General features: G+C 70.3%; 51 protein-coding genes and 3 pseudogenes. 26 read left to right on the forward strand and 28 right to left on the reverse strand.

Features of this window, described 5'->3' with window-relative positions:
• Window positions 1–11 precede the first annotated feature (11 nt).
• From Pta02_RS36160 to Pta02_RS41640, 3 genes and pseudogenes are all read right to left on the reverse strand, one after another.
• Window positions 12–1697, reverse strand: a complete 1686-nt coding sequence (locus Pta02_RS36160; RefSeq protein ID WP_203879525.1) for an ABC transporter permease — start codon at window positions 1695–1697, stop codon at window positions 12–14.
• The gene (locus Pta02_RS41635) at window positions 1694–2110 is read right to left on the reverse strand and encodes a hypothetical protein (protein WP_239131507.1); all 417 of its coding nucleotides are present in this window, start codon (window positions 2108–2110) and stop codon (window positions 1694–1696) included. Before Pta02_RS41635 ends, Pta02_RS36160 begins: the two co-directional genes overlap by 4 nt.
• Window positions 2111–2258: 148 nt before the next feature.
• Window positions 2259–2672 (reverse strand): annotated as a pseudogene (locus tag Pta02_RS41640) (ATP-binding cassette domain-containing protein); the annotation flags it as partial.
• A gap of 147 nt (window positions 2673–2819) precedes the next feature.
• Here Pta02_RS41640 and Pta02_RS36170 point away from each other — a divergent pair.
• Window positions 2820–3131, forward strand: a complete 312-nt coding sequence (locus tag Pta02_RS36170; RefSeq protein WP_373872434.1) for an MMPL family transporter — start codon at window positions 2820–2822, stop codon at window positions 3129–3131.
• Window positions 3132–3411: 280 nt separating this feature from the next.
• Here Pta02_RS36170 and Pta02_RS36180 read toward each other — a convergent pair whose 3' ends face one another.
• Together Pta02_RS36180 and Pta02_RS36185 are read right to left on the reverse strand one after the other, a co-directional pair.
• Window positions 3412–4806 carry a sensor histidine kinase gene (locus tag Pta02_RS36180; protein WP_239131506.1) on the reverse strand — a complete coding sequence of 465 codons (1395 nt, stop codon included), beginning with the start codon at window positions 4804–4806 and terminating at the stop codon, window positions 3412–3414.
• 5 nt (window positions 4807–4811) lie between these two features.
• Complete coding sequence (locus Pta02_RS36185) at window positions 4812–5480, reverse strand: response regulator transcription factor (RefSeq protein WP_239131501.1); 669 nt, start codon at window positions 5478–5480, stop codon at window positions 4812–4814.
• 75 nt (window positions 5481–5555) lie between these two features.
• Between Pta02_RS36185 and Pta02_RS36190 the strand changes: the two genes are divergently transcribed.
• On the forward strand, window positions 5556–7703 hold the full coding sequence (locus tag Pta02_RS36190; RefSeq protein WP_203879529.1) for an MMPL family transporter: 2148 nt from the start codon (window positions 5556–5558) through the stop codon (window positions 7701–7703).
• Between the two features lie 40 nt (window positions 7704–7743).
• Here the strand turns inward: Pta02_RS36190 and Pta02_RS36195 are convergent, their stop codons facing one another.
• Window positions 7744–7923: a hypothetical protein gene (locus Pta02_RS36195; RefSeq protein WP_203879530.1), complete on the reverse strand. Its 180-nt coding sequence runs from the start codon at window positions 7921–7923 to the stop codon at window positions 7744–7746.
• A gap of 53 nt (window positions 7924–7976) precedes the next feature.
• Window positions 7977–8294 (reverse strand): cyclophilin-like fold protein, encoded by a 318-nt coding sequence (locus tag Pta02_RS36200; protein WP_239131502.1) that lies wholly within the window; start codon window positions 8292–8294, stop codon window positions 7977–7979.
• Window positions 8295–8476: 182 nt separating this feature from the next.
• On the opposite strand from Pta02_RS36200, the pseudogene Pta02_RS36205 reads away from it, so the two are divergent.
• The 7 genes and pseudogenes from Pta02_RS36205 to Pta02_RS36235 all read left to right on the forward strand — a co-directional run.
• Window positions 8477–9069, forward strand: a pseudogene (locus Pta02_RS36205) (zinc-binding dehydrogenase); the annotation flags it as partial.
• 159 nt (window positions 9070–9228) lie between these two features.
• On the forward strand, window positions 9229–9630 hold the full coding sequence (locus tag Pta02_RS36210) for a GNAT family N-acetyltransferase (protein ID WP_203879531.1): 402 nt from the start codon (window positions 9229–9231) through the stop codon (window positions 9628–9630).
• Window positions 9609–9752: a GNAT family N-acetyltransferase gene (locus Pta02_RS36215; protein ID WP_203879532.1), complete on the forward strand. Its 144-nt coding sequence runs from the start codon at window positions 9609–9611 to the stop codon at window positions 9750–9752. The genes Pta02_RS36210 and Pta02_RS36215 overlap by 22 nt, the downstream gene beginning before the upstream one ends.
• Before the next feature lie 78 nt (window positions 9753–9830).
• The gene (locus Pta02_RS36220; protein WP_203879533.1) at window positions 9831–11006 is read left to right on the forward strand and encodes a VOC family protein; all 1176 of its coding nucleotides are present in this window, start codon (window positions 9831–9833) and stop codon (window positions 11004–11006) included.
• 103 nt (window positions 11007–11109) lie between these two features.
• A complete protein-coding gene (locus Pta02_RS36225; protein WP_203879534.1) occupies window positions 11110–12123 on the forward strand; it encodes an SMP-30/gluconolactonase/LRE family protein in 1014 nt (337 codons plus the stop codon).
• Window positions 12124–12358: 235 nt separating this feature from the next.
• Window positions 12359–12583, forward strand: a complete 225-nt coding sequence (locus Pta02_RS36230) for a hypothetical protein (RefSeq protein ID WP_203879535.1) — start codon at window positions 12359–12361, stop codon at window positions 12581–12583.
• 362 nt (window positions 12584–12945) lie between these two features.
• The gene (locus Pta02_RS36235) at window positions 12946–13341 is read left to right on the forward strand and encodes an STAS domain-containing protein (protein ID WP_203879536.1); all 396 of its coding nucleotides are present in this window, start codon (window positions 12946–12948) and stop codon (window positions 13339–13341) included.
• Window positions 13342–13674: 333 nt separating this feature from the next.
• On the opposite strand, the gene Pta02_RS36240 is transcribed toward Pta02_RS36235, so the two are convergent.
• On the reverse strand, window positions 13675–14391 hold the full coding sequence (locus tag Pta02_RS36240; protein ID WP_203879537.1) for a DUF8817 family protein: 717 nt from the start codon (window positions 14389–14391) through the stop codon (window positions 13675–13677).
• A gap of 9 nt (window positions 14392–14400) precedes the next feature.
• The gene (locus Pta02_RS36245) at window positions 14401–14961 is read right to left on the reverse strand and encodes a PadR family transcriptional regulator (protein WP_203879538.1); all 561 of its coding nucleotides are present in this window, start codon (window positions 14959–14961) and stop codon (window positions 14401–14403) included.
• Between the two features lie 63 nt (window positions 14962–15024).
• Between Pta02_RS36245 and Pta02_RS36250 the strand changes: the two genes are divergently transcribed.
• Window positions 15025–15597, forward strand: coding sequence for a hypothetical protein (locus Pta02_RS36250; RefSeq protein WP_203879539.1), 573 nt, complete (start codon window positions 15025–15027; stop codon window positions 15595–15597).
• A 165-nt stretch (window positions 15598–15762) separates the two neighbouring features.
• Here Pta02_RS36250 and Pta02_RS36255 read toward each other — a convergent pair whose 3' ends face one another.
• The gene (locus Pta02_RS36255) at window positions 15763–16173 is read right to left on the reverse strand and encodes a DEAD/DEAH box helicase family protein (RefSeq protein ID WP_203879540.1); all 411 of its coding nucleotides are present in this window, start codon (window positions 16171–16173) and stop codon (window positions 15763–15765) included.
• Between the two features lie 903 nt (window positions 16174–17076).
• On the opposite strand from Pta02_RS36255, the gene Pta02_RS36260 reads away from it, so the two are divergent.
• On the forward strand, window positions 17077–17718 hold the full coding sequence (locus Pta02_RS36260; RefSeq protein WP_203879541.1) for a hypothetical protein: 642 nt from the start codon (window positions 17077–17079) through the stop codon (window positions 17716–17718).
• 190 nt (window positions 17719–17908) lie between these two features.
• Complete coding sequence (locus Pta02_RS36265) at window positions 17909–18145, forward strand: hypothetical protein (protein WP_203879542.1); 237 nt, start codon at window positions 17909–17911, stop codon at window positions 18143–18145.
• A 94-nt stretch (window positions 18146–18239) separates the two neighbouring features.
• On the opposite strand, the gene Pta02_RS36270 is transcribed toward Pta02_RS36265, so the two are convergent.
• The 6 genes from Pta02_RS36270 to Pta02_RS36295 all read right to left on the reverse strand — a co-directional run bounded on the left by Pta02_RS36270 (window position 18240) and on the right by Pta02_RS36295 (window position 24653).
• The gene (locus Pta02_RS36270; protein ID WP_203879543.1) at window positions 18240–19253 is read right to left on the reverse strand and encodes a hemolysin family protein; all 1014 of its coding nucleotides are present in this window, start codon (window positions 19251–19253) and stop codon (window positions 18240–18242) included.
• A complete protein-coding gene (locus Pta02_RS36275) occupies window positions 19250–20614 on the reverse strand; it encodes a hemolysin family protein (RefSeq protein ID WP_203879544.1) in 1365 nt (454 codons plus the stop codon). The genes Pta02_RS36270 and Pta02_RS36275 overlap by 4 nt, the downstream gene beginning before the upstream one ends.
• A 667-nt stretch (window positions 20615–21281) precedes the next feature.
• On the reverse strand, window positions 21282–22904 hold the full coding sequence (locus Pta02_RS36280; protein ID WP_203879545.1) for a methyl-accepting chemotaxis protein: 1623 nt from the start codon (window positions 22902–22904) through the stop codon (window positions 21282–21284).
• A gap of 291 nt (window positions 22905–23195) precedes the next feature.
• Entirely contained in the window at window positions 23196–23525 is a 330-nt protein-coding gene (locus Pta02_RS36285; RefSeq protein WP_203879546.1) for a hypothetical protein, read from the reverse strand.
• Entirely contained in the window at window positions 23522–23842 is a 321-nt protein-coding gene (locus tag Pta02_RS36290) for a hypothetical protein (protein ID WP_203879547.1), read from the reverse strand. Before Pta02_RS36290 ends, Pta02_RS36285 begins: the two co-directional genes overlap by 4 nt.
• A gap of 217 nt (window positions 23843–24059) precedes the next feature.
• A complete protein-coding gene (locus tag Pta02_RS36295; RefSeq protein WP_203879548.1) occupies window positions 24060–24653 on the reverse strand; it encodes a TetR/AcrR family transcriptional regulator in 594 nt (197 codons plus the stop codon).
• Between the two features lie 133 nt (window positions 24654–24786).
• On the opposite strand from Pta02_RS36295, the gene Pta02_RS36300 reads away from it, so the two are divergent.
• From Pta02_RS36300 to Pta02_RS36310, 3 genes are all read left to right on the forward strand, one after another.
• A complete protein-coding gene (locus Pta02_RS36300) occupies window positions 24787–25587 on the forward strand; it encodes an alpha/beta fold hydrolase (RefSeq protein ID WP_203879549.1) in 801 nt (266 codons plus the stop codon).
• Between the two features lie 271 nt (window positions 25588–25858).
• On the forward strand, window positions 25859–26596 hold the full coding sequence (locus tag Pta02_RS36305; RefSeq protein WP_239131503.1) for a lytic polysaccharide monooxygenase: 738 nt from the start codon (window positions 25859–25861) through the stop codon (window positions 26594–26596).
• A gap of 86 nt (window positions 26597–26682) precedes the next feature.
• On the forward strand, window positions 26683–27327 hold the full coding sequence (locus Pta02_RS36310) for a DUF305 domain-containing protein (RefSeq protein WP_203879550.1): 645 nt from the start codon (window positions 26683–26685) through the stop codon (window positions 27325–27327).
• Window positions 27328–27420: 93 nt separating this feature from the next.
• On the opposite strand, the gene Pta02_RS36315 is transcribed toward Pta02_RS36310, so the two are convergent.
• The 6 genes from Pta02_RS36315 to adhE all read right to left on the reverse strand — a co-directional run bounded on the left by Pta02_RS36315 (window position 27421) and on the right by adhE (window position 35874).
• The gene (locus Pta02_RS36315) at window positions 27421–27975 is read right to left on the reverse strand and encodes a hypothetical protein (RefSeq protein WP_203879551.1); all 555 of its coding nucleotides are present in this window, start codon (window positions 27973–27975) and stop codon (window positions 27421–27423) included.
• A complete protein-coding gene (locus tag Pta02_RS36320; protein WP_203879552.1) occupies window positions 27972–30182 on the reverse strand; it encodes a TOMM precursor leader peptide-binding protein in 2211 nt (736 codons plus the stop codon). The genes Pta02_RS36315 and Pta02_RS36320 overlap by 4 nt, the downstream gene beginning before the upstream one ends.
• A gap of 5 nt (window positions 30183–30187) precedes the next feature.
• The gene (locus tag Pta02_RS36325) at window positions 30188–31486 is read right to left on the reverse strand and encodes a SagB family peptide dehydrogenase (protein ID WP_203879553.1); all 1299 of its coding nucleotides are present in this window, start codon (window positions 31484–31486) and stop codon (window positions 30188–30190) included.
• A gap of 61 nt (window positions 31487–31547) precedes the next feature.
• Window positions 31548–31838, reverse strand: coding sequence for a Nif11-like leader peptide family natural product precursor (locus tag Pta02_RS36330; protein WP_203879554.1), 291 nt, complete (start codon window positions 31836–31838; stop codon window positions 31548–31550).
• Between the two features lie 193 nt (window positions 31839–32031).
• On the reverse strand, window positions 32032–33138 hold the full coding sequence (locus tag Pta02_RS36335) for a serine/threonine protein phosphatase (RefSeq protein WP_239131504.1): 1107 nt from the start codon (window positions 33136–33138) through the stop codon (window positions 32032–32034).
• A gap of 81 nt (window positions 33139–33219) precedes the next feature.
• Window positions 33220–35874, reverse strand: coding sequence for a bifunctional acetaldehyde-CoA/alcohol dehydrogenase (gene adhE / locus Pta02_RS36340; RefSeq protein WP_203879555.1), 2655 nt, complete (start codon window positions 35872–35874; stop codon window positions 33220–33222).
• A gap of 458 nt (window positions 35875–36332) precedes the next feature.
• On the opposite strand from adhE, the gene Pta02_RS36345 reads away from it, so the two are divergent.
• The 3 genes from Pta02_RS36345 to Pta02_RS36355 all read left to right on the forward strand — a co-directional run bounded on the left by Pta02_RS36345 (window position 36333) and on the right by Pta02_RS36355 (window position 38211).
• Window positions 36333–36479: a hypothetical protein gene (locus Pta02_RS36345; RefSeq protein WP_203879556.1), complete on the forward strand. Its 147-nt coding sequence runs from the start codon at window positions 36333–36335 to the stop codon at window positions 36477–36479.
• Window positions 36476–36853 (forward strand): GntR family transcriptional regulator, encoded by a 378-nt coding sequence (locus tag Pta02_RS36350; RefSeq protein WP_307837517.1) that lies wholly within the window; start codon window positions 36476–36478, stop codon window positions 36851–36853. The genes Pta02_RS36345 and Pta02_RS36350 overlap by 4 nt, the downstream gene beginning before the upstream one ends.
• Before the next feature lie 164 nt (window positions 36854–37017).
• Window positions 37018–38211, forward strand: coding sequence for an alginate lyase family protein (locus tag Pta02_RS36355; RefSeq protein ID WP_203879557.1), 1194 nt, complete (start codon window positions 37018–37020; stop codon window positions 38209–38211).
• Between the two features lie 65 nt (window positions 38212–38276).
• On the opposite strand, the gene Pta02_RS36360 is transcribed toward Pta02_RS36355, so the two are convergent.
• Window positions 38277–38759: a hypothetical protein gene (locus Pta02_RS36360; RefSeq protein ID WP_203879558.1), complete on the reverse strand. Its 483-nt coding sequence runs from the start codon at window positions 38757–38759 to the stop codon at window positions 38277–38279.
• Window positions 38760–39508: 749 nt separating this feature from the next.
• On the opposite strand from Pta02_RS36360, the gene Pta02_RS36365 reads away from it, so the two are divergent.
• From Pta02_RS36365 to Pta02_RS36380, 4 genes and pseudogenes are all read left to right on the forward strand, one after another.
• Window positions 39509–39925: an alpha/beta hydrolase gene (locus Pta02_RS36365; RefSeq protein ID WP_203879559.1), complete on the forward strand. Its 417-nt coding sequence runs from the start codon at window positions 39509–39511 to the stop codon at window positions 39923–39925.
• A 142-nt stretch (window positions 39926–40067) separates the two neighbouring features.
• Entirely contained in the window at window positions 40068–41060 is a 993-nt protein-coding gene (locus Pta02_RS36370; RefSeq protein ID WP_203879560.1) for a sensor histidine kinase, read from the forward strand.
• Window positions 41057–41269, forward strand: a complete 213-nt coding sequence (locus Pta02_RS36375) for a sensor histidine kinase (RefSeq protein ID WP_203879561.1) — start codon at window positions 41057–41059, stop codon at window positions 41267–41269. The genes Pta02_RS36370 and Pta02_RS36375 overlap by 4 nt, the downstream gene beginning before the upstream one ends.
• 73 nt (window positions 41270–41342) lie before the next feature.
• A pseudogene (locus Pta02_RS36380) lies at window positions 41343–41651 on the forward strand (response regulator); the annotation flags it as partial.
• A gap of 255 nt (window positions 41652–41906) precedes the next feature.
• Here the strand turns inward: Pta02_RS36380 and Pta02_RS36385 are convergent.
• Window positions 41907–43196: an FG-GAP repeat domain-containing protein gene (locus Pta02_RS36385; RefSeq protein WP_203879562.1), complete on the reverse strand. Its 1290-nt coding sequence runs from the start codon at window positions 43194–43196 to the stop codon at window positions 41907–41909.
• A gap of 235 nt (window positions 43197–43431) precedes the next feature.
• Complete coding sequence (locus tag Pta02_RS36390; protein ID WP_203879563.1) at window positions 43432–44637, reverse strand: MFS transporter; 1206 nt, start codon at window positions 44635–44637, stop codon at window positions 43432–43434.
• A 72-nt stretch (window positions 44638–44709) separates the two neighbouring features.
• Between Pta02_RS36390 and Pta02_RS36395 the strand changes: the two genes are divergently transcribed.
• Window positions 44710–45681, forward strand: coding sequence for a GlxA family transcriptional regulator (locus Pta02_RS36395; RefSeq protein WP_203879564.1), 972 nt, complete (start codon window positions 44710–44712; stop codon window positions 45679–45681).
• 100 nt (window positions 45682–45781) lie between these two features.
• Here Pta02_RS36395 and Pta02_RS36400 read toward each other — a convergent pair whose 3' ends face one another.
• From Pta02_RS36400 to Pta02_RS36410, 3 genes are all read right to left on the reverse strand, one after another.
• On the reverse strand, window positions 45782–46399 hold the full coding sequence (locus tag Pta02_RS36400) for a response regulator transcription factor (RefSeq protein WP_203879565.1): 618 nt from the start codon (window positions 46397–46399) through the stop codon (window positions 45782–45784).
• The gene (locus Pta02_RS36405) at window positions 46396–47646 is read right to left on the reverse strand and encodes a sensor histidine kinase (RefSeq protein WP_203879566.1); all 1251 of its coding nucleotides are present in this window, start codon (window positions 47644–47646) and stop codon (window positions 46396–46398) included. The genes Pta02_RS36400 and Pta02_RS36405 overlap by 4 nt, the downstream gene beginning before the upstream one ends.
• A 79-nt stretch (window positions 47647–47725) precedes the next feature.
• Window positions 47726–49051: an alpha/beta hydrolase family protein gene (locus Pta02_RS36410; RefSeq protein WP_203879567.1), complete on the reverse strand. Its 1326-nt coding sequence runs from the start codon at window positions 49049–49051 to the stop codon at window positions 47726–47728.
• A gap of 482 nt (window positions 49052–49533) precedes the next feature.
• Between Pta02_RS36410 and Pta02_RS36415 the strand changes: the two genes are divergently transcribed.
• The 3 genes from Pta02_RS36415 (at window position 49534) to Pta02_RS36425 (ending at window position 51111) form a co-directional block, all read left to right on the forward strand.
• The gene (locus tag Pta02_RS36415) at window positions 49534–49779 is read left to right on the forward strand and encodes a hypothetical protein (RefSeq protein WP_203879568.1); all 246 of its coding nucleotides are present in this window, start codon (window positions 49534–49536) and stop codon (window positions 49777–49779) included.
• Window positions 49780–49850: 71 nt separating this feature from the next.
• Window positions 49851–50411 (forward strand): suppressor of fused domain protein, encoded by a 561-nt coding sequence (locus tag Pta02_RS36420; RefSeq protein ID WP_203879569.1) that lies wholly within the window; start codon window positions 49851–49853, stop codon window positions 50409–50411.
• Window positions 50412–50745: 334 nt separating this feature from the next.
• Complete coding sequence (locus tag Pta02_RS36425) at window positions 50746–51111, forward strand: hypothetical protein (protein ID WP_203879570.1); 366 nt, start codon at window positions 50746–50748, stop codon at window positions 51109–51111.
• Window positions 51112–51119 lie beyond the last annotated feature (8 nt).

The following is a 51119-nucleotide window of genomic DNA, read 5'->3' on the forward strand; positions in this document are numbered from 1 at the left end:
TGCCATCCTGGTCAGGCTGGCGCACCTCGCCTGAAGCGGCGACCGTTTACGAGAGCGAGGACCAGTGCCCCGGCCAGCGTCCAGGCGGCCACGACCGCCAGGTCCGTCCACGGCCAGGGACGGCCCGCCGGATCCAGCGCGGCCAGCAGCGCGTGCGAGAGGTGCTTGAGCGGGAAAAGGTCTCCGGCCGTCTCCAGTACGGCGGGCAGCGGTCCGCCGATGACGAACACGTCCGAGATGAAGGCCAGCGGCAGGAAGGTGCCCAGCGTGATCGCGTTCGCGGTCGGGGAGCGGGTGGTCAGAGTCGCCACCAGCGCTCCCAGGGCGGCGAAGCACGCCACTCCGAGCACTGCCGCCACGAGCATCACCGGGATCGCCGGCAGCGCGATCCGGACGTCGTAGCCGAGCACCGCCACCAGCGCCAGCACGACCGCGGTGGCCAGCGTGACCTGCAACGCGCAGGCGACCCAGCCGGTGGCATAGGCCCAGCGCGGCAGCGGCGTGCCGGCCAGCCGTTTGAGCACGCCCCGCTCCTTGTCGGTGGCGACGGCCTCGGCGAGGTCGACGTAGGCCGACACTCCGACCGCGTAGGTGATCATCGCGGCCAGCATGAACACCGGCAGTGGTACCCCCTCCACCTGCGACCCGCCGAAGACCAGCGAGATGATCACTAGGAGCAGGACCGGCAGCACCACCGTGAAGAACGCCGTGGAGGGGTCCCGGCGGAGCCGGAGCATGGCGTGTGCGCTCTGACCGCCGAGCAGCCGCCGTGGTGAGGGACGGTCCCCGGAGCGATGGGAACCGCCAGAGGCCCCGGACCCGGAGATCCCGGACCCGAAGGCCCCGGACCCGGAGACCCCGGACACCGTGCGGGCCGCCGGCTCCGCCTCCGCCGTTCCCGCCGCCGCGGCCCCGGCAGGCGGCCGCTCCCACCGGAAACGCCACACCGCCACGGCCGCGGCCCCGGCGGCCCAGAGCGCCAGCACCGCCAGGTGATCGCCGTGGAACCCCGGGCCCGGCAGGAAGGGGTTGAAATCATCGCGTACGGCCTCGCCGAAGTGCCGCAGCGGGAAGATCCAGCCGATGGTCTCCAGCCAGAGGGGCATCCGGGCGTCAGGCAGGATGATGTTGGAGATGAACGCCAGCGCCAGCAGCAGTCCGGTGCCGATCAGCTGCACCGTCGCCGCGTTGCGCACCAGCGCGACGACGGCGAAACCGAGCGCGGTGAAGCAGACCACACCCAGCAGCAGGGTGAGCAGCAGCGCCGGCAGCGTGCGCCCCACCACCTGCACGTCGTAGAAGAGCACTCCGGCGCCGAACAGCATGACGGCCGTCATCAGCGCGATCGCCAGGGACGTCCCGGCCAGCGCGGCCGTCACCGCCCAGGCGGGCACCGGGGTTCCGCGCATGCGCTTGAGCCAGCCGCGGTCGCGCAGGTCGACCAGGTGCATCGCCAGGGCGCCGAAGCATCCCTGGGCGATGCCGAACACGATCATGGCCGGGACGACGAACTGCATCACGCGCACACCGGTGGCGGGATCGACCGTCTCATTCCCCACTGCGGCGCCGACGATCACCATCATCAGCAGCGGCATCGCGATGGTGAAGATGGCCGCGATCGGCGTGCGCAGGAAGGAGACCGTCTCGTGCCAGGCCAGGCGGCTCACCAGCCGGACATCCGCGGCTCGGGTGTTCACGACCGCCTCCCGGGTGCGAGCTCGTCATCGGCGGCCGGTTCCCGACCGGCCGCCGATGACGGTCCGGGCTCGGGTGACGGTTCTGGCTGCTCGACGAGATCGAGGTAGACGTCCTCCAGGCTCGGCTGCGACAACCTCAGCGAGGTCAGCTCCACTCCCCGTTCCAGTGCCCATCCGGTCAGAGCGTGCATGTCGCGGGCGGCCTGCCTGGTCCGTACGCCCACCGCCTCGCCGTACTCCTCGATCTCGCCGGTGAGCGGCGGCAGGTCGGCCAGGACCGCTCCCTCGGGAAGCCGGAAGGACAATAAACTTCCCCGGCCACTCCCGCCGAGCGTGTCCGGCGCGCCGATGGCCACCAGGTGCCCCTCGCGCAGTACCGCGACCCGGTCGGCCAGGTGCTGGGCCTCGTCCATGTAGTGCGTGGTGAGCAGGATCGTGGTGCCCAGCGCGCAGGCCGTCGATCAGCTCCCAGGCACGGTGCCGGGCCGAGGGGTCGAAGCCGGTCGTCGGTTCATCCAAAAACAGCAGCTCGGGTCGGCCCACCAAGCCCAGCGCCAGATCCAGGCGGCGTTTCTGCCCACCGGACAGGGTGCGCACCCGGGCGTTCCGCTTGTCGGCCAGACCGACTTGGTCGATCACCTCGCCCGAGTCGCGGGAGCGGGGGTAAAAGACCGCATACAGCCGTACCAGTTCGGCGACGGTGAACTCCTCCTCGAACCCGGCCTCCTGCAGCACGATCCCGATGCGCTCGCGATAATCCCGCCCTCCGGTGGCCGGGTCGAACCCGAGCACCGAGACGGTGCCGCCGTCCCGGCTCCGGTGGCCCTCCAGGATCTCCACCGTGGTGGTCTTGCCGGCGCCGTTCGGGCCCAGCAGGGCGAACACCTCACCTTCGGCGACGGTGAAGCTCACCCCGTCCACCGCGCGCACCGGCCCGTAGTGCTTGCGCAGATCCTCGACGATTACCGCGGACATGGCGCCTCCTCCCCTCGGGGCCTTCCACGATCCACCGCCGCACCGGAATCGAGCAGAGCCGTAGGGCGTGGGTGCTGGGGACTTTGGACCCCTGTGCACCACTGGAATCGGCCAAGTGAGGGCGCGGCTCCTGGATCCGCGGTGCTCGTGGTCGCCGCCGCGGGCATCATGACCGCCGTCTTCGTCGGCTTCGCGCTCAGCCCATCGTCACTGGTCGGCTCGATCGCCCTGGGCCTGGCAATCGGCGTCGTCGTCGACGCCTTCATTGTCCGCATGATCTTGATGCCCGCCGCTTTGGCCCTGCTCGGCCAGGCTGCCAGGTGGATGCCCCGCCGGCTCGATCGGGTGCTGCCACGCCTCGACGCCGAAGGCGGCGACCTGCGCCGGGAAGCGGACGCAGCGCCCGACGGCCGGTCAGCGCAAGACGCCCAGATGCGGGAGATGACCCGCGTGCGATGACAGATACGGGTGTGTCCAGTCAGTGGCTCTGCCGCACCTGCTGATCATCTGCTCGACCACCGGATTGACGAGCATGAAGAGGCCAGGAACCAGCTCGGGGTCATCATCGGGACCGATTTCCCCGGGATGGACCGCGTTGTTGCCGACCACGCGAAGCACATCCATGGCCTGCTGCGTCTGCGGGTGCAGGCCGTCCTGCACCAGGCGGCCGATCTTGGTTCGGCGTTGGGCGGGGCACCGGCTCCGTGTTCCGGGACGTTACGAGGGAAGGCCCGAGTGGTCACCCACGCGGGAGTCGGAGCTCGAACACGCCGCCCGAGTCGGACGGCAGGGCGCGGACGTGCCCGTCATGGGCGGCGGCGACGGCCGCGACGATGGCGAGCCCGAGGCCGGTGCCGGAGCGGCGGGTGGGGTCGGCGCGGTAGAAGCGTTCGAAGGCGCGTGCCGCCTGCACAGCGCTCAGCCCGGGACCTTCGTCGCGCACCTCGACGACCGCGTCCCCGTCCTCCGCCCGGACGGTCACCGTCGCCGCCGTACCCGCAGGGGTGTGCGCGCGCACGTTGGCCAGCAGGTTGTCCAGGGCCTGGCGCAGGCGGGTGCGGTCGCCGCAGATGAGGACGGGTCCGGCCGCTCGGAGGGTCAAAGGACGGCCGAGGTCCACGGCCGCGGAGGCGGCGACGGCCTCGGCGGTGAGATCTGCCAGGTCGACCGGCTCGCGTTCGAGCGGGCGCCGCTCGTCGAGGTCGGCCAGCAGGAGGAGTTCGTGCACGAGTACGCCCATGTGCTCGGCCTCGGCCTCGATCCTGGCCATGGTCTTGGCCAGGTCATCGGGACGGCTCGCGGCGCCGCGGCGAAACAGCTCCGCATACCCCCGTATGGAGGCCACGGGCGTGCGCAGCTCGTGGGAGGCGTCGGCGATGAAGCGGCGCAGCCGTTCCTCCGAGGCGGTGCGCTCGCGGAAGGCGGCCTCGATCTGGCCGAGCATCGCGTTCAGCGCCAGCCCGAGCCTGCCCGGCTCGGTGTGCGGCTCGGCCGGCTCGACCCGCCTGGTGAGATCGCCGCCGCCGATGGCCTGGGCGGTCTCGGCGATGTCGTCGAGAGGGCGCAGCGCATGACGGATCGCGCGGAAGGCGGCGAGGGCGAGCACGCAGAGCGCGAGCAGAGTGATGGTCGCGAAGACGCCGGCCAGCCGCTTGGCGATGGCGTCGTACTCGGCCGTGCGGATGCCGCTGACCAGGATCCGGCCGTCAGGGAGCCAGGAATAGCGCAGCCACCACTGGTCCTCGCTCGCGAACGGGCCGCCCAGATCGGGGGCGGCGTCCTCGCGTACGTAGACGGTCCCGTCGGGGTCGGCGGGGGTCGGCCGGCGCGGCGAGGTGCCGCCGGCGTGCACCTCAGCGGGCAGAACAGTTCTGATCACGCTGCCGCGGGCGTCCCGTACCTCAAGGAAGGACGGGCTCGCCGCGGCGGAGAACAACCGGGCCGTCTCCTCATCCGGCCAGCGGCCCTCGGTGAGGAGCGGAGTGACGGCCGCGGCGAAGCGGTCGAGTCGGCCGCGGGCGCGTTCCGCGCCGGCGTCTCTTGTGATGCCCCAGGTCACCAGCGGCACCCCCACCAGCCCTGTGACGAGCAGGGCGAGCACGGTGAGGGTCAGGCGCGCCCGCAGCGACCGCATGCGGATCACGACCGCGGCAGGCGCAGCACGTAGCCGACGCGGGGGACGGTGTGAATGAGCGGCGGGTCGCTGATCTTCCTGCGCAGATAGCTCACATACGTGTGGAGGAGGCCCTCGCTGCCGCCGTCCCCGGACTCCCAGACATGGTCCAGGATCTGCTGCTTGGTGAGCACGCGTCCGGCGTTGGCCAGCAGGTAGCGCAGCAGCGTGTACTCCTTCAGGCTCAGCTCGATCAGCCGGCCGTCGCGGCGTACCTCGCGCAGGCCGTCGTCGATCTCCAGGCCGGCGTAGGAGAGCCGGTCGGCGGGCATGGTGCGGCGTAGGACGACGTGGGTCCGCGCGATCAGCTCCTCCAGACTGAACGGCTTGGTCAGGTAGTCGTCCCCGCCGGACCGCAGACCGGTGATCTTGTCCTCGGTGCGGCCCATCGCGGTCAGGAAGATGATCGGGAACCGATGCCCCAGCCGCCGCAGCCGCCGGCAGGTCTCCAGCCCGGAGCCGTCGGGCAGCCTGATGTCCAGGACGAGCAGGTCCGGCGCGTGTCCGGCCACCCGGGCGACCGCCTCGCTCCCCGATCCCACGGCCTCCGCTTCGAAGCCCTCGTAACGCATGGCCATGACCACGAGGTCGGCGAGATGGGGGTCGTCATCCACGACCAGGATGCGGGCGCTCACCCGGCCAGTCTGCCGTGGAGTCCTTAAGAATTTCTGTCACAGAGATACTGAAGGGCGCGCTGCTGCACTGGGCGCATGACTCATCAAGGTGACCGGTTCACCGTACGGCTCGGACGGTTCGTGCTGCGGCACAAGCTGGTGGTGGTGCTGGCCTGGCTGGCCGCCGCGGTGGCCGGGGTGTTCGCGACCGTCGGTGTGGGCGACCGGCTGACGGAGGACTTCGCCCAGCCCGGACAGCCCGGGTACGAGGCCAACCAGGCCATCCATCGGCTCTACGGGACCGGCGGCGACGATCCACCTCTTGTCGTCGTCGTCACCTTGCCGGCGGGCAGCACGGCGGCCGGGCAGCGCACGGAGATCGGCGAGCTGTTCGCGGCCGCCGCCTCGGCCATGGACGCGCGCGTCGTGTCCTACGCCGACACGGCGGACCCGCGATTCGTCGGCGACGGCGGGCGGACCACGTACGGGCTGGTGTTCACCGAACCCACCCGAGGCATGAACGCCGACTTGAGCCGGCCGCTCGACAAGGCGATGCGGCCGATGTTGATGGAGGGCGCGACGCTGCGCGTCACCGGGATGGAGGCCTTGGCCGATGCCGAGGCGAAGGGCCTCGACGTGCTCGCGGAGACGCTCATCGGCGGGCTGGGGGCGCTGATCGTGCTCGGATTCGTGTTCGGCTCGGTGCTTGCGCTGGTGCCCGTCCTGGTGGCGGCCGTGTCGATCCCCGTCACCTTCCTGGCGGTGTACGGCCTGACCGCCGTGACGGAGATACACACGATCGTGCAGTTCATCGTCTCCCTCGTCGGGCTGGGCGTGGCCATCGACTACTCGCTGCTGCTCATCACCCGCTGGCGGGAGGAGCGCGCGCTCGGGTACGAGGGCGAGGCGGCCGTCGAGCGCGCCATGGCGACGGCGGGCCGCTCCGTGGTGGTCAGCGGCGTCACCGTGGGCATCGGCCTGCTGGCCATGGTGGTCATCCCGGTGCCGTTCCTGCGCAGCGTCGGGTACGGCGGCATCCTGGTGCCGCTCGTCAGCGTGCTGGCCGTACTGACTCTTCTGCCGGTCCTGCTGGCCAAGGGCGGGCCGCGGCTCGACCGGCCCCGCCGCCGCCTCTCCGCCGGACCCGGCCGGTGGTCGGCCTGGGCACGGGGCGTGGTCCGCTTGCGCTGGGCCGGGCTGGTCGTGTCCGGCACGCTGCTCGCGGTGCTCGGCGGCGCGGCGTTCTCGCTTCAGCTCGGCCAGCCGGTGAGCGGCTCACTGCCCCGTACCGGCCCTGCCTACGAAGGGCTGTCCGAGCTGCGGCGGGCGGGCATTCCCGCCGGGGTACTCACCCCGCTCGACGTGATCCTCCCCCACGGCGCCGATCCCGCCGCGGAGGCGGCGCGCCTGGCGGAGCTGCCCGGCGTGCGCACGGCGGTGGCCCCGCAGGGCTGGCGGAGCGGCGCAACGTCCCTGATCACCGTCATCCCCACGGACGAGACGGGCACGGAGGCGGGCCGGGCCACGATCGCCCGGGTCCGCGCGGCCGTACCCGCAGGTGCCCAGGTCTCGGGCGAGGGGCCGCAGAGCATCGACTTCGTGACCGCGGTCTACGGCGGCTTCCCCGCCATGCTCGCGCTCATCTCCGTCCTGACGTTCCTGCTGCTCGTACGGGCTTTCCGCTCGCTGCTGCTGGCGGTCAAGGCGATCGTGCTCAACTTGCTCTCCCTCGGCGCCACCATGGGCGCGGTGGTGCTGGTCTGGCAGTACGGCTACGGCTCCGAGCCGGTCTGGGGGCTGGCCGGAACCGGCTCCATCGCCGAGTTCATCCCGGCCATGATCTTCGCGTTCCTGTACGGGCTGTCGATGGACTACGAGGTGTTCATCCTGGCCAGGATGCGTGAGGCCTACGACCGGACCGGTTCCACCGACGAGGCGGTCGTCGAGGGCCTGGGACGGACCGGGCGGCTGGTCACCAGCGCGGCACTGATTCTGTTCCTGGCGTTCGGGTCTCTGGCGGCGGCCCCGCAGCCGGAGATCAAGATGTTCGCGACGGGGCTGGGCCTGGGCGTGCTGCTGGACGCGACCGTGATCAGGGCGCTGCTGCTGCCGGCGTTCGTGGCGGTGATGGGCCGATGGAACTGGTGGCTGCCCGGCTGGCTGGCCTTGGTCGCACGGGTGCCCGCCGGTCGGCCTGAAGACAGGCAGACCTCTGAACGGTGCCTTTGTCACTGCTGTCAGTGATTCTTCGTTATTGGGATGGCCCGCGATATCAGGAGCCGGGTCAGTCCTCGGGGCCGCTGACCTGCATGAAGGCCATCAGCCGGGTGGCCGGACGGCGGTCCGGGGCACAGCGGGCGCGGTCGTGGGCGCGGGTGGTGAGTGGGTCGGCATAGCCCATGGCGTCCCGTACATCCCGCTCGATCCGGTTCTCCTCGTGCGCGGTGTAGCAGGCGTACAGCAAGCCGTCGTGGACGGAGATGCGGAGGAGCCCGCCTTCGCCCAGTGGCCGCAGGGTCAGCGGGCCAGGGTCACGGTGACGTCGCCGCCTTGCAGCTCGGTGAGCCGTTCCAGGGTGGCCTGGTAGTCGCCCAGGTGAACGACCTGGTCGGAGTGGCCGATGCCGGCGGCGTTGTAGATGAGGTCGCCGTCTTCGGGATCTGATCCGGGTGATCCTTCGGTGTCGGGCTTGCGCGGCAGGTAGCCGATCTTCTCCCTGCCGCCAGGCCGGCGGCTGTGGGGCCGGGCCGGTTGACGGCCAGAAGGAGCCGCCGACCGGGAAAGGGGGTCGAGGTTGTCCCCCCGACAAGCGCGACCTCCCGTCCGAGCGAACAAGCCGGTTAGCCGGCTTGTTCGCTCGGACAGCGGCCACGGCCGATCAGGCAAAGGTCGGCCCTGCGGACGCTCCGTCTTCTGTGTGGACGCAGATGGCCGTGCCCGGGCAAGGAAACAGAGCCGGTGACGGAGACGCGCAGGTCGCGCTCCGACCAGACCTCAACACTACGAAGGAGATCCCCATGCGTGGCGTCGTCCTGCATGCCCCCGGTGACGTCCGTGTCGAGCAGCGACCGGACCCGGTGATCATCGAGCCGACCGACGCGATCATCCGCGTGACCGCGGCCTGCGTGTGCGGCTCGGACCTGTGGCCCTACCGCTCCCACTCGCCGACGGCACCCTCGTGGCCACGCCGGGCATCCCCGAACCCGACCTGGTGCCGAGCCTGCTGGCCGCCTCCGACGTGCTCGGCACCGGCTGGTTCGCCGCCCTCGCCGCCCAGGCCGGACCCGGCAAGACCGTCACCGTCGTCGGCGACGGAGCCGTCGGGCTGTGCTCGATCCTGGCCGCCCGTCAGTTCGGCGCCGAACGCATCATCGCGATGAGCCGCCACGAGCCACGCCAGAACCTGGCCCTGCGGTTCGGCGCCACCGACATCCTCACCGAACGCGGCGACGAGGCGGTGGCCCGCGTCAAGGAACTCACCGGCGGTCTCGGCGCGCACAGCGTCATCGAGGCGGTCGGCACCCAGGAGTCGATGACGCAGGCTCTGCGCTCCACCCGCCCCGGCGGGCACATGGGCTTCGTGATCGGTGTCGCCCTACCGGTCGACGGCGGCTACGTCGCCCGCTGACCACCCGCTCGGCCCCGCTCGGCCGCTGCGGGAGCGCACCATCGTGCACATCATGCTCGGCACCGGGCCGCGCCACGCCGAGATCGCCGGCGACATCGGTGACAGGCCGGCGGCGCCGACGTTCTGCATAGCATCTCGATCATGACGATCGAGCTGCGCGCCGTTGCAGAAGACGACCTGCCCTTCCTCGGCCGGCTGACCGACGACCCCGACGGGGCGGGCGTCCACCAGTGGTACGGCTGGCACGACCCCCACCGGCACCGCCGGCGCTGGGAGGAGAACGGGCTGCTGGGAGCGGACGGCGGGGTTCTCCTGGTCGTCCGGGGAAGCGAGCGGGCCGGCTTCGTCTCATGGAGCAAGGCGATCATCACGAGAGCCGGTCACTGCTGGGAGATCGGGCTGATCCTGGCCCCGGAGTTCCGGGGCCGGGGCTATGGACGCAGGCGCAACAGCTCCTGGTGCGGTATCTGTTCGACCATTCGACGGTGCACCGCATCCAGGCCGGAACCGAGGTCACCAACGTGGCCGAACAGCGGGCGCTGAAGAAGGCGGGATTCACCCGCGAGGGTGTCCTGCGCGGCGCCGGCTTCCGCGCGGGCGAATGGCACGACGGCGTGCTGTACAGCTTCCTGCGCTCCGATCTTCCCGATCCGCAACACCCCTGATCTGGAACGCGCCTGCAATGCCTGGGCCGGGGACACGATCACTACACGGACGGGGAACTGGGCTCTACAGTGTCGGGCATGACAGAGATCGGAGCGGATTGGCGGGTGGTCGATGGCGTTGCGACGGCATGGTTCAACGCGCCTTCGCTGACTGAGGGGGCTGCGCTGGCCGGGCACATCGTGGAGCTGTCGGCCGAGATCGTGGTCGACCTGCGCGCGACGGGCCTGCGGGTGCGCCTCGACTCAGACGAGCACGCCGAGGCGGTCTCGGCGGCCGCGCGGGATCTGGAGTTGGCCGCGAACCCTGCCGTGCTGCAGCGCCTGAGCCTCGTGTTCGAATCCGCGACCCCCCCTGTGGTGAGGCGGTTCTGGCAGCGCGTGCTCGACTACGCGCCTGGGGAGGACGGCGGTTTGGCGGATCCGTTACGGCGCGACCCCGCGATACGGATCCGGCAGTCGACCGAGCCACGGCCGCTGCGAAACCGTATTCACCTCGACGTGGTGCGGCCGGCCGCAGCGGTCGGGCAGGCGAGTCTTGGTGAGGCATCGGGACCGTTCGGGTTCTGTCACACCGACCCCGACGGCAACGAGGTCGACCTGGTGCCGGGCGCGGTGCTCAGCGAGAGGACCGGGACAGCCGACTGGCAGGCGGTGTTCGGCGCGATGGCGTGCTACCGCATCACCTCCCCGAGGCAGCAGCGTGACCTGGCCGCCGCAGCAGCGGCGCTGGCTGACGACACGGGCTTCCCGCTGCTGGTCGACCTGCGCCCCGGGCTCGTGATCATCGACAGTGGTAAGGACCAGTGGGAGGAGCACGCCCACGGCCTCAAACTCGACTTCACCGACCTCGCCGAAAACCTCCAGACCGCTGCGCGCGAACTCGGGGCCACTGCGGATCCGGGGCTGCCGCGTTTTGCCCAGCTCTTCCTCGACGCCGCCGACGTCGCCGCGATCCGCGCATTCTGGGCTGCCGCACTCGGATACACCCACGACCAGCGAGCCGGGGTCAGCGACATTTACGATCCGCGGCGGCTGGACCCGGTGCTGGTGTTCCAAGAGCTCGACGCTTCGGAGACGGAGCGACGCCAGCAGCGCAACCGCATCCATTTCGAGCTCGCGGTGCCGTCGGATCTCGCGCAGACACGCCTCGCCACGATCGTCGCAGCCGGTGGCCGGCTCCTTGAGGAGTCGGAGGATCGCTGGCGGGTCGCCGACCCCGAAGGCAACGAAATGGTGATCGTCAGTGGGGCATGAGCTCGCGTTCGAGTCGGCTACATCACCTCCAAACAGGAGTGGATGAGCCAACTGCGGTCGCGTGCGTTCGTCTACGACCGCATCAGACCTGAAAGAGGCCTCGGTGCGCGCGTACGGGGACACGACCGTCCTGGTGGGCAAGGCCGCCTTCACGGTCAGCGGAGGCAGCGTCTTCAGGCTGGTCTACACCGAGGTGTATGTCAGAAGGGACAGCCATAGGATGGCGTCCGTGGCGATCATTTCCGCGTACACGCTGCCCGGTGAGAACGTCATGCCGGAAGGCATCGCCTACAGCTCCGATCACGGCTTCTACGCCGGGAGCAGCACCGACGGCACGATCTTCCGCGGCTGTCTCGACGATGAGCTGGCCCAGGTGTGGCAGCCGCCCGGAAAAGACGCCCGCACCTGCGTTCTGGGCCTGGCTGTGCACCGAGATCAATGGCTGGTCGCGTGCGGCGGTCAGACGGGTCACCTGTTCGTCTACAACATGGCCGAGGCCGCCTTGCTCGCCCGGCGCACGGTTCCGGCGACGAGCACCTTGCTCAACGACGTGTGGACCGTGGGCGAGGCCGCATTCGTCACCGACTCGGCCCGCCCGGTGCTGTGGCGGCTCCCTCTGGGCGCCACGCCTCAGGACATCGGCGAACCACAGATCTTCGCCGATCTGTCCGGCGCCGGAGCCGGCGCCTTCCTCAACGGGATCACCGCCACCGCCGACGGGACGGCGCTGCTGGTCGCCGCGCAGGGCACCGGCACGTTGTGGCGAGTGGAGACGGCTTCCGGCGCGGTCGAGCAGGTGCGGCTACCGGAGGGTTACCGCTTTGGCGCGGATGGGCTTTTACTGCTTGACGATCATCTGCTTGCCGGCGTGGTCAACCAGACCCGTCGGGACACGCTCGTCTTCTCCCTGGCCGTCGTGGCCTTGGACGCCGCCGCCCGAACGGCCGTTCCGGCAGGCACGTGGGACGATTCCCGCTTCGACACCCCGACGACGATCACCCTCGCGCAACAACGGCTGCTCGTGGTCAACTCCCAGCTCACCCGGGCCGAACCGGCCGCCCCCTTCCACGTCATCTCCATGGACCTTCCGCCGGTGCCATCAAGCCCGTCCCTGTGACGTGCAGCGGACGCATCACCCAGCGATCTCGGCGTTGATGGCCGCGATCCGGCACGACCGGGCCACCGGCCGGCCCGGCACCCAGCGACTCCTCACGCGTCCCGGACGATGGGAGTTGACAGCCTGATGGGCTCGTTACGTTTCGGCAGCACGGATCTGGGCCAGACCGAGGAGTTCCTCAGCATGGCCTGCACGAAGATGCGTCTGGGGGCACGCCGAGCAGACCAGGGCCCAGGTGCGGCGGGAGACCGCCGGGTCGCTGTACGTCGAGGAGCCCGCCTTCGACCTCGACCTGGCCCATGACGCGCAACCGCCGATGGGCATGGCGTGCCTGCGCAGCGTGCGCACCGGGGGCAGCGTGCGCCGCTACGCCGAGGGAACGGAAGGCGCCTTCGGTGCCGGAGACGTGCTCATGTACGCCCCGCACGACCCGGCCACCGGCTGGAGCAGGTTCAGCTGACCGGGGATCTGCCCGTCTCACCAGCGGCCGCCCGGCAGCTGCGCAGCCTCATAAACCCACCTGCGTGATCACGTCCTGACCGGCACGGCCGTGCAGGACTCTCCCCTGACGATCTCCGTTGCCTCACAGCTGGCCGCGGCCATCGCCCTCAACGTCTTTCCCAACACGCGCTGTTCGTGCCGACCTGGTGTCGGCACCCGTTCGTAGAACCAGAGTGAATGGGAAGCCCGAAGCGCAGCCCTGTCTCTCTTCGGCCCTCCCCATCCCGGGATGAGCTTTTCCCGCGGATGCGCGGTACCGTGGCGGCGGCCGATCCCTGGTATGAAAGACCACATGCAGGCCCTGTCCCCCGCGTGCTGCCCATGATGAGCACTCTGTTCGGCCCCGAGCGCCGCCAGCCTCTGACCGTTGCCGTGAGCGAGCACGCCGGCGTGCTGGTGGCACGGGTAAGCGGTGATGTCGATCAAAGTACGGCGCCGCTGCTGCGCCGGCACCTGCACCCGCTCTGGGGCTGCTCGGGCGTGCGTGCGCTGGTGCTGGATATGGGCGAGGTGTCCTTCATCGACTCCACCGGGGTGGGCGAGCTCATCGCGGTGCTGCGGCGCTGCGAAGAGCTCGCCATGGCCCTGGCGCTCAGCGGGGTTCACGGCATCGTGGCCCGGGTACTGACGATCACCGGATTGACCCGGGCCTTCGACATCCACCCCACCACCGAGAACGCGCTGCAGGCCTGGGTGGCCGATGCGGACACGGCATAGCCCGGCTCCACTGGAGCCGGGGAAGAATGTCCGGTCCCACAGGCAAGATCGAATAGGCTCTGGAACGCGCCTTCCTGTCACAGGGTGTTTGCACCCACCCGTGCAACGCGGCTCACCCTGCATGATCGCCTCTCGCCGGCCGTGTTTCACAGGCGGTCACCTGTGAAACACGGCCTGCCCGAACACGGGCCCGCCGAGCTGAGCACAGACCCCGACCTACGGTGCAGTCCTCAAGGAGGACATGCGCTACCCCGGCGGCATCATGACCCGCGTGCGGACCACATGCGCGCGCAGCCGCCCCGCTCGGCGGCCCCGCGCAAGCGCCGTACCCGGTCAGAGACCTAGCGCGGCCTCGAGGTCGTCGATGGCCGCCAAGGGCTGGGCGAACTGCTCGCGTTCTGCCTCGGTCAGGGTGAGGGCGCGCGCCCGGGCCAGGGCGTGTCCGGCGGCGGCGTGGTCCTCGGCGCGGACGGCGAGCTCGGCCCGGTAGACCAGCACCTCCAGCAGCTCGGCCGCCGACGCGGTGTCCTTGTCCCGCTCCAGGGCGCCGTCCAGGATCTCGGCGGCCCGCTCGTGCCTGCCGTGGGAGTCGCCCATCACGACCGCCCGGTTCAGCGAGGTGGTGAGCCTGCTCGTGGCCTCCTCCTCCGGCAGGGGGCGGGCGGCCATGAAGCGGATCCAGTTGCCGCCGGGGTCGATGACGGCGAAGCCGGAGTGGTTGCCGTCGTTCTTCCGCCTGCGCGGCCGGGTCATCCGGGGGATGCCGGAGACCAGGAGCTTGCCGTGCGCCGCGCGCATGCCCGCGGCGAACGCCTCGAACAGCTCTCCGGTGTCCGGCACGACGATCACGCAGGTCCCGTAGGAGTCTTCGGGCTTGAACGCCTCCGGCATGCCGAAGAAACCCAGCTGGAGATCCTCGCGCTTGAGCAACACGTACGGGTTCGGCCGGACCTGGTAGTAGATCCGGCGGAAACCGAGCATCGCGTAGAAGTCGACCATCTCGTCGATGGAGCGGCAGGGAAGCAGCGGTATGGCGATCTCGTTGGCCATCGGGGACTCCTATTCGCCGGCCATGGTGAACGCGCCCTCTTCCAGGCGGCGGATCATCCGGTCGGTCCACTGGGCGCCGGCGTCGGCGGTGCTCAGCCACAGGGACAGCACCTCACCCACCGGTCCCCAGGTCGCCAGATCCGTGCCCTCGGGCAGGTAAGCGGTGATGCTCGCGCGCCACTCGCGCATGGCGCGGGCCCGCTCGCGCAGCAACTCCAGGGCCCGCTCCCGGGGAAGGTCCTCGATGAGGCCGATGGCGGCGCCCAGCACGTCCAGGCTCGGCTCGCGGTCGGCCAGCGCCCGACCCAGCAGGTCGAGGTACTCCCGCTCGCCCTGCCGGGTCAGCTCGTACTCGATCCGCGGCGGCCCCCCGGCCTCGGAGGCGACCGTCTCGTGCGTCACCAGCAGGCCCTGACCGGCCATGCTCTTGAGCGCGTGATAGACCGAGCCCGAGGTGGCGGTCGACCACTCGTGCGCGCCCCACGACTCCAGGTCCGCGCGGACCTGGTAGCCGTGGGCACGCCCGCGTCTGCGCAGCGCGCCCAGGACCAGCAGCCGTACCGGCTTCATCGAACCCTCCGTGCTTCGCTAGCCAAATTTGGCTAGCTGTTATCGGGAGCTTACCGCACCGACGTGGAGAAAATCGGCGTAGCGGCCGCCGCGGCGTACCAACTCCTCGTGATCACCCTCCTCGACGACCCGGTCACCGTCCAGGAAGGCGAGGCGGTCGGCGCACGGGACCGTCCGCATCCGGTGGGCCACCATCGGTATGCCGTCGCCCGTTCCTCCATGGCGGGTTCCGTTGGTGATCGATGTGCTGTGGCCTACCTGCGCATGCCCTACCGACCCGACCCAGGCGATGACGGCGACGCCGACGAGCGCCTGCTGTTCGCCGGACTGCGCGAGGTACGCCACACCATCATCCGCATCATCACCTCCCACCTACGCGACGACGCCGCGGTGTCCTGGCAGGGCTACGACTTCGACTTCACTGGAGTCGTCTTTGACGGCGCAGACTTCACCCATACGGTGTTCTCCGGCAGCACAGTAAGCTTCGGTGACGCCCGGCGTTGGTCGCATCCTCCGCTGCTGCCGGATCCGCTGCCGGCCGGGGTACTGCCGCCCAGACGAGAGCCGTATCGGGTGGAAACCGGGCCGGTAGACACGGTGAAGCCCGAGGAGCCGGCAGGCGCGGAAACGGAGTGACAGGCGTCTCGGCATTTCTTCATGAGACGATCGTGGTCCTGGTTCTCCGACCGGAAATGAGGCGGCCCACGGCCGTACGGCACGAACCATGATGAGGACCGCCATCGGCGTCGGAATGGAGCCCCTGGCCTTCATCTGTGACCCGCGCCAGATGGGCCTTGCTGCTCAGCAGGGGCAGGGGTTGGCTTTGAACGGGCTGAATTTCCGGACGACTCGCCGACCGGAGTCCGGTATCCACGAGCCGCCTGCCCGGAAGATGTGACCCCGTGGCGCAGGCTTCACCGTGGTGCCGACGGTGCGCACCTTCCGGGGACCGCTCAGCACGCTGTTGGCCGCGATTACTCTGCATTTCTTGGGAGAGCTGCACTGCTGCACAAAGATGGTGGCCCATTTGAAATGGCCGCGACCGATCTGGGCATACCCCTGCACGCGATCGTTCACCACGGAGATGCAGATCTTCACGTGGCCGGAGCGAGTGCATTTGTCGCTGGGCGCCGCCTGGGCCGGACTGCTCGGCCACAGCAGTAGTGGCGCTGTGGCCAACGCCACCAGCGAGGTACATCGAGCGGTTTTCATGTGCCCTCCTTCGGTTCCGATCCGCGTTCGCGGTCTCCGGGTTTTCGTGGCTTCCAGCAGAGCACCGTGCGGGAGGGGCGGGCCAGTGGTGAATCATCCCGGGATGAGGGCGGGACAGGTGGGATGACTGCCGCAATAAGCTACATACAGCCCCGCAATGCCGCCTTGCCCGGTTTGCTGACTGCTGCTGCTATCCCAAATCCATGGGGAATCCAGACCAGCCGGATCCGACCGCCGGAGCGACAGCCCGTCAGTCATTCAAAGCTGAGCTCATCAGGCTGAAACGGGGATCACCGCAGACCTATGAGAGCCTTGCGGAAATCACCTATCTCAGTGACTCCTCTGTTCACCGCTATTTCACCGGTGAAACACTGCCCTCCTCCGCGGACGTGGTCCGGAAGCTCGCCGTTGCGCTGGGCGGTGGCCCTGATGGCCTTGTCAGTCGCCACATGGCGGCGAAAGGCGGGCGGGGGGATCCGGAGAGACAAACCGTCGGCCTGCCTCCGGGCGCAGGCCCTGCCGACGGCCGCGGGATATGAGGTTCATTTCAATGCTCTGTCGGCGGACCGGGCATGCGGGCGATCTCCTGGAAGCGTTCCGGAGCACGATAGTCTTCACACTTCGGCCAGCCGGATAACTTCGTGGGCACACTGCTGTTATAGCTGGCGGCGCCTTTTGTGTTTTTGATGTTTCTGTGTGATTTTTAACAGATCGATTTCCTTTACTTTGTAGATTCGTTTGTGGACGAAGGCACGCCCAGGGCGAGATCTCCACCGAGGAGTACCAGGAGCGGCTCGCCAACCTCGGCACCGGCTGACAGCCATCACCGGAGGCGGAAGCCCGAGTCCGCGCCAAGGCGGCCCGCCGTTATCGGGTCTCCCCCGAGCCGGGATGGGCGGCCGCGTGGATGGCCGTGTGCAGGGCGGTGAGCAGGCAGGCGAAATCCGCATCCCGTACGTCTTGAGGATGACGGGCAAAGCGCCCGGCTGCCTCGCTGGCCACAAGCGGAGCGTCCAGCTGCCTGCCGTACGGGAGCACCTGGGCAGGCTGGGGCGTGAGCTTGGGTGGCACGGCGCGCTGTCGGCCGACGTCATCCTCGGCTCCGACGGACCGGTGTTCATCGACCTCAACCCGCGGCTGGTCGAGCCGATGAACGCGCTGTTGTCCGGAGTGGACCTGCTGACCCCCATGCTCGATCTCGCGCGCGGCCGTACCCCCGCCCCGCAGCCGCCGGGAAAGCCCGGTGTGGCCAGCCATCAGCTGCTGCTGGCCGTTTTGGGCGCGGCTCAGCATTCCGGTCGGCGCCGGGCGGTACTGGGTGAACTGGCCGCCGCCGCTGTGCGCCGGCGCGGCTACGCCGGCAGCAGGGAAGAGCCGATGGCGGGCGTCGATGCCCGCAGCATGCTGCTGTTCGCCCTCGCCGCGGGCGCCACCCTCGCGCGCCCGGCGCTGTGGCGGTGGTTCGCCTCGGGCAGCGTGGCCGCCTACGCCCTCAGCCCGCACGGCTGGCGGCGCATCGTGCAGCATGCGCCCGCCGCGCCATGACCGTTCCCCACGCGGCGTTACCGGCGAGCGCTCCAACCGGCACCGAGTGCGCCGCGTATGGAGCCGCATCGGCTGGTTTTCCGCAGCTCGCAACCCGAGAACCTCCCCGTCGCGGGGAGAGGCCGGAAAATTTTCCGGATCGCTGTAACAATCCGTCGGCGCGGCCCCTCTTATCTGACGAACCGACACGATGAGAGAAGCGGGAACCACGATGAGCGGCGGCTTCACCGTCACCACCGACTACTACGACACCGACAACGACGGTGTGACCGATGCCCAGCTCATCGATGCCGACGGTGACCACGTGGCCGACGAGGAGCGCTACGACGTCAACGGCGACGGTGTGACCGACGTGGTCTACCTCGACCTCAACGGCGACGGCGTCTCCGACTACACCGAGTACGCCGGTCCCTTCCCCACCGCCTGACCCCGACCTTCGCGCACCGCGATCTGCGGCCGGCGACGAACGCGCTCGTTACCGGCCGCAGATCGCCTCTTGGCGGCGGCTTCGGGCAGGACGTCTACGCCGTGACCAGCAGTCGGGTCAGCAGATCGTCCAGGAAGACCAGCCCGGCCGGCGCGCCGTCACCGGTCCGCACGAGCGCCAGCTGACTGCGGGCGGCGCGCAGCGCGGCGACCGCATCGGAGATCGAGGTGTCGGCGGGCAGTTCGGGCAGCCGGTAGGCCAGCTCCCGGGCCGACCTCGCCGCGCCGCGCCGGTGGGCCAGATAGGCATCGCGCACATGCACCACGCCGGCCGGACGATCGCCCTCCCAGGCCACCAGCCGGGTATGGCCGGTGCGGGCCGAGACCTCGACGATCTCCTCGGCGGATGCGGTGGCGGGCACGCCGACGATGTCGGCCACCGCCACCACCAGCGGGCCGATGCCGGTGGTCGGGGCGTGCAGGGCCTGGGTGATCACGGCGTGCTCGTCGCTTTCGATCAGCTTCAAGCGGCGCGACTCCTCCACCAGGTGCTGCAGCTGAGCGGGCGTGCGCGGGCGGGAGATCTCATCGCGCGGCCGGACCCGCACCAGGCGCAGCAGGGCGTTGCTCACCCCGTTGAGCAGCCGCAGGATCGGCCGCACCACCACGGTGAAGCCGCGAAAGGGCAGAGCCAGGATGGTGGCCGAGCGCTCGGGATGGGCGATCGCCCAGGACTTGGGCGCCATCTCGCCGATCACCATGTGCAGGAACGTCACGATGGCCAGCGCGATGACGAAGGCCACGGCGTGCGCGGCGCTCTCCGGCAGGCCGAGGGTGTGAAACAGCGGGGTCAACGATCCGGCGATCAACGGCTCGGAGACCACGCCCAGCCCCAGGGAGCACAAGGTGATGCCGAGCTGGGCGCCGGCCAGCATCAGCGACAGCTCCCGGATGCCGCTCACGGCCGCGGCGGCGGCCCGGCTGCCCTGGGCGGCGGCTCTTTCCAGCCGGTGGCGCTTGGCGGCCACCAGCGCGAACTCGGCGGCGACGAAGAAGCCGTTGCCGATCAGCAGGGCGATGGTCAGGCTCAGGCCGAGGGGCAGGTTCACGCCTGCTCGCCTCCTTCGATGCGGGCGCTGTCGTCGGCGCGGACGCCGCGCAGCCGGACCCGTCCGGGAACATGCCGGTCCAGGCTCACGACCTCGATCTCCAGGTGGGTGGGGGCGTCCTCGGCCAGGGAGGGCACCAGCTCGACGGTCAGGCGGTCGCCGATGACGGCGAAGCGCTCCAGGCGCTGCAGGATCAGGCCGCTGACGGTGTCGTAGTCGTCGGCATCCGGCAGCTCCAGGTCGGTGGCCAGGGCGACCTCGTCCAGGCGCAGGCCCGCGTCGATCTCCCAGCCTCCGTCGACCTCGGCGACCGGGGGAATCTCCAGGTCGTTTTCGTCGGCGATCTCACCGACCAGCTCCTCGGCGATGTCCTCCCAGGTGACCAGCCCGGCCAGGCCGCCGTGCTCGTCCAGCACGCAGGCGACCTCCTGGCCGCGGGTGTGCAGCTGCGCCACCAGATCGGGCAGCGGCATCGAGAACGGCACCACCAGCACCTCACAGGCGACCTTGGCGACGTCCGTGCTCGCGGCCTCCGCCGAGGGGATCGGGACCAGCTCGCGCAGGCTCACCACACCGATCACCTCATCCGGGCGGGTGCCGAGCACCGGGTAGTGGGTGTGGCCGTGGCGGGCGATGAGCTCATCCAGCTCCGTCACCGGCGCCGAGCCGGCGATGGTGACCAGATCGGCACGCGGGACCATGACTTCTGCGGCGGTGTGGTCGGCGAAGGCCAGCGCGCGCTCCAGCAGGTCGGCCTGCTCACCCGGCAGGTGACCGTAGGCCTCGGACTCGCCGATGATGTGCCCCAGCTCCTCCAGGGTGGCGCCGTGGTGCAGCTCCTCGACCGGCTCGATGCCGACGGCGCGCAGCAGCTTGTTGGCCGCCGAGTCGAACAGCCGGATGATCGGCCCGGCGATCGTCATGTAGACCAGGGTGGAGGCGGCCAGGGCGCGGGCCAGCGGTTCGGGCCGGGCCAGCGCCAGGTTCTTGGGTGCCAGCTCGCCCAGCACCATCTGGATGACGGTGGCCAGGACGAACCCGAGCACCAGGGCGACGGCGTCGACGCCGCCACCGCGAAGGCCGAGCGCCTCCAGACCGGGCGCGATCAGTTCGGCCAGCGCGGGCTTGGCGATGAAGCCGACGACCAGCGCGGTGACGGTGATGCCGAGCTGGGCGCCCGAGAGCATGAACGACAACCGCTCCATCACCGTGATCGCGCGGGCGGCTTTTCTGTCACCGGCGGCGGCCTGCTGCGACAGCACCAGCCGATCAGCGGTGACGTAGGCGAATTCCTGGGCGACGAAGTACCCGGTGGCCAACGTCAGGAGCAAAACGGCCAGCAGGCCCAAAGCGATGCTCATCGCAGGGCTCCATCCCATCTCGGGCGGGTGGTGCTATGGCTGGGGTCCGACGGCACGGACACCACCACCTCATTCCTTTCCTCGCGGCCCGGCGGGGCCGTTTCCCGGTCTCCGGCATCGCGTTGCCGCCAGAGGCCATCGATCGTGGGCGCCACGGTAGCCCAGTGCGTGGAATCGCTCTGCCGTGGGGAGCCCGTGTCGAGGTCAACGCCGCAAAATCGGCCACGGTGCCCGGATGTGAGAGGAGTCATAGCCGCCTGGTTGTTGTGGATGTCGTCGGTGCCTGCTTCTGCGATCATCCTCGCAGTCATCGTCCTCAACGCCGCCGGGCGGCCGTGGTCAACGCCGTGGACGAGCAGCGCACCACGGCCGAGCGACAGCACACCGGCGCCCAGCACCGGGCGCCTGCCTTCGCCCATCCGGTACGGCGTGCCGGGAACCGAGGCCCGATGGTGATGTCCTGTGAGAGCGGGAAGGTCAGCCGGGCCGGCGCCGTTCATACGTCCTCCCGCGGCCGGGAGGCCTGAGCAGGTGTCTGTGTGCCCGTATCAGTCGATCGATCTTCACTGGGCTCTCACCACGCCTCGGATTCCCGGCAAGCGCTGCGTCTTCGGCGAGTACGGGCCTGCCCCCATCGTGATCACGATGGGGGCAGGCCCGTACCGGCTCAGAGGCGGAAGTGGGTGACCAGCTGGGTCAGCTCGGCGGCCATGGCCGCCAGGCGCTCGGAGGCCTGCCGGGAGGTGGCCACGCCCTCGGTGGTCTGCTGGGCGGCGCCGGCCACCGCGGTCATGGTGTCGGCGATGTTGTGCACGCCGCGGGCGGCGTTGGAGACGCTGCGGCTGATCTCGCCGGTGGTGGCGGTCTGCTCCTCCACCGCCGCGGCGATGGTGGTCTGGTAGCTGCTGATGGTGCCGATGATGGTGGAGATCTTCTCGATCGCCCCGACCGCGTCGGCGGTGTCGGCCTGGATGGTCTCGATCCGCTTGGCGATGTCCTCGGTGGCCTTGGCGGTCTCCTGGGCCAGTTCCTTGACCTCGGAGGCGACCACGGCGAAGCCCTTGCCGGCGTCGCCGGCGCGGGCGGCCTCGATGGTGGCGTTCAGCGCCAGCAGGTTGGTCTGCTCGGCGATGGAGGTGATCACTTTGAGGATGTTGCCGATCTCGGCGGAGGAGACGCCCAGCTTGCCGACCACCGCGGTGGTCTGCTCGGCGGAGGCGACCGCCTGGCCGGCCACGGTGGCGGCGTCGGAGGCACCTGCGGAGATCTCCCGGATCGAGGCGCCCATCTGCTCGGAGGCGGCGGCCAGCGTGCTGACGTGCTCGGTGACCTCGCGGGCGGCCTCGCTGGCGCCGCCGGCCTGGGCCGCGGTGCCGTCGGCGGTGCCGGCCAGCTGGTCGCTGACGGCCTTCAGGCCGGCCGAGGAGGTGCCCAGGGCGGTGGCGTTGGCGTGGATGACGGAAATGGTCTGGCGCATGGTGTCGACGGCGCGATTCAGCGCAGTGGCCATGGTGCCCACCTCGTCGCGCCGCTCCAGCTCGGCGCGCTGGGTCAGATCGCCGCGGGCGAGCGCGTCCAGCACGCCGGTGACCCGGCGCAGCGGTCCGGCGATGCCGCGGGCCACCAGCCAGGCCAGCCCCAGCCCGGCGACCAGGCCGAGAGCGCCGATGACGCCCACCTGGGTGACGACGTCGCCGACGGTGTCGCGGGCATCGGCGGCATTGGCCGCGGCGGCCTTGGCCTGGGCGGCGCGCAGGTCGACAAAGCCCTCATCGATGCGCTCGGTGATCGGCTCGGCCTCGTTGAAGCCGTCCCAGAAGGCATCCAGGTTCCCGCTGTCGGCGGCGGGCATGATCTTCTCGTCGCGGATCTTCACGTACGCGACCCAGTCGGCGTACAGCCGATCCGAGGCCGCCTTGTCGGCCGTCATCGGGGCGAACGCCTCGGCGTTCTTGGCGATGGCGGCGTCGAGCGCGTGGATGTCGGCCGCGTTGGTCTTGCGGTACTCGGCATCCGACAGGTAGTAGTTGAGCACCAGGTTGCGTACCTGCAGCACCTCGGCGTGCAGCTGCGCCAGCGTCTCGATCGGGCGCACGCCACCGGTGTAGATGGCCGAGGCCTTGTCATCGGCGGTGTTGAGACCGCTGAGGCTCACCCCGATCACCAGCAGGCCGGCGGCGGCCACCGCGGCGACGGCGGCGAAGATCTTCGCGGTCAGGGGCAGGTCGCGGCCGCGGGCGGCCAGCGACCGCCGCGTCGGCGTACCCGGCAGAGGAGGAGCCGATGACATGGATATTCCTTCACGGTGAAAACGGCAGGACAACGACCACGGGCTGGCAGGGGTGCTGTTCCCATCGGCCGGTATCAGCCGGTGCTGAGGGATGGCCGGTCATCGAAACGAATCTGCCGCTGGGACCGGGAGCTTTCCGCCTCTCGACACAGTGACCCGCACGCCAGCCGCTGATCTTGTGCGGCAGATCGTCCCCCTGGCCGGAAAGGGGATGCCTGCCCCGCCCCCGCATGCCGTCGGCGATGGGCACCCGCTATAGCTACGCCTACCGTGGCCCGTCGTCGGTCTCCCTCATCCGGTACGGCGCCGTGATGGTCGCCCACCTGGCCGAGGAATCCCAGGGCGATGCCGGCGGCGCAACTGCTCGGCCAGGGCGGCCGGGTCGAGGCCGCGGCCGAGGCGCTTGTGGTCGTGCACCACCACCGTGAGGCACAGCCCGCCTGGGCCGTGGCGTTGGCTGATACTGCCGTAGGAGCGCTCGATGATAGAGGTCGAGGTGCAGGTGACGACCAGGGTGTTCAATCCGTCGACGGTGAAGGACGGGTCAGCGGGCTGCTCGATGGTGTCGAGTGCGAAGTGGGCGGTGCTGATGCGGTGATGTCGATGAACGCCACCGCTCACCGTACGACGGCGGGCGCCACCTGGCCTGGACCTGGAAGGTAGTCGACTTTCATCGTGGTGTCGGGGAAGGCCGCCGGCACCGCCGCGGCCGCGGTCTCGACCATGCCGGCCAGCAGCGGCGGATGGGCGACGGCGGGTTCCGGCCCGGCGAAGCTGCGGGACAGGTAGGCCGAGGTGGCCGGCCACTGCCGGTTCATCGCGTCCGAGACCGGCGCTCCGGACACCGATACCGGCTGGAACAGAAAGTCCCTGTTGTCCCTCTGCCGGGTCCGGATCTGGACGTAGCGGCGCCCGATGAGCTCGACCACTTCACCCATGTCCCGCGACGCGCAGTCCGCTCGCTCCACCGGTACACGGGCCGGGGCCGTGACCATGGCCGTCTCCCCTCTGCGATCCGCCATCCGGACGGCGCGAAACGGGGTGGTCCAGGTTGTTCCATATTTTCGCGAAGCGACTAGTCCTAAAACGAACTCGGAGCAGAAGCATGTCGTGGGAGACCGCCAGCGCGCAGCAGACGCCGCGCCACCAGCGAGATCAGGGCTGTTCGGGACCGACGATGCGGGCCAGCGAGCGCAGACCGGCGACGACGTCGGCACCGGTGGGGGCATGGTCGGGATCGGTGAGGCACTGCGTCATCAGGCCCACCAGCAGGGCCGACTGGACGGCGCCCAGCGTGCGTGCCGTGGTGTCGTCGACCTGACTCTCCTCGGTGCCGCTGAGGATCGCCGCCAGCCCTCGCCGCCCCTGCTCCTGGCCGCCGGCCAGATAGCGGCGCAGGTCGGTGGAGTGCTCGGCCTGGACGAGTGCTTCGATCGAGGCGAGCCACAGGGCGCGATGGGTGGAGAAGGACTCGATCACCCTGTCCCACATCGCCTCGTAGCGCTCGTCCTGGGTGGCCGCATCCGTCCCATAGGCGCTCAGGGTGCGGCCGATGTGCGTGCCCCAATCATCGATCGCCGCGATGAGCGCCGCGTTCAGCAGGGCTTCGCGGGAGCCGAAGTGGTAGCCGATGGCCGCCATGCTGACGCCGCCGGAGGCGGCCGTGATGTCGCGGATGGTGGTGCGTGCCCACCCTTTCTCCTCCAGGCAGCGGCGGGCTCCGGCGAGCAGGTCTTCGCGATTTCCCATGGGCGGATGCTAGCCGGTCGTAGAGCAGACGCGCTAGGCATACGAATTAGGCGAATGAATTAGGCAATCGTCTTGCGCAAGCGCCCAAATCTTCGTATGGTCCTCTCATCGACACCGAGCGAAGGAATCTGCGATGAACGACACGACCACAAAGGACGCCGCCCTCCGGGCCGAACTGCTCCTGGACGGCCGCCGGCTGTCCTACCTCGACTTCGGCGGCACCGGCCGCCCGCTGGTCGCGCTGCACGGGCACCTGTCGGAAGGGGCCGCCTTCACCCGCCTGGCCCAGGCACTGAGCCCCGAGTGGCGGCTGATCGCCCCCGACCAGCGCGGCCAGGGCGCCTCCGAGCGCACCGCCGACTACTCACGGGAGGGCTACCTCGCCGACATCCTGGCGCTCCTGGAGCACCTGCAGTTGGAGCGGGTCGTACTGCTCGGCCACTCCCTGGGTGCCATCAACGCCTACCAGTTCGCCGCCCGCCACCCCGAACACGTCAGCGCCCTGATCAACGTCGAGGGCGCGGCCGCACTGGGACTGGAGGGCGACAACCCCTTCGGCTTCCTGCTGACCCTGCCCTACCAGGCACCCACCCGCGACGCGCTCATCGCCGGCCTGGGCCCGGCCGCACCCCACTTCTCCGACCGGCTGCGCCAGCACCCCGACGGCAGCTGGCGGCTGCCCTTCCACCCCCAGGACATGTACCAGTCAGAAGAGCACGTGCACGGCGACCACTGGGCCGACTGGACGGCCACCACCTGCCCGGCCCTGCTGATCCACGGCATCAAGGGCGTCATCCCGCCCGAGCAGGTCCGCGCCATGGTCGAACGCCGCCCCGGCACCGTCTCGACCGAACTGGACGCCGACCACCTGATCCCCACCAGCGCCCCGGACGACTTCGCCACCGCGGTCCGCGCGTTCCTCGCCACGCTTTAACCACCGCCGGATCGAGGCCGTCTCAGCCAGGCGGAACATCCTCGGCCCACCCCCAGGCCGAGCGTGCGGGCCGTAGGCGGTGGCCCACCCCGCCGGCAACACCTCCCGCCCGGCCCCGGGGATGTCCCGTTCCAGTGGGATTCCAGCTGCGGTTTCATCGCACGCCGCCGTCCCTTTTCCTTGACAGGAGGCCACAGAAAAGTCATGCCGCCATTTACTGTTAGGAAACTTTCTTTTACATTTCTGTCAACCCCCAGCAAAGGAGTAGGACGTGCGAAAAACGATCATGCTCATCGCGGTGGCGTTGATGACCCTCGGAGCCACGGTGCTCACCGCCTCACCCGCCTCGGCCCACGGCTACATCTCCTCACCGCCGAGCCGGCAGGCCATGTGCGCCCAGGGCAAGGTCCCCAACTGCGGCGACATCATCTACGAACCCCAGAGCGTGGAAGGCCCCAAGGGCCAGCGCAGCTGCCACGGCGGGGTCGCCCGGTTCGCCCAGCTGAGTGATGAGAGCAAGCCCTGGCCCGCCACCTCGGTCGGCACCAGCGTCACGTTCAACTGGGTGCTCACCGCGCGGCACGCGACCAGCACCTGGGAGTACTACATCGGCAACAACCGCATCGCGCTCTTCAACGACAACGGCAGACAGCCCGGCGCGACGGTGTCGCACAACGTGAGCCTCGCCGGGTACAGCGGGCGGCAGAAGGTCCTGGCCATCTGGAACATCGCCGACACCGCGATGGCCTTCTACGCCTGCGTCGACCTGCAGATCGGCGGCGGCAACCCGGACCCCACACCCACCCCGACGCCGACCGTGACCCCCACCCGGACGCCCACCCCCACCCCGACCTCGACGACCCCCTCGGGAACCTGGCGGGCGGGCACCGCGTACGCGGTGGGCGCCCAGGTCACCTACGCGGGCGCAAGCTACCGCTGCCTCCAGGCGCACACGTCCCTGGCCGGCTGGGAGCCGCCGAACGTCCCGGCGCTCTGGCAGCGGCTCTGACACGGAAGGAGAGGCGGTGAGACGCCCGTCCCGAGCTGACGCCTCCGGGACGGGCGCCTGCCCACCGCGACGCCCATGACACACCCATGAACCGGACGCCCATGAGATGCCTGGCCCTGGTCCTCGCCGTCGCGGGCGTGCTGGGGACCTCCGCCTGCGGTGCCGGTGCCGTATCGCACCGCCACGCCGGACCAGCGGCCGGTGGTACGGCTCCAGCGGCCGGTCCCTTCAACGCCGCCGATGTGATGTTCCTGCAGATGATGATCCCGCACGATCGCCAGGGCGCGGAGCTGGCCACCCTGGCGGAGACCCGCTCGGCGCGCGAGCGGGTGCGCACGCTGGCCGCGGCGATCGCGGCCACCCAGGGCGACGAGGTCCGGATCATGGCCGGCTGGCTGCGGGCCTGGAGACAACCGCCGGAGGCGGAGCCGCACGCCCACGACGCGCACGGCGGCCTGCACGCCACCTCGCCCGAGGAGGCCGTGGCGCTGGCGGAGCTGCACGGGGCCGCCTTCGACACCCGCTTCCTCAACGTGCTGATCGCCCATCAGCACAACGCGGTGGACATGGCCCGCACCGAGGTGCGGACCGGTCGGAATCCGCAGGTGATGGAGCTGGCGCGGCGGATCGACCGGTCCCGTTCGGAGCAGATCCGGCAGATGCTCACCGAGCTGTCCTCCTGGGGAGTGCCAGGCCCGGCCAAGGGCCCCGGATCAGGCGGGAGACCGTGAAACCTCGGCGGCGGCGATCACACGGTGCGGTTGTGGCTGAGACCAGAGAACTGACGTCACGCGGCTGAGCAGGATGCGCTGACGCGTGCGTGGTCAGCCGAAGCAGACGGTCGCCACGGCGCACGGGAGCGTCGCCGGCGGCCGGGCGTGCGGCAGCACGCTGCCCTGGATGACCGCCACGCCGCCGTACGGGATCGGCAGCCGCACGGGGACGCCGACCGCGTCGTTCTCGACCCGTTTCAGCAGTTCACCGCCGTCGTGCCCGGCCAGGTGCGGGTAGACCTCCAGCGGTCCGAGGTCCCTGGACAGCGGGATCAGCGCGGCGTACCGGCAGTCGGGCGCGTCGCGGTGGATCCCGATGTGGTCGCCGACCCCGTAGAAGTTGTACGAGGAGGTCACCGCCGTCAGACGGGCCCCGAAGTGCTCCTGTACGAGCGAGGCCAGCACCCCGCCCCTTTGCCCGTCCAGTTCCGGGCCGGTACGCGCGTAGCGGTAGCGGGTCGGCGAGAGCAGTTGCGCGCCGTTCACCCGGTACCCCTCGACCAGCATCTGCCGCGATCCCGGGTACGCCGCGGCGGCCTCGCGTACCAGCGCCGCGACCTGCGCGTCGGTGAAGACGTCCGTGAAGGAGCGCTCCATGGCGTTCATGAGCTGATCGGCAACGGGTTGAGCTGGTCCTCGCGCAGCCGCCGCGGCAGCCACCCCAGCTTCACGGGCACGTCGTACAGACGGCCGGGCGCGAAACGCGCCCAGAAGTGCCGCAGTCCGGGGACGATCACCTTGACCACGTTCATCCCGATGCCGGGGCGGGTCTGGTCGAGGATCAGGGTCTCCATGCCGTGCGCGGCGACGATGTCCACGCAGGTCTGGATGTCGTCCCTGAGGTCGTCGCTCCACCGGCGGGCATGGTCGGAGAGCTTGGCGGGCTCCAGGCCGGGGTGGGGCAGGAGGTAGGGCTGGTTGGCGAGGGTGGCGTGCTCGTACCAGTACCGGTTGTCCGGATCGTCGGTGAAGTCCAGCGGCTCGTTCATGGTCAGGGCCATCATCTGGTTCATCTCGGTCACGGCGCGCAGCAGGGCGATCTTGGGGTCGAGGTGGGCGCCGTACCCCTGGATGATGTGCTGGTCCGGCCGGCCGACGCGCGCGGAGACCGCCGCGTACGTCGGGATGCCGAGGTCGCCGGTGAGGTCGAGCACCCACATCTCGCGCCCGCGCCGCGTGTACTCGGCGCGCACCTCGGCCAGGTACGGATCGGCCACGCTGTCCAGGTCCAGGGCGGGACGGCGCAGCCGGTTGTACCACCACACGGCCACGCCGTCGCGCTCGACCAGTTCCATGAACCCCTGCAGGATCGCCTCTTCGAGGTTGTTGCCCGAGGCGTTGCCGTTGGAGTCGCCGACGCAGAACCGGTGGCCGTCCGGCAGCGGGTAGCCGTAGTAGCAGAACGCCGTCGGCAGGTACCGCCACCGGCCCAGGCTCAGCGACCACACCGGCGTCCACTCGATCTCGCGCGACTCGTCGAAGGGCTCGGGGACCCAGGCGTAGCCGGAGTGCTCGCGGTTCCACCGCTCGCGCCCCCGGTACTGCTCGTCGCTGAACTGCAGGCAGGCCGCCGGATGCACGGCCGACTCGCCCAGGCCCGCGTACGTCGCCGACAGGCGCGGCTCGCGGCCGGTGAAGACGCCGGAGTGCCGTTCGATGGCCTCCGACAGGGCGCTGGCCTTGGCCTGCGCGTCGCTGCGCCCCTTGCCCGCGCTCTCGGTGACGAGCAGGCGGCGCAGGCTCGCCAGGTCGTGGCCGGGGCGGCCGAAACTGTGCGCGCCCGCGTACACGGTGATCAGCGGACTGCCGGTCTCGAACGCGCGCAGGTCCCGCACCACACCGGTGATCGGGCTGATCAGGTGCTCGTGGCGGCTCAGCGTCTCCTCGGGGGACACGGTACGGTGGCCGCCGTCGGTGGTGAACGTCTTCTTCCTGCTCGCCGGCACGATCGGCCGCCGGTCAGGCTCCACCTCGCCGGTACCGCACGCGCGGCAGGTCGTGTCGCGGATCAGCCGATGCCGCCGGCTGTCCAGCCCCGCGGAGTCGAGCGAGACAAGCGTGCCCCGCAGGTCGTCGGCGTCGGTGCGCAGCCAGTCGACGGCGAGCGTGGCCGCCGCGTGCACGGCCGTCTGGACGGTGGACGGCAGCGCCGCCACCGGGCTCGGGCCCGGCCGGCCCGTGCGCAGCGCCACGAACGTCTCGACCGGCCGGTTGTCCGCCAGCCGCTCTGACAGGCACCGCCAGCAGGCCGTGACCCCCGGGACCAGGATCGGGCCCAGCCACAGCACCCGGCCCACCGGCTTGACCAGCATCCAGGGGCGTCCGGTGCGCAGTGCGGCCTCGTTCCACTCGGCCAGGCGCGGGTCGAGGTAGTCGTCGGCGACGACCATGACCAGGTCGGCCGTCTCGGGGTCGGACTCGACCCGGACGTCCAGCGCCTTCAGGGCGGTCTCGAACTCGGCGGCGGGTACGGAGCCCAGCGCCGCCACGGCGATCCCACGGCCCTCCTCCGCCGGCGGGACGTCCCGCATCGACCAGTAGGCCGCCTCGGCGGGGTCGCCCTGGACCCGCTCGCACAGGTATCCCCTGCGCTCCAGGCGCGACAGCGCGAAGTGCGCCGCGACCTCGGAATAGCGCCCGGCCACGGCCTCGAGGATCTCCTGCCTGTCCCGCGTGCCGTCCAGCAGGGACGCCAGCAGCACGTACACCGATCCGGTCAGGGAGAAGGCGTCGTCCTCACTCAGCAGGAACACCGTGTCAGGCGGTAACACCTCCACCTGGAAATGCGGTTTGAACTGTGGGCGCTCAAGCATCCGGCTCACTCCTCAGCGTCACGGTCCGGCCGGGTACCCAAGGCGAACTCTCCGACGGACGTCTCAGTGAAATACGATTCTCCGAGCGCCCTGGTGAACAGCTCGGAATTGCCGCCGCCTATCGCGCACGGCGCGAGTTCGAGGGCCGTGGCGACCAGATACATGGTCTGGATGAGGCAGCCCACGTGTTTGAGGATCAGCGAGTACGCGATTCGCTGGTATTTCCAGGAAAGCCGCTGGAAACGCGCGGCGATGACGATCAGCACCTGCGGGCTCTCCGGACTGGCGGTCGCGAAGGCGGCGTCGCGCAACAACGCCTCGGCCGGTGCCGTCATTTCGCCGACCCGGCCGAGCGCGTGCTCGCGGGCGCGATAATGGTAAAGGCCGGCAGGCAGGCCGGCGCATTTCCCGGCCACGACGTATATCTCCAGCTCGTGCAGGCCGCCACCACCCGGATAGGGCCGCCGGCCGACCTCCTCCTCCCCCGCTCTGAAGACCCCGCTCAGCCTGGCCGAGCGGTGCAGGAACTCGCCGAGTTCCTCCTTGGTCAGGGGCCGCCCGCCGTGCCGCCGGATGCTCCGCCGCCGGTCGAGCACGTCGAACAGCGACGCCTGCGGCCGCTCGGCGCGGGGCGCGGGCAGGGCGACGAGCTCCCCGATCGCGGGCCGTACGGCGGGCAACGGGTCGATCTCGCCCCGGAACCTGTAGGTGCCGCCCGTGGGCCGCTCGTGCCGCCCGTCGCGCGTGGAGGTGTGGAAGAGCAGGTCGTGGAACTCCCACTGCCTGATCGCCGGGTCGCCGTCCTCGCCGTCCGGCTCGCAGACCAGGCGGGCGTGCCTGAGCAGGCGCATGACCTGTGCGTCGAGGTCCGTCTCGACGAGCTCGTCGTACGGACGCGGCGCGGCCAGACGTGCCACCAGCGCGACCGCGCGGGGGTCGGCGACGGCCACCTCCAGGTACGACAGCGGCGACCTGAGCAGCAGCGTGTCCCCGTCGCGGTGCAGGTAGGCGAAGCGTGAGAGCACATAACGAGCCTCAGGGTCCAGAGCCGGCCACTCGGTCTCGGGCCTCGCCACCGGTGTGGCCACGACGGCGCCGTCCATGATCGAGTAACGCAGCCAGCCGCCACGCGCCAGCCGCCGCATCATCATCGGCAGCCGTACGGGATCCCCGGTCAGCTGCGCCAGCGTGACGCCCCCGGCGGACAGCTCCTTCACGGCCGCGGCGAGCTCATGGCCCGCGGCGGCGATGGAGATGCGATGCCCGTCGCGCTCCAGCGTCACGACGTCGCCCTCCGACTTCATCGAAACGCCTTTGTTCAGCGACAAGTGCAAATCCCCGAACATCGCATCCCCCGTTATCGGACTAGTAGTTGCAGTACAGGGACGGCGTGCGGCAACCGCTGGCCGACGAGCAGTTCGTCGGCGGCGCGAATTGCAGCAGGTCGTGCTCCTCGAGGCCGAGCTGTCTGGCCAGTTCGTCCTCGAGTTCGGCGCTGGAGAAGACGAGGCCCCGCTCGGCGGCGAGTTTCACCGCCGCCTCCGCCAGGTCCTCGCTCGGCATTCCCCGGAGCTGCGCCCTGAGTCCGTCGTCGGTCTGGGTCAGCATCAGGAATTGCTCGGCCGGGGAGGCCATCAGCGCTGTGCCGTGCTCCATCGCGACTCCTTTCATTGAGAGTTCCAGTGCTGTCGAAGCAGAATTGAAACGACAAAAGGCGGACGAGTCTGTGCCGTTCTGCACACAACGAGAAAGCTCCTCGCCGTTCTTCGGCGAGGAGCTTCGGGGAACAGGGGTTCCACCGCTTCGGCGTGAAGCGGTTGTGCCAGGTGATCGGCCTCAACCGGGCCGGCTACCGCAAGCGCATCGCGCTCAGGGCACGCTCGATCCTCTCCTCCGGATAGCGCGTCGCCCGATCGACGCCGAACAGGTCCCAGTAGAAGTCGTTCACGGCCGCTGCCACGGGTGCGTACCGGCGGATCACCGCCGCGGCGGCCGGTGGGGCACCGACGGGGTCCGCGCCGTCCGCGCACGCGCGGATGTAGTCGTTGCGTCGTGCCGGTCCGCCGCTCTGCGGCGTCTCCACGCCGCAGACATTGGTGACGAGCCAGTTGACCAGCCGCATCAGCGCGTACCCGATGTCGTGGGTGCGGTTGCGCTCCAGGAATTCGACCTCCTGCTCGGACAGGTCGAACCGCCGGGAGGTCGCCAGCCCGAGATCGGCGATGTACAGGCGTTCGCCATCGGTGAGGATGTTGCCGAAGTGGCCGTCGAAGTGCATCAACTCCTGGTTGTTCATGAAGGCCACATCGGTGAGCAGGCACGACTCGACCATGGCGCTCGCCGCTACGGCGGCGTCCCGGCCTGCGGCCAGCCGGGCGGTGAGCCAGTCATCGAGGGTGTGGGGGATGAACTCCTGAAACAGCACGATGCCGGCCGAGGCGCCGGCAAGGGCGTGCAGACGATCCCGTACCGCCGGTGATCCGTCCCAGTACCGCACGACCGCCTCGATGTCGGCGTGCTCCTCGGTGGGCGGCGGCGCTCCCGGCAGGACCCGCCAGTGATACAGCAGCGGGAAGGCCGCACTGCGCCCGGCCAGGACCCAGTCGGTCGTCATGACGCAGGCCGCCAGCTCACGCCAGGCACCGAAACCCGGCCCGGCGATCTCGACGATTCCGTACTGGCAGAACGCGGGCACCCCGAACAGGTTCGCCGTGGACATCACGTTGCCCGGCCGGCGCTCCAGGTCGGTCAGCGCGATGCGCTTGGCGAAGACCGGCACGCCGTCGACCTCCAGCAGCACCGAGGTACCGCCGATCCCCGAGCCCAGCATCCGCGCCCGCTCCAGCGACTCGGCCAGCTGCCGATCACTGCGCAGCGCCAGCGCGCCGGCCACATCGCTGTATCTGCTGACACGCTCGGCCTGGGACATGCCCACCTGTGCATCCGGCAGCCTCAACACCCGGCACCCTTCATGATCGAATCGTCGGGTGAGACGCTACACGCACACCTGCGTGCCGGCCGACCAGCCCGTCGCGGATCACGCGGCCCGCGCGCTCTCCCCGTCGCGGTGGCCGTAGTAGGCGGCCCGCATCAGCTGCCGCATGTCATCCAGCATCGGCATGCGCGGGTTGGCCGGGGCGCACTGGTCCTCGTAGGCGTTGATCGCCTGCTGCGGCAGCGCCTCCAAGAACGCCCGCTCCTCGACGCCGATCTCCTCGAACGACCGCTCGATCCCCACCGCGTCACGCAGACGCTCCACCGCCGCCGCCAGGGACTCCACACCTTCGCCGGCGGTCCCGGCCGGCAGGCCGAGCACGCGGGCGATCTCCTGGAAGCGCTCCGGGGCGCGATAGTCCTCATACTTCGGCCAGCCGGACAGCTTCGCCGGCACGGTGCCGTTGTAGCGGATCACATGCGGCAGCAGGAGCGCGTTGGTACGGCCGTGTGCCACGTGGAAGGTGGCGCCCAGCGTGTGCGACATCGCGTGCACGATGCCCAGGAAGGCGTTGCCGAAGGCCATGCCGGCGATCGTGCCGGCGTTGTGCATCTTCTCCCTGGCCTCGGGGTCGGCGGCACCCCGCGTCACCGCCCGCTCCAGATAGGAGAAGATCAGTTTGATCGCCTGCAGGGCCAGACCGTCGGTGAAGTCGTTGGCGTAGACCGACACATACGACTCGATGGCATGGGTCAGCGCGTCGAAGCCGCTGTCGGCGGTGACGACCCGGGGCAACTCGGCCGCGAGCACCGGATCCACGATCGCCACGCTCGGGGTGAGCGCGTAGTCGGCCAGCGGGTACTTCTTGCCGGTGGCCGAGTCGGTGATGACGGCGAACGGGGTCACCTCCGCCCCGGTCCCCGAGGTGGTCGGCACACACACCAGACGGGCCCGCTCCCCCAGCGTCGGGAACCGGAAGGCGCGCTTGCGGATGTCGAAGAACTTCTCCTTCATGTCCGCGAAGACGACCTCCGGGTGCTCGTAGCGCAGCCACATCACCTTCGCCGCGTCCATCGCCGACCCGCCGCCCAGCGCGACGATGGTGTCGGGCCGGAAGGCACGCATCAGCCCGGCTCCCCGATCCACCGTCACGACGCTCGGCTCCGGCTCCACATCGTCGATGATCTGCAGGGCGACCCGCTCGGCACGGCGCTGCAGGACATCGATGATCCGGTCCACATAACCCAGCCGGGTCATGACCGGATCGGTGACGACGGTGACACGGTGGACGTCCGGCATGTCGGCGAGATAACGGATCGCGTTCGGCTCGAAATAGATCTTCGCCGGGACCTTGAACCACTGCATGTTGTTGTTGCGCCGCCCCACCCTCTTGATGTTGATCAGGTTGACGGCCGAGACGTTGTCCGACACCGAGTTGCGGCCGTAGCTGCCGCACCCCAGGGTCAGCGAGGGCAGGAAGGCGTTGTACATGTCACCGATGCCGCCCTGGGAGGCCGGGGCGTTCCAGATCACCCGCACCGCCTTCACCCGCCGGCCGTACTCCTCGGCGAGCGCGGCGTCCTCGGTGTGGATCACCGCGCTGTGCCCGAGCCCGTGGAACTCCACCATCCGCTCGGCGTAGGCCAGCCCCTCCTGCCGCGAGGCCGCGCGCAGGACGGCCAGGACCGGGCAGAGCTTCTCCCTGGTCAGCGGCTCGGCCGGGCCGACCCCCTGCACCGGCACGAGGATGACGGAGGTTTTCTCGGGTACGGCGAACCCGGCACGTTCGGCGATCCACACCGGGGAGCGGCCGACCGCGTCGGGGTTGAGCCTCGCTCCCGAGCACCCCTCCCCGCCGGCGCTCACCCCGAAGACGAACTCCTCCAGCATCTTCTTCTCGGCGGCGGTGGCCACATGGGCGTGCAGCCGCCGGAACTCGGCGAGCGCGGCGTCGTAGACCTCGTCGTCGACGATGACCGCCTGCTCGGAGGCGCAGATCATGCCGTTGTCGAAGGTCTTGGAGAGCACGATGTCATGTACGGCGCGGCGCAGTTTCGCACTGCGCTCGATGTAGGCCGGGACATTGCCCGCACCGACGCCCAGGGCCGGCTTGCCCGCCGAGTACGCCGCCCTGACCATCCCGTTCCCGCCAGTGGCGAGGATGACCGAGACACCGTCGTGGTGCATGAGCGCGGCCGTCGCCTCCAGCGAGGGCTCCTGCACCCACTGCACGCAGTGCTCCGGCGCCCCGGCCGCCACGGCCGCCTCACGGACGATCCGCGCCGCCTGCGCGCTGCAGCGCTGCGCCGAGGGGTGGAACGCGAACACGATGGGGTTGCGGGTCTTCAGAGCCAGCAGCGCCTTGAAGACGGTCGTCGAGGTGGGATTGGTGACCGGGGTGACGCCGCAGACGACGCCGACCGGATCGGCGATCTCCACGATCCCGTCGATCTCGTCCCGGGCGATGACACCGACCGTCTTGAGGTCGGCCATGCTGTGCGTGATGTGCTCGCAGGCGAAGATGTTCTTGACCGCCTTGTCCTCGAACACGCCGCGGCCGGTCTCCTCCACCGCCAGGGCGGCGAGCGCGGCGTGCCGGTCCAGCGCGGCGACGGAGGCCTTCTTGACGATGTGGTCGACCTGCTCCTGGGTGAAGGAGTCGTACTCGGCCAGGGCCTTGAGCGCGTTGCCCACCAGGGCGTCGATCGCGCTCCGGACGTCGGCGGACGGGGCGGCTCCCGCGCGGGAGTCGGTCATCTCACTCACCTCTTGAGCTCGGGGGTGCTCTCGGCTCCACTGTGGGCCACCGCCCCGCCCGCCCAATGCTGCGCAAAGGCCCCTGCGTGCGGGACCAAGGTCACGAACCGGTGATCACGCTGATCCTGTGAGGCTCGCCGTACCAAATGTACTGCCATATTGATACATTAGGAGTGAAGGAGGCCTACCATGTCACCGATGACAGCGATGCTCGTCGAACTGCTGGCCGTACCCGTTCTGGCAGTGCTGAGGGGGTTGCGACCGGTGTCGGCAGGACGGCTCGCCCGTTTCGCCGCCCGATACGACATCCCCCTCACCGCCGACACCAGACCGCTCGTCCGCGCCTATCTGAGGCGGACGAGCAGGTGGCGGGCCTGCGGCGGGGCGATCGGCTGGCTCGCGGCCGGCGTGTTCACCTCCGGCAGCGGATACCACTACTCCTGGCCGCCCTCGACGCGATGTGGGCCATGCTGCTCGACCTGGACGCCCCCGAGCCCTTCAACTGGGTCATGAGCGTGCCGGGGTTCGCAACGGTGCTGGCGGCGCTGTACTCCTGGCTCGGCCTCCACACCCGCCCACGCCCCGCCCCGAAGGTCCCGGCGTGATCGTCGAGATCGATCCGGACGCGGCCACGCCACCGTATGAGCAGCTCAGGACCCAGATCGCCGCGTTGATCCGGACCGGAGGACTGGCGGTCGGCACCCGCCTGCCGAGCATCCGGCAACTGGCTCGCGACCTCGGGCTGGCGGCGGGGACGGTCGCCCGCGCCTACCGCGAACTGGAGGCCGAAGGATATCTGCGCGGCCGGGCCGGCCAGGGCACCGTGGTGCGCGAAATCCCCCGGTTGTCCGAAGCCGAACGCACCGCCCGTCTCACCGACGCCGCCCGCGCCTACGCGGCCGCGGTCCGCGAACTCGGCATCGAGGTCGAGGTGGCGCTCACCACCGCGCAGTACCACCTGACCCACCCTGCCGGTTGACCGGGGCCGTCGTTCTCTCCGGGTGGCCTGATTCCCGGCCGGGCCGGCGGCAGGGCAATTTAATACAGGTTTAAGTTAGGAAGGTTTACCAATTAGTTGACACGAGATCCTCCGCATCGGTTTGATACCGGGCCTGAACCCCCGCAGCAGTAAGGCTCCCCACCATGCGTCGTCGTCTTCTTTCCGCCGGGTTCCTCGGCGTCACCGTCCTGGCCGTCCCCCACTCCGCCCAGGCGCTCGCACCCCGGGCCGCCGTCTCTCACTCCGCCCAGAGCGCTCCCGCCGCGTTCACCCATCCCGGAGTCCTGGTCAGCAAGGCCCAGCTGGACTTCGTCCGGGACAACCTCACGGCCGAACCGTGGAAGTCGGCCTGGAGCGCACTGCGCGCCAGCCCGTACGCATCGCTGTCGTGGAAACCCAAGCCCCGCGCGAACGTCGAGTGCGGGCCGAGCTCCAACCCCGACAACGGCTGCAGCGACGAGCGCAAAGACGCCATGGCGGCCTACACCCACGCCCTGCAGTGGTACCTCACCAAGAACGAGGCGTACGCCAGGAAATCCATCGAGATCATGGACGCCTGGTCGGCTGTCATCACCACCCACACGGGCAGCAACGCACCGCTGCAGACGGGCTGGGCGGGGGCGTCGTTCTCGCGCGCCGCGGAACTGATCAAGCACGCCTACTCCGGCTGGGCCGATGCCGGTCGCTTCAGCACCATGCTGCGCAAGATCTATCTCCCCACGGTCATCGCGGGGCGGCCGAACAGCAACGGCAACTGGGAACTGATCATGACGGACGCGGCGATCGGCATCGCCGTCTTCCTCGACGACCGCGCCTCCTTCGACCGCGCGGTGAACACCTGGCGGGGCCGCCTGCCCGCCTACGTCTACCTCACCTCCGACGGGCCCCTGCCCAAGGTGCCTGCGCGAGGCAAGTACGACACCGAGGATGAGATCATCCGCTATTGGCACGGCCAGACCACCTTCGTCAACGGCCTGTCCCAGGAGACCTGCCGCGACTTCGGGCACACCGGGTGGGGCATCGCCGCCGCGGCCCACGTCGCCGAGACCGCCCGCCATCAGGGGCTCGACCTGTACGCCGAGGGCAAGGACCGGCTCCGGCACGCGATGGGCTTCCACTCCGGACTGCAGCTCGGCGAGCCGGTGCCGTCATCGTTGTGCGGGGGGAAGGTCAAGCTCGGTCTCGGCCCGACGTTCGAGGTCGGCTTCAACGCCCTGCACAACCGGATGGGCGTGCCGATGTCGCGCACCCAGCGGCTGGTCGAACAGGGACGGCCGGCCGGGGTGAGCCACTTCCTGGGCTGGGAGACCCTCACCCACGCGGACAACCCGCGCTGAAAGCGGCCGGCGCCGGGCAACCGAGACCGGGGGACGGTCGCGCCCGGCCGCCGCAGCGGGCCGGGCTAGAAGATGCCCTCCTCGATGTTGGAGTCGTCGCTGATGGTCCCGCCGTCGCCGTCGATGAACTTCGCGTTGATGTAGACCTCGTCACCCCTGTTGCCGAAGCTGTCGTCCTCGTTGAGGAACGATCCCTGCGGCACCTCCCAGGTGTAGTTCAGCCGGATGCCGTCCGGTCCCGCCGTCAGGCCGTGGTCCCCCCGATACCAGGTGATCGGGCCGTAGATAACCTGGTCGGTGCCCGGGTCGCTGCCGTAGAAGCGCACCTGGATCCTGCCCCCGTGGATCAGATAGCCGTTCGCGTCGTACTCGTTCATGGGCACGTGGACGCTCAGCGTGATGGTGCGGGCGGCGGGGACGCCGGTGTTGAAACCGATCTCGAGCTGGGCGGTGATCTCGGTCGCCGCCTGGGCGGGCGTCGTGGCCAGTCCGATGGCGGTGACGGCGGCCACCGACGCGGTGGCCAGCTTGGTGAGGATCCTGTTCATGGGGTGTCTCTCCGCTCTGCGGTCGCCGGGCCCGCGGCCGGGCGATTGAGGGGCATGGGATGTGGCGGGTCGTGTTCACGGGAACCGGAACGCGACCCGCTCATCAGTGCGGCGTTCCATTCCGTTCCACCGGGTTCCGGGGCATCGGCCCTGACCGGGCGCCGTTGAGGTCGGCCGTACTGCGGGCTTCCGGATGGCCGCCGTCGGCCGGGTGGCCAGCTCTGTCGTGGTGACACGCCTCTGATCCCTACGGTTTCGGGATGCCGTCCGGGAGCCGCCCGGACGATGAATCCGCGACCGGCACGACATGTCCGGGGTGAGGAGCATCGATGCGCAGCCGAAGGATGGCGGCGGCCGGGGCCGCGACGGCGGTGCTGGCCGCCATGGGAGTGATCGGGACTCAGCCCGGGGCGCTCGCCGCCGAAACGCTCTCCACGGGCGCGGTCATGGCCGCGGCGGACGGGGCCGGCGCAGCTTCGAGCGCAGTGTCGCGCTCAACAGGGACCTGGCCGCGCGCTGCGCCACGGACAAGGATCTGCTGCCGCACATCTCCACCCGCAGCATCGCCCGCGACATGATCACCGCTATCACCTGGGCACCACTCCCGCCCGGGTCCTGGCCGCCGTCGACCGCTACCGGCGGATGGCCGACCAGGGCGGAAGACCACGCCCACGCCGGCGCAGGACCGGTTCCTGGACCTGACCACCTCCGAGGAGGTTTCCGCCGGGGCGAGCGCCACGCAGGCCGTGATGTGCGCGGACCGGGCGGTCTCCCGCAATCCGCAGACCTACTACCGCGACATCCGGGCGCACCGCGCCGACGAACCCTTCTACGGCCCTCCCGGCCGCAACCTCACCCCGTGCGCCTTCTGGCCGGCGAGCCCGGCGGAGCCGCCCACCGAGATCCGCAACGACGTGCCGGTCCTGATGGTCGGCGCCACCGGGGACACGGCCACGCCCTACTCCGGTCAGCTGGCCATGCACCGCGCGCTGAGCGGCTCCCGGATGCTCACCCTGACCGAGGCCTACATCCACGCCGCCTACCTCGGCTACCACGGCGCCGCCTGCGTCGACACCGCCGTCAACCGCTATCTCCTCGGCGGTGCCCTGCCTTCCGCCGACACCACGTGCACGAGGGACAGGCCCGCCGGCACGAGTGGGAGCTGACCCCGCGCACGCCCGCACAGGGCTCCCGGACGGTGTGCCGAATTTGCGGATAACCGGAAGAGCACCGGGTGGCCGTCCAGATTGCCCACAAGGCGGGCGTAGCACAAACTGGTCGCCCGCCTTGGAGGAGGAGCCGACAGTTGTGAACATCGCGCGGTGGTCACCGCTCAACGGACGGGCCCGTGCGGAGCTCGCCTACGTTGCGGTGAGTCTGCCCGTCGCCGTTGCGGGGTTCTTCTACGCCTGGCTCACCACTGTCGGCGGCATCGTCTTGGGCCTCGTCTCCTTCGGCCCGGTGCTGCTCGCGGGCGCCTTGACGGGAGCATGGCGACTGGGAGCCGTCCACCGGTGGCTGGCGGCCCGCCTGCTCGGCGTCATGGTCACGGCCTTCGAGGGTGTACCGCGCCGGCCCGGCGTCGGAGGGTGGATCACCTCGAACCTGCGTGACGTCGCCGCCTGGCGGACGTTGATCTATCTGCTGCTGAAAGGCCCCCTCGGTATAGCCGAAGCCATGGCCGCCCTGACCACCTGGGGGTACGGCCTGGCCTACCTGAGCCATCCGCTGTGGCGACCGGCGGGGCCGTCCCCGACCGAGGCGGATGGCTACCCGATCCTGATCGGGGACCTCCCCTTCGACGGCTGGCTCCGGCCCTTCCTCAACCCCGTGCTGGGAGCCGCGATGCTGCTCGCCGCGCCGTGGGCGGTCCGTGCCGTCCTGCTCCTCGACATGGCCCTGCTGCGGGCTCTGCTCGGCCCGACCGCCTCGGCCCGCCGCATCCGCCACCTGGAGGAGACCCGGACCTACGCGGTGGAGGAGTCAGCCGAACGGCTGCGCCGGATCGAGCGCGATCTGCACGACGGTGCTCAGGTGCGGCTGGTGACGCTGGCCATGCATCTGGGCGCGGCCAAGGAGCGGCTCGCGGAGCTGCCCGAGGTGGACCCGGCGCTGGAGGGGCTCATCAGTGGAGCACACCAGAACGCCAAGGACGCGCTGGTCGAGCTTCGCAGCCTCGTGCGGGGCATCCACCCCCCGATCCTGGACAGCGGCCTGGAGGCCGCGCTCACCACACTGGCCGCCTGCGGCAGTGTGCCGTACGCCTTCGGGTCACCCTGCCCGAGCGGCCCACGGCGGTGATCGAGAGCATCGCCTACTTCTGCACGGCCGAACTGCTGGCCAACACGGCGAAGCACAGCCGGGCACGGCAGGCCGCGGTCACGGTGTCCGCGCACGGCGGCGTGCTGCGGATCACCGTCCACGACGACGGGGCGGGCGGCGGACCATCCGGCCAGGCGGCGGCCTGGCCGGGCTGGCCGAGCGGCTCAGCACCGTGGACGGGCATCTGATGATCCACAGTCCTCCCGGAGGCCCTACGGCGGTCACCGTCGACCTCCCCCTGCACCTGTGAGCCGCCTGCCCATGCGCATCGTCATCGCCGAAGACGCCGTCATCCTGAGGGATGGCCTGGCCCAGCTGCTGCGCGCCTACGGTCACGACGTGGTGGCCGCCGTGGGCGACGGCAACGCGCTGTGCGCGGCCGTGGCCGAGCATCGGCCCGATGTCGCCGTGGTCGACATCCGCCTGCCTCCCACCTTCACCGACGAGGGTCTGCGCGCGGCCCTCCTCCTGCGCCGGGAACCTCACAGACCCGGCGTTCTGGTCTTCTCCCAGTACATCGAGACGAGATTCGCCTCGCAGCTGCTCGCGGCGGGCGCGGACGGAGTCGGCTATCTGCTCAAGGACCGCGTCGCCGACGTGAGCGACTTCATGGACGCGCTGGCGCGGATCGCCTCCGGCGAGACCGTCCTCGATCCGGAGGTCGTCACCCAACTCCTGGCCCCGGGACGCCGGGAACACGACACCCTGGACGGCCTCACGCAAAGGGAGCGCCATCCCCTGCCCCGGCTTGGCCGGGCACTGTCAGGCCCCTCCCATCGGCCCGCTGGGAGCCGGGAGGGGCCTGTCGTGGTGGAGCCGGGGTGCTTACTTGACGCCGCCGCCGCGGACCTTCTTGATCTTCTTCAGCTTCGGCTTCTCCAGCTTGACCTTCGTCTTCCACTTCAGCTCGACGGCCGGCTTGGGCTTGACCGTCGGCTTGGGGGCGGCGGGGGTCACGCAGCCGGCCAGCATCACCGAGACGCCGTGCGCCACCGGGTTCGGCAGCACCAGGTCGCTCCTGCTGTCGGCGTTGAAGCGGCCGCTGGCCATCATCCCCAGCATGGGGGCCTTGAAGGTGACGGGCGCCTGGAAGGTGCCGTTGCCCTTGCCGAACAGCAGCGAGCCGCCGGTCGGGGTCGCGTAGACGGCGTCCTGCTTGCCGTCGCCGTTGTAGTCGCCGAGCGTGGGCCAGCTCATGGCGCCGCTGCCGGTGTAGGGCAGGGCGCCCAGGAAGGTTCCGTCGCCCTTGCCGAGCAGCACCGCTCCGCCGCTCATGCCGACCGTGATCAGGTCGACCTTGTGGTCGTTGTTGAAGTCGGCCGGGGCGGCGAGGACGGGGCTCGTTCCCTGGGCGAAGGGGGTGGCCGGGCCGAAGCTGCCGTCGCCGTTGCTGAGGATCACCTGGAGCGCGCCGCTGCCGCTCGGGCCGCCGTCGGCGAACGCCACGTCGTCGTCACCGTCGCCGTCGAAGTCGGCCACGCCGGCGAGGTAGGAGTATCCCGTGAAGCCGGTGACGACGGGCGCCTGGAAGGTGCCGTCGCCGTTGCCGAGCATGATCGAGTTGTCGTTGCTGCCGCTGGCCACCAGCACGTCGAGACGGCCGTCGTCGTTGAAGTCACCCGGGGTGGCGGTGAGGACGTTCGCAACCGCCAGGCTGTCGATGGCCGTGTCGAAGGTCCCGTCACCGTTGCCGGGAAAGACCCGGATCATGCCGGCAATGGGATCCGTCGTGATGATGTCGACGGTGCTGTCGTCGTCGGAGTTGACGCTGCCCACGGCGGGCAGGTTCACCGCGGCCGAGCTGGTACCCGCGATCACGGCCGGGCGGAAGGTGCCGTCGCCCTTGCCCAGCAGCACCTCGGCGGTGCCGCCGGGGCCGTACGCCACGACGTCGGTCTTGTGGTCGCCGTTGAAGTCGGCCGTCGCCGTGTAGAGCGACGGGTTCGCGGTGCGGTAGTTGACCGCGGGGGCGAATCCGGGCTTGCAGGTGGTGGCGGCGGAGGCGGGAGCCGCAGTGGCCGCCAGCGCGCCGGAGGTGAGGGCGGCCGCCGCGAGCAGGGAGACCGCACGACGCCGGCGGGGCATGCCGAAGCGCGGCGAAACAGGGGTGTTCATGAAAAAGCTCCTCCTTGAGCCGTGAAGCCGTGCGCGGGGCCTTCCATGGATGACTGCGCAGGCGTTGTAGCCCTCCCATCGGCCGCCCGCAGGAGCTCTGGAGGATTTGCAGAGGAGCGTTTTCCCCGGACATGACGCGGGGCGGGAGACCCGGAGGCCCGGATGGACCCGCCGGGGTGAGAACCGGGTTTCTCCCCCTGCAGCCGCGTACGGCCGGCCCGCAGGTGATGACCCGCTATGTCAGCGAGCAGGCCGGGACGGGGATCGGCCGGCCTTCGACCTGCCGGGGTTCCCTGCCCAGCCGCCTGACCGGCTTGATCAGCAGCAGCGCCGCCACCACTCCGGCTGTCACCACGGCCGAGCCCAGCATGAAGACCCGCGGTTCGACCAGCGCGGTGACCGGACCGGCCAGCGCCTGCCCGACCGCCATGCCCGCGACCGACCCGGCCACCTGGTAGGCGTTGACCCGGTTCACCACCTCCGGCGTCACCTGCGTCTGCACGCTGGTGGACCACATCACCGACCAGAACGCCCACGCACACCCCCCGAGCAGATGCCCGGTCATCAGCAGCGGCAGCGGCAGCCCGAGCGCGACCGTCAGCGGCACCGCCACGTACCCGCTCAAGGCCACCGCCCCGGCCGCCAGCGGCCTGCGCGGCCGGAGCCGGATCGCCACCAGCCCGCCCAGCACGGTGCCGAGGCCGAGCGCCGCCATCACCCAGCCGTAGTCGGCCCCGATGACCTGCGACGACAGCGGCACGTACGGCCCGACCACCAGGACGCCCCAGAACACCCAGACCAGGATCACCGACCACATCCAGCTCCTGGCCCTGAACTCCTCCCAGCCCCTGCGCAGGTCGCTCAGCACGTCGGAGGGCTCCGGCCTGGGTACGGTGACCCGTACCAGCAGCAGGCACACCCCGCTGACGGCGAACGTCGCGGCGTCCACCGTGTAGACGACGACCGGCCCGGCCACGACGATGAGGACTCCGGCCAGTGCGGGACCCGCCAGCTGGGTGACCGCCTCGGCGATCTTCAGTGTCGCGTTGGCCCGCTGCGGATCGCCGGCGACCAGGGGGACCATGCCGTTGACGCCAGGTTCGAACATCCCGGCGGCCATGCCGGAGAAGAACGCCGTCACCAGCAACAGGGCGTACGGCGGAGCACCGTCTGCGAAGGCCGCTGCCACGATGCCCTGCGTGCCGATCCTGATCACGTCTGCGCCGATCATCAGGCGCCGGGCGCCGATCCGGTCGGCGACGACCCCGCCGAAGACCATGACCAGCACGGCCGAGGAAGTCCAGAGTGCGAGCACGTAGCCGACGCCCGCGATCCCGTAGACTTTCCCGATCGCCAGCGCCGAGGCGACGGGCATCATCGCATCCCCGAGCAGCGAGATCGTGCGGGCTCCGAAATAGAGGGTGAAGTTCCTCGTCCACATGAGCCCCAATTCTGGATTTTTCCAGATCAGAGCACCGGTGTCCCAAATGACATCATTGGGTACATTTGCGCCATGCCCCTGGACTGCCCGGAAACGCCCCCGACGCCTCCCGATCCGCATCGCGTCGTCGCCTTGATCGCCCCGGGCCAGGAGCTCTATCCGGTCACCTCCGCCTCGGCCGTCTTCGGCTATCACGGCCCCGACATCGCCCAGCACTACGGCTTCAGCCTGTGCGCCGAGCACCCCGGCTCCCTGCCCACCACACTCGGCGGCTCTCTCCAGGTGGACCGCGGCCTCGAAGCCCTCGACGACGCCGACACCGTCCTCATCGCGGGCTGGACCCTCACTCCCTCGCCCGCCGTACTGCACGCGGTGTCCCGGACCCATGCCCGAGGCGCCCGTATCGTCGCCGTCTGCGCTGGGATCTTCATCCCCGCCGCCCTGGGCCTGCTGGACGGCCGCCGCGCCTCCGTCCACTGGGAGCTGTCCGCCGAACTGGCCGCCCGCCATCCCCGCATCGTCCCCGACGACACCGTCATCTACGTCGATCACGGCGACGTCGCCACCGCCGGAGCCTCGGCCGCCACCCTCGACCTCTGCCTTCACCAGGTCCTGCGAGAGCACGGCGCGGCCCACGCCATGCGCATCGGCCGCCAGCTGGCCGCCGGCCCGCACCGCGAGGGCTGCCAGCGTCAGTACCCTCCGCTGCCCACCACCGGCCCCATGCCCGACTCCCTGGCCCCCCTGCTCGAATGGCTCCTGTCCCGCCTGCCCGAGCAGATCACGGTTGAGGACATGGCCGCCCACGCGGGCGTCTCCCCCCGCACCCTCACCCGCCAGTTCGCCGACCAGCTCGGCGTCCCGCCCGCCCGCTGGCTGCTGGAACGCCGCCTGGCCGCCACCCGCGCCCTGCTGGAGGAGACCGACCTGCCCGTCGAGACCATCGCCACCCGTGTCGGCCTGTCCTCGGCGGTCAACCTCCGCCGCCGCTTCCACACCGCCCTGCGCACCACCCCGGCCGCCTACCGCCGATCCTTCCGCTGAAGGTCCCGGGCGGTTGCGCCGCGGTCACGGCCAAGGGGCAGGGCTGGTCCGGCTTCTGATCGTTCCAGCGCCGGTCCGGCCTCGCCGAGATCGGCCGAGGTCAGATCCAGCCGTGGCGGCGGGCGATCCGTACGGCCTCGTGCCGGTTGGCCGCCCCGAGCTTGGCGGCCGCCGATGACAGGTAGTTCCGCACGGTGCCGGGTGACAGGGACGCCCGGCGGGCGAGCTCCTCCATCGGCATGTCCTCGGCCGCCAGTTCGAGCACGTCGGCCTCGCGAGGTGTCAACGGGCTGTCGCCCGCGCTGATCGCTTCGGCCGCGAGCTGCGGATCGACGTAGCGGCCGCCTCGATGGACGGTCCGCACGGCCTGGGCCAGCACCTCGGCGGAGACGGTCTTGGGCAGGAACCCGCGCACGCCGGCCGACAGCGCCCGCTTCAGGTGCCCCGGCCGGCCATGGCCGGTGACGATCATCGTCCGGCATCCGGGCAGCTCCTCGTGGAGGGTTCGCGCCACGCTCACGCCGTCGGTGTCCGGCAGCTGCAGATCGAGCACGACGACGTCCGGGCGGACGGCGCGGGTCCTCGCGAGCGTCTCGGCACCGGTCGCCGCCTGGGCCACGACGCTCAGATCCTCCTCCAGCGCGAGCAGCGCCACCAGGGCGCCGCGGATGAGATGCTCATCCTCGGCCAGCAGGATGCGGATCGTCTCGGCGGTCATCGAAGGTCCTCGTGCGCGAGGGCGGGCAGCGGCAGTTCGGCGGTGAGCCGGAACCGGTCGGGCCGCTCGTAGGCGGCCACGAGCCTGCCTCCGCGCGCGGCCAGCCGCTCGGTGAGCCCGGGGATACCGGTGCCGGTCCCCGCCGGCCGCTCCCCGTCCGGACCGGTGGCCCCGTCATTCTCCATGATCAGTGTCAGTCGTCCGGTGCCGGCCTCGGAGGTGTGATGCAAGGACACGGTGCACACCCGCGCCCGGCTGTGGCGCAGCACGTTCGTCACCCCCTCCCGCACCACCCAGCCGAGGGCGCCCTGCACGTCGGCGGGCAGGCCGTACCCGTCACCGATCACCTCACAGCCGATCCCGGCCGAGGCGAGCACCGAGCGGGCGCCGGCGAGCTCGGCCTCCAGGTCGGCGGTGCGGTAGCCGCGTACGAGCGCGCGTGCCTCGGTCAGGGAGTCCTGCGCGAGCCGGCGCACCTGGAGCATCTCCTCAGCCGCTCCCGGCTTGCCCCGTTTGACCAGCTGGGCGGCGAGTTCACTCTTGAGCGCCACGACGGACAGGTTGCGGCCCATCACATCGTGCAGGTCCCGGGCGAAGCGCAGGCGCTCTTCGGCGACCGCGAGGCGGGCCTGGGCCTTGCGCGCCCGATCCAGTTCCCACACCACCCGCAGCGTCCACATCGAGCTGCGAAAGGCGATCACCACCACGAGCAGGAGAACCGACAGCGCGATCGCGGCGGGGACGGCGGCCTGCGCCGGCGCGCCCTCCACCCGGGACACGACCCATCTGGCCAGGCCCGCCGATACGATCATCGCCAAGGTGAGCGGGTAGGGCACCGCCGATGACAGGGCGGTGACGAACGCGACGACCGTGACCACCAGCAGCGCCGAGGCCGGGCCGTCGGGGTGGCCGGGTGTCGCCTCGGGATAGGCCAGGGCGCCGATCGCGACCTGTGCCACGGTGAGCCCGGCGGCGACGGTGATCAACCCGGTCGGCCGCGATCCACGCCCGCGGTGCTCACGGCCCAGATAGCGCTCCAGGCCGGCGGAGACCAGCAGCGCGCACACGAGGGCGTGTACGGCGGCGCCGGCCGTCATCACCCCCAGCGCCGCCGCGGCCACCTCGGGGCCGACCACGACGGCGAGGGCCACCGGTTCGAAGGCGAACATCGTGTACGACGAGGCGCGGGCCCACAGATCGAAACGCTCCGCCTGACCGCGCCGGCGCCACTGCGACAGCCGGATCATCCGCCCTGTCCCTGCCCCGACTTCTCCATCCGCCATTGTGGCCATCGGCACAAGGCGGCCGCGACAACGGGGAGCGCCGTCACGGTACGAACCGCATCTCCGGCCAGCGCGACGACGGCCCGGCCAGCAACCGGCCCGGCGAGCCCAGCAGGTGCCGGTCGAAGAAGGCGCGCAGGTAGGTGCGCTGGATGAGAACCGAACGCGGCCCGTCGATGGTGCCGATCATCTCCTCGACCTGCTCCGGCGGCAGTCCCAGCGAATGCTGTCTGAGCAGCACCTGAAGGTCGGTGAAGGAGGAGTGCGCCGACCCCTGCAACTGCAGTTGCAGCCGCCAGCCGCGCAGCCGCGGCCACAGGGCCGCCCAGCTGCGGTCGTTGTCCCGCCCGTGTCCCGCAGAGCCGATGAGCAGGAACGGCCGGTCGAGCCCGGCCCGCAGGACCGGCCCGAACATCCCGCCGTCCAGGTTGGCCCCCGCCCTGATCCGCGCGTCGGCGTGCATCGCGGCCGCGCTCGTGGCGCCGCCCAGCGAGTGGCCGAACACCCCGACGCGCGACAGGTCGAACGCGCCCTTGAGCCCCTTGGGCAGGGCATGCGCACCGGGCGGGACATCGCGCCCGCGGTTGAGCGCGCCGAGCCGGTCCAGGACGAAGCGGACGTCGGCCTGGCGGGCGGCCACCGCCTTGGTGGCGACGGGATCTTGAGGGTCGTCGAAGTTCGGCGGCGGGGAACTGGCCGCGTGGGTCTCCACCCGCCGGTCGGGGAACTCCACCGCCCCCGCGTCGTAGGTGTGGTCGATGGCCGCCACGACATAGCCGTGACTGGCCAGGTCCTCCACCAGAGCGGTCCCGGAGGCCCGGTCGGCCCCGAATCCGTGGGAGAAGAGCACCACCACCCGTCCGCCGCGCGAGCGCTCCACCGGCGCGCCGAGGTGGCCGTGGCTGTCGGGCAGGCGTACGGTCCCGGCGGGCAGGCCGCGCAGCTGCAGTGCGGCCACGCCCGCAGACAGCCACGGAGCCCGGGCGTGCCCGGCGACGCTTCGGGCCGGGTACCACAGCTGGACCATGAGCTCCCGGGCCGGCTTGGCGGGCTTCCACGGATCACGGCGGGAGTGGTCGACCAGGTGCAGGGCGAGCGTGCCGATCCGGTACGGGCCGGTCGGCTCCGGGAGCGTGAGGCGGACCGGCTTGACCTGACCGAGTCCCTCCTGCACGGCGGAGGACAGCTCTGCGGAAGAGGCATGCGCAGCGGGTCTCACCCCGGCGGCCGCGGTACCGGCGGCCAGCACCAGCCCCAGCGCCGACACCAGCGCGGCGCCAGACAGCAGCGCCGGCTTCCGCCCGCGCGAACCGGCACGTCGTGAATCGCCCGGCCTCGAACCGGTGCGAGGTTGATCGAATCTCGTCATGATTCCAGCGTCCCGGCGACGGAGGCTGCGCGTCAGTGCGGGGAGTCACCGGTTTGTGTGCACTTCACATGATCGATCGATGACAAACGTCATATCCGTTTCCGGCATGGCTGGGCATCGATGGGCGCCCCAGGGGGACCGGCTGAGGCTCGCCTGGGTGCGCCGCCGGAAGAGCCGGGACGTCACCGGCCTGTTCGCGACGGCCTGAACCTCGTGCGGTCTGGTGACGATGCACGCCGAGGACCTGGCCGCGCCCAGAGCCGAGGTGGCCGACAACCTCGGGCGCTACGGACTGGACTCCTGATCACCTCAGGCCGGGCCTGACGCCGCGGCGTCCTTGATCGGTCTGGGTATGCTGCCGGTCATGTCCGAGGCCGACCGCCGGCAGATCCTGGCTCTGGACGCGGCGCGGCTGGGTGAGAGTGATCTGGCGGCCCGGATCACCGCGGCGAAGAGCCCGCCATCCCCCTCGGAAGGAGCCTATGGACCTCCCCGTGTACTACCGCAAGCAGCTGGTCGGGTTCATCGAGGACTCGGCGGTTGACAACTTCCGGACCTACGGCCGGTGGCGCGCCGTCGCCTCCGAGCAGGCAACGCTGTTCCTGCGGGCCGTCGCCGCGACGGAGGAACCGGTGATCGGGGTGGGCCAGGCAGGGCAGATCCCCGGCTATGTGACGGGCATCGAGGACGGGTGGATCGAGATCGTGACGGTGCCGGCAGTGCCGTAGGAGTCATCGCTCACACATGCGCAGTGGGCCCGATCGTCTCCCCGTGCTGATCACCGGGCAGAATCGGGCGCATGCCCACTCGTGTTGAACGCTATCTGGCGCACCTGGACCGGCTGTCCGGCGGACGCAAGCCGACGTTCACCCCCTTCCCTTCGACCAAACCGGGACTGCGCGGCATCACCGCGATCGTCTACCGCGATCACCCCGAACCCGGATTCATCACCGGCCTGACCTACGGCCTGTCGCTGTCGGGCCACCCCGCCTGGAGACGCAGCACCCCGGAGCTGTGCATCACCGTGCGCTCCGCCGACGACGCCTGGGCCTGGGCGATCGCGCATCTGGCCGAGCGACTGCGCGGCGGCGAGTGCCACTTCGGCTACGGCGACATCATCGGCTTCGGGGAGCGCGTCTCCGAAGACAGCGGCATGGACTCCTTCGCGCTGTTCGCCCCCGCCGCCCTGGAGCAGGACGACTTCCTGGGCGTCGACGTCGGCGAGGAGCTGCCCGTCAACATCACCGGCTGCTACCCCATCCACTCCAGCGAACGCCGCTTCATCCAGGACAACGGCGTCAAAGCCTTCTGGGAGCTCGACTGGGATCCCTACGACGTGACCCGCGCCGCCGTCGTCTGACCGGCCGAGCGGCCACAGCGCCCTTGCCGAATCACCTGCGGCCTCGCCAGGACAAACCCCGGCGGGGCCGTCCGGCTGCGATACTCCCCCCGTGACGCTCCCCGGCATCGACGGATTGGGGATGGCCCGGCGCACTCATCGTCGCCGCGGACGGCCGGACGTGCACGGTCGTGTTCCGCTCCAAGACCGTCCGGGCGGCACCTGGCCCTCCGCACCCGGACTCCGGCAGCGTCCAGGTGATCGCTTAGGCCGAGAGTCGATGTCGGTGAGAAATAGCAGCGCTCTTGGGCTTGCGGTGAGACGATGAGTGTGCTCCGCAGGTGAGGGGGCGCTGGTGCAACCAAAGACCAAGGTCGAGTTGTATGCGGCGATCCGCCGCGACTCCCGCGCAGGCCTGGCCACTCGGGCCCTGCGGCGCAAGTACGGGGTGGGCTTCCGTACGACCGGAAAGGCCCTGGCCTCGGTCTGGCCAGCACCGCGTAAGCCGATACCGCCTCGTTCCTCACGGCTGGATCCGTTCAAACCGCTGATCGATCAGATGCTGCGGGCCGATCTGGACGCCCCGCGCAAGCAGCGGCACACCGCCCAGCGCATCTTCGACCGGCTGCTGGAAGAGCATCAGGCCGACCAGGTGTCCTACGGGATGGTTCGAGACTACGTCCGCCTGCGCCGTGCGGAAATCCGCTTAGTACTCCAGTGACACTTCGC

The organism is Paraplanobispora takensis, from assembly GCF_016863195.1.
GTDB lineage: Bacteria > Actinomycetota > Actinomycetes > Streptosporangiales > Streptosporangiaceae > Planobispora > Planobispora takensis.

Coding starts and splice junctions, on each gene's coding strand:
- Pta02_RS41635 (WP_239131507.1), bottom strand. CDS start 2,110: ATGGACGAGGCCCAGCACCTGGCCGACCGGGTCGCGGTACTGCGCGAG.
- Pta02_RS36180 (WP_239131506.1), bottom strand. CDS start 4,806: ATGCGGTCGCTGCGGGCGCGCCTGACCCTCACCGTGCTCGCCCTGCTC.
- Pta02_RS36190 (WP_203879529.1), top strand. CDS start 5,556: ATGACTCATCAAGGTGACCGGTTCACCGTACGGCTCGGACGGTTCGTG.
- Pta02_RS36210 (WP_203879531.1), top strand. CDS start 9,229: ATGACGATCGAGCTGCGCGCCGTTGCAGAAGACGACCTGCCCTTCCTC.
- Pta02_RS36220 (WP_203879533.1), top strand. CDS start 9,831: ATGACAGAGATCGGAGCGGATTGGCGGGTGGTCGATGGCGTTGCGACG.
- Pta02_RS36235 (WP_203879536.1), top strand. CDS start 12,946: ATGATGAGCACTCTGTTCGGCCCCGAGCGCCGCCAGCCTCTGACCGTT.
- Pta02_RS36240 (WP_203879537.1), bottom strand. CDS start 14,391: ATGGCCAACGAGATCGCCATACCGCTGCTTCCCTGCCGCTCCATCGAC.
- Pta02_RS36245 (WP_203879538.1), bottom strand. CDS start 14,961: ATGAAGCCGGTACGGCTGCTGGTCCTGGGCGCGCTGCGCAGACGCGGG.
- Pta02_RS36255 (WP_203879540.1), bottom strand. CDS start 16,173: ATGAAAACCGCTCGATGTACCTCGCTGGTGGCGTTGGCCACAGCGCCA.
- Pta02_RS36265 (WP_203879542.1), top strand. CDS start 17,909: ATGAGAGAAGCGGGAACCACGATGAGCGGCGGCTTCACCGTCACCACC.
- Pta02_RS36275 (WP_203879544.1), bottom strand. CDS start 20,614: ATGAGCATCGCTTTGGGCCTGCTGGCCGTTTTGCTCCTGACGTTGGCC.
- Pta02_RS36280 (WP_203879545.1), bottom strand. CDS start 22,904: ATGTCATCGGCTCCTCCTCTGCCGGGTACGCCGACGCGGCGGTCGCTG.
- Pta02_RS36290 (WP_203879547.1), bottom strand. CDS start 23,842: ATGGGTGAAGTGGTCGAGCTCATCGGGCGCCGCTACGTCCAGATCCGG.
- Pta02_RS36295 (WP_203879548.1), bottom strand. CDS start 24,653: ATGGGAAATCGCGAAGACCTGCTCGCCGGAGCCCGCCGCTGCCTGGAG.
- Pta02_RS36300 (WP_203879549.1), top strand. CDS start 24,787: ATGAACGACACGACCACAAAGGACGCCGCCCTCCGGGCCGAACTGCTC.
- Pta02_RS36310 (WP_203879550.1), top strand. CDS start 26,683: ATGAACCGGACGCCCATGAGATGCCTGGCCCTGGTCCTCGCCGTCGCG.
- Pta02_RS36315 (WP_203879551.1), bottom strand. CDS start 27,975: ATGAACGCCATGGAGCGCTCCTTCACGGACGTCTTCACCGACGCGCAG.
- Pta02_RS36320 (WP_203879552.1), bottom strand. CDS start 30,182: ATGCTTGAGCGCCCACAGTTCAAACCGCATTTCCAGGTGGAGGTGTTA.
- Pta02_RS36325 (WP_203879553.1), bottom strand. CDS start 31,486: ATGAAGTCGGAGGGCGACGTCGTGACGCTGGAGCGCGACGGGCATCGC.
- Pta02_RS36330 (WP_203879554.1), bottom strand. CDS start 31,838: ATGGAGCACGGCACAGCGCTGATGGCCTCCCCGGCCGAGCAATTCCTG.
- adhE (WP_203879555.1), bottom strand. CDS start 35,874: ATGACCGACTCCCGCGCGGGAGCCGCCCCGTCCGCCGACGTCCGGAGC.
- Pta02_RS36345 (WP_203879556.1), top strand. CDS start 36,333: ATGTGGGCCATGCTGCTCGACCTGGACGCCCCCGAGCCCTTCAACTGG.
- Pta02_RS36355 (WP_203879557.1), top strand. CDS start 37,018: ATGCGTCGTCGTCTTCTTTCCGCCGGGTTCCTCGGCGTCACCGTCCTG.
- Pta02_RS36360 (WP_203879558.1), bottom strand. CDS start 38,759: ATGAACAGGATCCTCACCAAGCTGGCCACCGCGTCGGTGGCCGCCGTC.
- Pta02_RS36365 (WP_203879559.1), top strand. CDS start 39,509: ATGTGCGCGGACCGGGCGGTCTCCCGCAATCCGCAGACCTACTACCGC.
- Pta02_RS36385 (WP_203879562.1), bottom strand. CDS start 43,196: ATGAACACCCCTGTTTCGCCGCGCTTCGGCATGCCCCGCCGGCGTCGT.
- Pta02_RS36390 (WP_203879563.1), bottom strand. CDS start 44,637: ATGTGGACGAGGAACTTCACCCTCTATTTCGGAGCCCGCACGATCTCG.
- Pta02_RS36395 (WP_203879564.1), top strand. CDS start 44,710: ATGCCCCTGGACTGCCCGGAAACGCCCCCGACGCCTCCCGATCCGCAT.
- Pta02_RS36400 (WP_203879565.1), bottom strand. CDS start 46,399: ATGACCGCCGAGACGATCCGCATCCTGCTGGCCGAGGATGAGCATCTC.
- Pta02_RS36405 (WP_203879566.1), bottom strand. CDS start 47,646: ATGATCCGGCTGTCGCAGTGGCGCCGGCGCGGTCAGGCGGAGCGTTTC.
- Pta02_RS36410 (WP_203879567.1), bottom strand. CDS start 49,051: ATGACGAGATTCGATCAACCTCGCACCGGTTCGAGGCCGGGCGATTCA.
- Pta02_RS36415 (WP_203879568.1), top strand. CDS start 49,534: ATGGACCTCCCCGTGTACTACCGCAAGCAGCTGGTCGGGTTCATCGAG.
- Pta02_RS36420 (WP_203879569.1), top strand. CDS start 49,851: ATGCCCACTCGTGTTGAACGCTATCTGGCGCACCTGGACCGGCTGTCC.